Origin of the sequence: Segatella sinensis (assembly GCF_040095255.1) — a bacterium.
Classification (GTDB): domain Bacteria; phylum Bacteroidota; class Bacteroidia; order Bacteroidales; family Bacteroidaceae; genus Prevotella; species Prevotella sinensis.
Window position 1 is genome coordinate 1 of the sequence record NZ_JBBNGE010000016.1, and the last position, 57671, is coordinate 57671.

Consider the following 57671-nt stretch of genomic DNA (forward strand, 5'->3'; position numbering starts at 1 on the left):
GAGGCATCATCGGAAAAGAACTCGTTAAATGAACTGTTTTAAACAGCCTACGTCCTCATCGACTCAATCATTAAAAAGTTTGTAAGGATGAAGAAAATAAGCAAAATCAAGTTTATGCTTTATTAACGAGAAGTTTTCTATAGGGGTGCTGAGTAGTTACAATACTTCATTTACTAGTTAGAATGCTAGTGAATTTTATAGATAATAAGCCTATTTTAGATGGCACAGAAGTAGATATAGAGATAGCAGGTAAAGTAGCAATATTAGCTACAATCATCATACTTTTAGTTAGTCTGATTTAAGCGTAGTGGGTAGTGTAATTTAAACTGTGTCAAATAACTTTTGTTGTAACTTGACACAGTTTAGTTTACACTCTCGTTTAGTTTCACTCTCCTCAACTATTCTTCTTCATCAGATTCTTCTTCATCCTCGTATCGGGATTTTCCTTCTGAATATCCTTCATCATATCCACATTCATAACCTTCTTGGTACTTTGTTTCATAGTAATCATAGTAACTACTAGAATCATCATAGTTTGCACCGTGACTATAGCCATTCTTACCATCATCCATACCTTGTTCATACCCATCATCATACCCTTCATCATAGGCATCATCTGGTTTTTTAGCTCTACTATATCTTACTGGTTCAATTTGTTGTACTGGTTCAATTTGTTGTACTGGTTCAGAATATGTAGGTGTATAGTTAGATGGTGGAGTATATGGTACGCTAGTCTGAGTAGCAGGAGTTGTGTTACTACTGCTACCAGAACTGTTTTGGGAAATATTCATAGCTATCCAAGCTACTGCACCAATAGCCATTAACATAAAGTAACAGCCACATCCATTATTATCATCCATTTTCTTTTTCTTCTTTACCTATTTTATTAGAATCCTCACTTGTGAAAATATATCTTAGACTGTTTTTAATTAGATATACACCAGTTATAGCCATTAAACCTAAATAAATAGGAGCGGCAGACATTCCACCTCCACCATTTCCAGAATAGTCATTAGTCCAATTTGCAGACAAATCTGATAATCTTGCAAAATGGCTATCAGAATCAAATAGGCACAAAACAAATGCTAATACGCCTAATATAGGTGGAATCAGAAAGAATGTTCCTAAAATGCATTCCACTCTTTTCTCTTTTAAAATTGCTTTATTTTCCATACTTTTCCAACTTATTAAATTCTACTTATGATTAATGAGCGTTATCTCATTAGTTTTATAGTTCACTATCTTTATTGGTTTATGCAGCTGATTAGCATAGTCCAAAGTATATTTAGTACCTCTAGAAACACCATCCCAAAAAGCTAGCAGACAATCACTGTTTTCTACTATCAGTTTGTTTCTCATTAATGGTGCTACCTTAGATGGAAACTTATCATATTGTGGAAGAAACTCAATCAACTCTATGCCATGAATCTTAGCAAAATCCCTAGCATAGGTATCAGCACCCCTAGCACCACCACTAATTATAGCAGTAGGTAGATGTTTCAGGTATAACATTATATCCACTGGTGGACATGTTCTTGAACCTATTATAGCTAGTTTCATATCACTTTATATTAAGCTGTTAACCAATTATTTGCGACATCAGTTATTTTGTCATACCAGACTTTTTCCGTTTCATCATTCAGCAAACATTCTTTAGCTAAATCCTTTGAAATATCAAATAGTCTTTTTATGTTTAATGGTGTTGGCTTATTAGGTGCTTTAACAGCATCCTTCAACATCTTTCTAAAGGTTTCCAATGTTAGCGGTATAATACAACATTTTCCACCATACATTTCTACATTTGACATATACAAAGTATAAAAATGTGCTATAGTTGCAGGGTTGATAGTAGGTGCTATAAAGAAGCAATAAGTAGGCTTATTTGTCTTCTCCTTATGAATGCCAATATGTCTTGGCACTGGTTCACCTTCCATCTTAAACTGCAAAGCTCCTGACGATAAAGATACTTCTACAGTAACATCAAAATCCCCATAGTCACATACAATATCAGCCATTTTACCTAGGGCTGTACTCATTGGTTTACCAGAATCATCAAACTTTAAATTTGCATGAATGTTTCCACCATCTAACATAGTCATGGCTCTCCATGTGTTCCACTCAAAGAACAAAGAAGGCTCATAAGATTTATTCATAGTTTTGAAGGTTTCTTCTATATCATCATACAGTTTATAATCCTTCAATTCCTTAACCTCCTTACTTAGTATTTCATCCTTACGCTTTTCTATATTATCATGCAAAGTATCTTTCAGATGATTCAAAGAAACATTAGTATCTGCTACTGTTACACCAAACTCTACAGATAGTTTATTTATAATCTCATCCTTATCATCTGTAAGCAGTTTAGGAATAGCAGGATTCCATAAGTTTGCTTCATATCTTTCCAAATCATCTACAAAAATAGGCTCTCTATCTATAGTAGATAGAAAGAAATCTACATCTTTCTTCTTCTCTGGAAGTATAGACAAAGATTTACCTATAGCAGTAACTTTAATCATTCCAGTAGAACGTAAATTTCTAACAGCAGCATCAGAATAATCACGCATATTACTAATTTTCTTTAGTAAGAAATCTTCTTCTGTTGTAGTTTTACTTTCTCTAGTACTAAAGTTCCCTGCATCTATATCATCTTGATATATATATCTAGCTTCCCTAAGAAATACATCATGTCTAAACTCCGTATATTTTTTCTTTTTATCGGATGCTAAAGCTGCTTTCTCCTTACGAAATCTTTTGATTTTATCTACTATATCATCATAGATAGTATAGTTAATAAGCTGCATTCCAAATATTTGCAGTTCATCAAAAGAAAGTCCATCCAAATCTCTAATCAATCTAAACAGCTCTAAATATGGCTTTACCCTATAATCAGCAGCTTTTTTACCTAAAGGATGATAAGGGGATGGCACTTGAAATTTAAGCATCTGTCTTAGCAATATTTCTTCTTTATTGTTAGATGTAACAAATTCCTTACCAGCATCAGTTAAGCCTATTGTAGGTAATGAGACAAATCCCAAAGCTTTAGGCATTCTATTTATTCTATCTCTAGCAGACAAATCAGGGGTTTTTGAAGTGTTACCCTCAAAGAAATCATTTGCACAAAGAAGGTTATAAAACTTCACTTGTGTATCTTTATCCCATGTTTCACCATGCAATTCTTTATCTAGCAATTCCATTTCTGGAATAGCCTTAAAAGGTGTTCTTGGTGAAGTTGTTATAAAAAGAGTCTGGCTTTGAACCGCTCTATTTCTCATCTTCTTTGCCATAATTATCAGTTTAGAAGTTTGTAACTATTATATGTTTAGCTTCTGCTTGAAATCTATTTCTTATATTAACAGAATAATTCTTCTGATATTCAGCCACAATATTATTATGATACAAATCCCTTATAAAAGGGGTTCCACCTATAACCATCATAGCTCTACAGTTTAGATTATAAAAATCTTCTGCTAACTGTCTATGATTATCCTCATTAAAGCCTTCTACATACTCTTTATTTCCGTAATCAGAAAAAATACAATCATAAGGCGGGTCTAGGAATATAAAATCATCTGGCTCAGCCAAATTAAATATATTTCTATAATCCTCATTATGTATTTCTGTACGTGATAAAAGTTGATGATGCTGTTCTGTTATCAGTGCTGTATTAAAATTCTTATAACGTCCGTAAGGTACATTAAATTCACCTTTGGCATTAAAACGAATCATACCAGAATAAGCAGTCTTATTAATGAAATAATATAGTGCTGCATCTGAAAACTTTGACGCTGCTAATCCGTTATACATATCACGTAAATCATAATAAAGCTTTTCATTTGCATCAGCTACTCTATCATCTGGATGTAACTTTTTTAATGTATCAAAAGCAGCTCTATTAGCTGTATAAACTTTCTCTATTTGTGCCAATTCTTCCTTTAACTCTGGATAATTGTCTTTAACTCCAGTATAGAACCCCATTAATCTAGCATTAATATCATTAATAATAGCATCAGCAGGTTCTAAATAAAAAAACATAGCACCACCACCAAAGAAAGGCTCAATGTATCGCCCTCCAAAGTCTGGAACGTGTTGTATTAGTTGTGGTATCTCTTTAGATTTACCACCCCTATATTTAATCATTGGTTTCATTGTTTATCTTCGTTTCTTTTTTAATCAACAAAGATACAAATAAAATAGCAAAATCCAGCTATTTCTGACTGGATTTTATAATACTTTAAATATAAAAACTATACCTTATTAGTTATATATATACCTTATTATATACGTGTACCTTATTATATATATAAGAACTACATCAGATAGCTACTTCTTTTTGCAGTTGTATTCAAAGGATAATACCCATTGATTTTCTTCTGCTATATCCTGAAACTCATTCATGGTAACACATTCATCTACATCATCAGTATTCATAACTAAAGAAGCATTTGAGATAACAAAGTATTCTCCTTCTTCATAGGCATCAAACTTTCTTAATCCTTTCTGATAAGTAGCAAAGTTACCACCTATGTAGTAGGCATACTGTTCTTTTCCTCTCTGGTTGCCATTAAATAGAATGTTATATGTACCACAGATGGCATATACTTCTATCAATAATACACCATGCTTCAAAGTTCTCATACCAGTACCATATCTTTCTTTCACCTGATAAGTAGAAACTGAATAAGGCACTATCTTTTCTATCAACTCCTTAACCAGTCTTCTTTTCTCCTTTGGGTCTGCTTCTGCTTTCTTGATGGCATCATCAGGTACTTCTGGCTGCTCCAGTGCCTTCTTATACATAAGATAGGTTTCCTTCTTCTGCTGGAATCCTTCTATCTTAGACTGACATTCTAGCATTTCTTTCTTGCATGATGCTTGTGTTTGCAGATACATATTCTTGGCATCTTCTACAATCTCATCAGGAGCATCTATGTAAGCTTGATAGGCTCTATTCACCTTCTTAGCTAAAGATTCCTTCTGTTCCTTATAGTTAGCCATATCTGCTTCTACATTGGCTATCTTCTGTTTGTATTCCTCTACTTTCTGTAGTCTATCTTCTGTATTTAAGTTTGCAAAACTAATCAGTTCCTTCTTAACTAGTTCCCAGATGATAGGCTCTAGTTTCTCATTATTAATAGATACTGTAGCAGTGCAATCAGCCATATTATTAATCCTAGACATACAGAACCAGCTAATACCCAGTTTACCGTTTGTCATTCTATACTTTTGCCCAGCACCATCACCAGCCCTTTTTCTAGGTGTTAATGAATGCCCACAGCATGGACATTTAACCAGCTTAGAAAGAGTTCTTTCTACCTGCATAGGATAAGGGTCTGACTTTACTCTATTAGTCTTTCTCTTATTTTCAGCATTCTTATAGGTAGTTTCAGTTATGATAGCAGGAATCTGCACTTCAAACTGTTCTACCTCATCTGCATCAGGATCTCTTAATGAAACAATCTTGATTCCAGTGTAATAAGGTTCAAAAGTTAGAATGTGCTCGATACTACCCAGACTAAACTTCTTCCCAAACTTATCTCCATAGTCTTTAGTTATAGATAAAGCTACAGATTTCAAAGTAGCATCATCCTGCAAGTATCTATTGAACACTTCTATAACTACTTCCTTAGCATCTTCATCTATCACCCAGCTATTCTTTTTGGTTTTATCTCTACCACCAAATCTTTTGTAGCCAAAGAAGGGCTGTCCGATACTCATGCAGTTATTATCCAGTTCATCCCTTCTACCAGATGCTATTTGTGTCTTCAAACTCTTTAAGTACTTCCATGCACCATCAAAGTTAGCACCTATTTCTGTTTCAGCATTAGGTACTTTCTTACCAGTAGCAGGGTCTATAGTCCATTTGTCAATATCTCTAAAGTAAACTGGAATGTTCATATTTGACAACTCACGTACATAGACGCGACCACTCATTGGGTCACGACTTAAACGGCTAACTTCTGCTACTAGGACAACATCAAACCTACCAGCTTCTGCATCCTCCTTTAAGTGTCTGATAGATGCTCTATCCTGCTTTGTTGCATCATCCTTACCAGTTATGTGCTCGCCGTATATGGTACTAGCATCATAGCTATAGCCCATTCTATCAGCTAGTCTAGATAAGTCCTTTACCTGACGGTTATAATCCTGCTTCTTTGTAGAGCAGCGTATCAAAAATGCAGCCTTCATAATTATCTTGTTTTATATTATACTTTTTATTAATGCTCGGGGAATCATGCTCTGTATAAAGCAGTTACATTCCCTATTCCGACTGCAAAGATACAACTTTTCTCTCAATTATGCAAGTATTTTTTGTTTTGTGAGATCAAGAATAATTTGGGGCAGAGCCTTGCCTTGCATAATAAAGTAATCAGAAGCGGAGGTATCTTATATACCATAGCTGCAAAAGAAAAGTAAGAAAATGGTGTCCAGCCATAAGCTGGGCACTATTTTTTATATATGAAAGAGCAACACAAAATCAAAAGAGATGAAATTCTGTGCACAAATACTGCACAGAAGTATAAAAACTCTTAATTTCTTAAGAGATCATATCCTATCTGTGTTTTTTTGATTAACTTTGTAGCGGTCAATTAAGACAAGGTTCTTCTGACTTGACGAAGGCAACATACCTTCATAATAGTAACGATAATAGCTGACAATCATGCCAACAAACAAGAATGCCCAACTCAGATATCAAATACTAGACAGATGCTTCAGTGACTTTAAGCATAAATATACTTTCGAAGACCTCATAGAGAAGGTAAATGACGCCCTCTATGACCTGACGGGTAGCGAAGTGAGTACTCGCCAAATACGTGCTGACATTAAGTATATGCGTGATAGAGTAACCTTTGATGCACCTATAAAGGCCTATCCCATGGCTGTGGGCAAAGAACACTATTATAGATATGAAGACCCTAACTTCACCATATATAATAATGATATGTCCATCGAAGAGGTGAATAATCTACGTTCAACTATTCAAATGCTGGGACGTTATAGAGGAACTCCAGCCAATGCATGGCTTGAAGAGGTCATCTCCAATTTGGAATACCGCTTTGGGGTAAAGGCCAATGCGGAGAATCTCATTTCCTTTGAGCAAAATGATAAACTCCAGGGATTGGAACATCTTTCGGATATCATAGATGCCACAGTAAACCACCAACCTCTCAAACTTCACTATCGCACATTCAAAGGTCATGAGTTCGAGACCATATGCCATCCCTACTACGTGAAGCAATATAATAACAGATGGTTCCTGCTCGGAAAAAGCGCCGAATATGATACAATTGGCAATTATGCATTAGACAGAATCGTTTCATTCAAGAAAGTAGATGTTCCGTTCTGCAATAATACTCAGATCAATTTCGACACCTATTTCGACGACGTTATTGGAGTAACGGTACCGAAGGGGGACATCGAAACCGTGGTACTTAGATTCTCGGAAAATCGTTTTCCTTATATTGTATCCAAACCTCTCCACCAATCACAGGAAGTTAATCTGGAAGAAAGAACCATCACCATCAAGGTCAAGCCCAACAAGGAGCTGGACCAGCTGATATTCTCATTCATACCAGACGTAGAAGTTCTTTCTCCTCAAAGCCTGAGAGACACAATCAAGGAAAAAATTGAAGAAAATCTCAAGAAATATTTATCTATGCAGAATGACTGCACAGCACCTTAGTACCTTTGCACTCGTTAATTGATGTGTAACTTAATTTTTGATTGAAATGAGAAAGAATCTTGTAGTGAGCAATGAGACAAAGTCTGTAATGAATCAGGTAATTGGTACCCTGAGAGCAACAGGATTGTCTGGAGTTGAAATATCAACTTTAGTAGGCATTTTGCTATATATCAAAAAGCAAAAGGCCCAGCTGGTTGATTCTTTTGAATATAATCAGCCTCTGTTTGAACTGCTAGATCGTGATGATGACTTGTATGGAGAAGCAGAGGGTGTGTTCATCAGAGCCATCTCAAAGATAAACATCAAGTTGATCAATCAGGCCATGCAGATGCTCTGTAGTACAACCTACCCAGAAGGTGAATATCTGGATTGGTTGGATTTCTGCATCGAACAGACTATTAAATATGCAGAGGAATTCTATACGCCAAGACACATCTGTGCACTTATAGAGTCTCTCATTTCTCCAAAAGAAAAATCCATATTTGTTCCATTTGGTGGAATGATGGAGATTGGCACTGAGATGGAGAACTACGAGCATATAGATGCTGTAGAAATCAATCAAGAGATGTGGCTCTTGGGAAAAATCAGACTGGGACTGGCTGATAAGCTGGATTCTGTAGATTTTACGAATGACTCCAACACGTCATGGACAAACGAGCAGTATGATGCCATTATCTCCTACCCACCACTTGCTATGAAAATGCAGATGCAGGATGAACATGCAGCCGCAAATGGCACTAAGAGAGAACTGGCAGAACTGGTAGCTGCTAACCGTTTTCTTGAGACCACATCAGATGATGGTACTGGTGTATATTTCATGGCACCTAACATACAATGGGCAACTGGCGAGCAAAAGAGATTCAGAATGTGGGCTATGGAAAAGCACATGATTGATGCGGTTATCCTTTTGCCTAAAGGAATGCTCTCATATACCAGCATACCGCTAGCCTGTGTCATCCTGAGAAAGAACCCTCAGCATGAAAATGCCATCAGGTTCATTGACGCTTCGAAAATGTACGATAAGAGTGACGGCAACATACACCTTGACATTGAGAAGATAATGGCTGCATTTCACACAGATCAGCCAAATGTTTCTGCCTCTATATCATATGATGATATCAGAGAATATGACTACACCTGGGACTTAACCCAATACCTTCAGCACGAAGAGTTGGAGATTCCAGAGGGATATAGGGCTGTAGCCTTGGAGGAAATCGTACAGATTCCATCTTGCACAAAAGGTACGGAAGCAGACAAAGGCAAGATGCTGAAAGTGACAGATTTGAGCAATGATTGGTCAAAGCCTTATATATCCCAAGAGGCTCTCAACGATAGTGACAATGTAAAAGGTTGCGCAAAGCTAGAGCAAACTGCAATCATTGTGTCCATGGTGAGAAATCTCAAGCCATCCATCATCCAGGCTTCCGAGCAATCCCCTGTTTGGCTGGCAAAAAACGTGCTCGCCATTATCCCAGGAATGGAGATTGACATCGAGTATCTTTGCATGGTGCTGAGTAAGGCTAAATTCAGCGGAACAGGTATTATACCTCATATTTCAAAGAGTACAATCATGAAGTATAAACTGGCGTTGCCTGACATAAGCACCCAGAAGACTCTGTATAAAGAGGCATGCCAGCAGGAAGCCATGGCCAAGGCAAAAGAAACAGGTCTTCTTGATGTGATTGACAAGATGAAGACAGACTATATCAATGAAGTGCGCTCACGCAAGCACGACATGATGCCCCATCTTCGCCAAATGTCAAGTGCCAGAAAGAACCTGGAGTATTACATCAACCATAAGGACTCCATGAGCGAAGAAGACTTCATGCAGGGTATGAAAGAAGAGATTGCCAACCAGAAGACAGCAATCGATTCTCTCACCACCATTCTCAAGATCTTTTCAAGAGAAGATCAGTTTGGCACACCGGAGATCATCAACATAGATAAGTTCCTGGTGGAGAACTACCCTGATGGCCATAACTACCACTCTGAGATAGAACCAGACTTCCAGGCTCTTGCCAATTATGGGTTTACCATCCCAGATACTCTTCTCTCCAACACAATGACAGGGGACAAAAGCTGGCAGCAGAGTCTCAATGAAATTCCAGACTACGTAGAGGGCATCAACGTCTTCATGGCAAAGGATGACCTGCAGAGACTCTGTGACAACATTTTCGGTAACGCCGTCAAACATGGATTCACCGACCCAAAGAGAGAAGACTATTCCATCTGGGTCAAACTCACTGTGGATGAGGAAAGAGACATGTTCCAAATCGATTTCACCAATAATGGAACACCTTTTCCTAAAGGCCTTGACAAGATACGCTATGGACTTAGGGGCGAAAAAGGTGGCATCACTGCAGGAACAGGAGAAGGCGGCTATATTGTGAGAAGCATCGTAGAACACTATGGTGGAGACTACGACCTCCTCACACAGAAAGACCAAGATACCATTTGGTCAACCGTCCGTATTTATTTACCTATATACAGAAATGACAATGAACAATAGTTATCATATATTGTGGATAGACGATGAGTGGGAAGAGATGACCTCTTTCCAAAAGTTCTGTAAGCTTCATTACAACATGGAGCTTACCCCATTCAAGACCCAGAAAGAAGGACTTGACACATACGCCAAGAACCCAACCTTCTGGGAGGCTGTCATATTGGACGCTAAAGTGCTTAATGAAAGCGAGCAGGAAGTGGCAAGTGTGGCTGGTCTTCAGAATGCAGTTCTGAGAATCAAGGAAGAATTCAAGGAACTGCCCTACTTTATTTCGACAGGACAGCCAGACCTGCTTAGCGATAATACGTTCAAATCCTTCTTCCCTGTATTCTATGAAAAGGAAGTTGATGACGAGAAACTTTGCGATGACATCATCCAAACGATCAACGAGCAGCCCAACAGAATCATCAAGAACAAATATCCTGAAATATTCTCCTGGCTGGAAGGAACTATCGCAGATGAGGTATTAAGCATCATCAAGATATACGAGAATCGGGAGTTTGCAAATGCAGACACTTTCAACAAAGTGAGAAAAGTTCTTGACTGGATTATGAGCTACCTGTATGACTATGGTCTCCTAGCCATCAAGTTCAATGGGACAAATCTCGCTGAATGCAGCAAGTTCCTTGGAAATTCCAAGCTGCAAAGTGTAGTACCTGTACATATCCAACGACACCTATATTCACTGGTAACCGTTGCCAATGAAGGTTCTCATAGACAGCATATAGATGAGGAAGTAAAATCAAGCAAGGCTCCATTCCTGGTTGCATCAACCATTTTCGAGCTTCTCAATGTCCTCACATGGCTCCATCAACTGCCAAACGACATGGAAGAGAAGCAAACGATAGAGAAACTGGCAGCAAATGTTGCCATTGATTTCGTCCAAAGTAATAATAAACATTAAAAAAAAACATTTGTGCAAATAGAATGCACAAAAAAGTGTTACTTTTGCAATAGAATAAACAAAAAGAAGAAGAATCATATGAGCAATAACGATATTCAACAGCAGACTACGGTCAATATTCAAGAAAAGGCCAACCTTATCTGGGCAATTGCAGATAAGCTTGTAGGCGTGTATAAACCACATGAGTATGGCAACGTCATACTCCCTATGTGTGTCATCAAACGTTTCGAAGATACCCTGGCTCCAACAAAGGAAAAGGTACTTGCAACAAATGAGAAACTAGACAAGGATGGTATCGTAGTAAAGAAGGGCTTCCTGGAATCAGCAGCAGAGCAGAAGTTCTATAATCTCTCTCCTTTCGATTTCCAAAAGCTCCTCAATGACCCAGAGAACATCAAGGTGAACTTCGAGTCATACCTGAATCACTTCTCAGACAACGTCATTGATATCATCCACCGTATGGACTTCGACCGAGAGATTGAAAAAATGGCAGATAATGGTGTATTGTATCTTGTTATCAAGGAGTTCTGTACACCTAAGGCATATTTGGGAGCAGACCAAATCACAAGCGTGGATATGGGATACATCTTCGAGGAACTGGTACGTAAATTCTCTGAGAGCTATGACGAACAGGCCGGAGCCCACTTTACCGCCCGCGACATCATCTATCTGATGTCAGAACTGCTCGTAGGCGATGATGAGGAAAAACTGGAAGAAGAAGGAATCACCGCTTCCATCTATGATATGGCCATGGGTACTAGCCAGATGCTCGGCTGCCTTACAGAACGTTTCCTCAAAATAGACCCAGAAGCAGAAATCACCAGCTATGGACAGGAGTTGAACAACCAGACTTTTGCCATCGCCAAGGCCGATACCCTCATCAAGGGAGGTAATGCAGATAATATGCGCCAGGGCGACACTTTGGGCGATGACCAGTTCAAAGGCTATAAGTTTGATTACATCATCTCCAATCCACCATTCGGTATTGAGTGGAAAACTTCCAAGGAGGAGGTAACAAAGGAACATAATCTCGGGGAAGCAGGCCGCTTTGCCCCAGGACTCCCAGCCATTGGTGACGGTCAAATGCTTTTCCTTCTCAATGGTGTAGCTAAACTGAAAGATGGAGAGGAGCAGGATGACCAGTATGGAAGAATGGCCATCATCCAAAATGGCAGTAGCCTCTTCAAAGGTGACGCAGGCAGCGGAGAAAGTGAAATCCGTGGCTATCTGCTTGAAAATGATTGGCTGGAAGCCATCATCCAGCTCCCTAATGCCCTCTTCTACAACGCCGGTATCGCCACCTACATCTGGCTCATCACCAAACAGAAGAGCGAGGAACGCCAGGGAAAGGTGCAGCTCATCGATGCTAGCCAGTGCTTTGAAAAGAGAAGAAAGAGCCTGGGTAACAAGCGAGTTGAAATCACTGAGGCTTGCAGAAATCTCATCATGGAAGCTTACCATGACTTCACCAACTGGAGCTATGAAAGCGATAACCAGGAACTGAAGGTAGAGAGCAAGGTACTTGATAATGAATACTTCAAATACTCAAAGCTCACCATCGAACGCCCTCTGGTAGATGAAGAAACAGGTGAACCAATCCTCAAGAAAGGTAAACCACAACCAGATGCCAAGAAACGTGACACAGAAATCGTTCCTTGGACAGAGGACATCGAGGAATACATGGAGAAAAATGTTCTCCCATACGCTCCTGACGCATGGATTGACGAGAAGAAGACCAAAATCGGTTATGAAATCCCATTCACACGTGAGTTCTACAAGTACGTAGCCCCACGCAAGAGCGAGGATATCTTCTCTCACCTCAAGGAGTTAGAAGCAAAAGAGAACGAGTTAATGAACAAAATCTTGGGATAGTTATGGCAAAGACATATGATACATATAAGGACAGTGGCATCGCGTGGATTGGGAACATTCCAAGCGAATGGGAAATCAAGAAACTTGGCAATTTCTATACCCAAAGAAATGAGAAAGTAAGCGACAAAGATTTTTCCCCATTATCTGTCACAATGCAAGGTATATTACCTCAGTTGGAAACTGCAGCCAAAACAAATGATGGTGACAACCGTAAACTTGTAAGGGTTGGTGATTTTGCTATAAATAGCCGCTCTGATAGAAGAGGGTCTTGCGGTATATCACCATATGACGGATCTGTATCTTTAATAAATACAGTGTTGTGTCCAAAAGATAAGATGAATGCAAAATTTTATAATTGGCTATTTCACACAACTATGTTCGCAGATGAGTATTACAAATGGGGACATGGTATCGTTGATGATTTATGGACTACAAGATGGTCTGAAATGAAAAATATTTCTGTTGTGGAACCCCCTCTTTCAGAACAACAAGCCATCGCCACCTACCTCGATGAGAAATGTGGCGAAATAGACTCTTTGATCTCCCTCCAGGAGGAAATGATTTCGGAGCTACAAGCCTATAAGCAGTCTGTTATAACAGAAGCTGTCTCCAAAGGCCTTGACCCAAACGTCCCAATGAAGGATAGTGGTGTTGAGTGGATAGGTATGATTCCAGAAGCATGGGATATTAAAAGAATAAAATTCATAGCTAATATTTGGGGGCGAATTGGTTTTAGAGGGTACAAAGGTGAAGACTTAAACAAAGAAGGAATTGGTGCTATAACTCTAAGCCCTTCAAATATGAAGAGTTTTTACATGGATTATTCTTCTGTAACCTATTTAAGTTGGGAGAAATATAATGAATCTCCAGAAATCATGATTCAAAACGGAGATATTTTGTTTGTAAAAACAGGATCAAGTTACGGTAAAGCTTGTTATGTAGAAAATCTTCCAAGAGAGGCAACAATAAATCCACAGATATTAAGGATTGTTCCGAAAAACAACCAAAAGTTTTTATGTTATTTCTTGCAAACTCCTTATATTAAATTCGAAACAGAATGTGGTGTTGTGGGGGGTACAATACCAACCATATCACAAGAAAAAATAAGAAACATGTATGTCATTAGTCCTCCTATCTCCGAGCAACAGGCTATCGCCTCCTACCTCGATGAGAAGACTTCTCAAATAGACTCTCTCATAGCCCTCAAGCAAGAGAAGATCACAGAGCTGAAGGACTACAAGAAGAGCATCATATATGAATACGTAACAGGTAAGAAAAAAGTATAACATATGACACCAGAAGATTTAAAAGAAAAACAATTTGAGTCAGATATCGAACGATACCTGCTCACAGAAGGTGGATATACTAAAGGTACCCAGGCTACTTACGACCGTGTAAGAGCCTTGGACCTTGATACTCTTATCCGCTTTATCAGCACTACCCAACCAAAGCAGTGGGAAAAATTTGAGCGCAAGTATGGTACAAAGGCAAAAGATCATCTGTACCAGACCCTGCAATCAAACATATCAGATTATGGTCTCATACATACACTCCGCTCAGGTATCAAAGATTTTGGTATCCAGCTGGACTTATGCTATTTCGCACCAACATCATCCCTCAATCCAGAGCTCATTGAAAAGTACAACCAAAATATCTTGGAATGTACTCGCCAGTTTGTATATAGCAAGGACGTAAAAAACTCCATCGACATGGTGCTCTCATTGAATGGTATTCCAATCATCGCCATTGAACTCAAAAACCAGTTCACCGGCCAGGATATCAATGACTCCAAAGAGCAATGGATGAAGAACCGTGAACCAAAGGAGCCATTGTTCCATTATGACAACCGTATCCTCGCCTACTTCGGCTGCGACCTTTACGAGGCAGCCGTAACAACGCGCTTGGAAAAGGATAAAACATTCTTCATCCCATTCAATCAAGGAAGCAATGGTGCAGGAAATGTAGGTGGTGCAGGAAACCCAGAGGCAAAGGATGGAGATTATGTGACATCATACCTATGGAAAAATGTACTCCGTAGAGATATGCTCCTGGCTATTCTCCAACGCTACATCATGCGCCAAAAGGAGGAAACAATCTCCCTCATCGTTGATAAACATGGTAACGAGAAAGAAATCACAAAAACAACCGAGAAGATTATCTTCCCTCGCTACCATCAGCTGGACGTAGTGGAGAAACTGATTCACGATACAGAAGAAAAGGGTTCTGGACATAACTATCTGATCCAGCACTCTGCAGGTTCAGGAAAGTCAAACTCCATAGCTTGGCTCACCTATCGCTTGGCATCACTCCACGATAAGGATAATGCCAACATCTTCAAGGGTGTCTTCGTCATCACAGACAGACGAGTACTCAACAGACAACTTCAGGAAACCATTCTGGGTTTTGAACATGTAGAAGGTACGGTCACTACCATCACGGAAAAAGACCATGATGCAAGCAATAAGCTACGTGATGCCATCAATGCAGAGCATACAGGTATCGTCATCACTACTCTCCAACGCTTCCCACAGATTTATGAGCAAATCGTGTCCAACTCCGGACATAAGTATGCCGTAGTAGTGGATGAAGCACATTCAAGCCAAAGTGGTAAGAGTGCAGAAAAACTAAAGGCTGCTCTTGCTGATACAGATGAAGCACTCAAGGAAATGGCAGAATGGGAGGACAAAACAGTGGAAGAAGTAGAAGCCGAAAAGGACAGGCTGATGCTAGACTTATTGAGCCAGGGACAGCATAACAATCTCGCATTCTATGCATTCACTGCTACTCCAAAACCAAAGACCTTACAGACTTTTGGTATCTTTGAACAGAGAATGAAGGGAATGGAAGATGAAAGTAGATATGTAGCATATCATAACTACTCCATGCTCCAGGCTATAGAAGAAGGATTCATCAAGGATGTTCTCAAAAACTATACGACGTTCCAGACATCCTATGAGATTGCACGCCAGTCAGAGGACAATCCTAATTACGAGGAGACCCCTGCCACCAGAGCTTTGAAGGCATTCCATGACAACCATAGCGATACCATCAACAAAAAGACAGCCATCATTGTCAATAAGTTCCTGGAAGTTACCATGAACAAAATGGAAGGAAAGGCCAAAGCCATGGTGGTTACGGCTAGCCGTGCCCATGCTGTCAGATATTTCTTTGCCATCAAGGAGTATTGCAGGAAAAATAATATTAACTGCCTGCATCCGATGGTAGCATTCTCTGGTAAGGTTAACTATAAAGGCACAGAATATACAGAACCACAGCTCAATAAGCGTGGAGAAAAGAATATTTCAGAAGATAAGCTTCCTCTGTATTTCTCTAGCGAGTTCTACAACATGCTTATCGTGGCAGACAAATACCAAACCGGATTTGATGAGCCACTTCTGCATACCATGTTTGTGGACAAGAAGCTGAAAAATGTAAAGGCGGTACAAACACTGTCACGCTTAAACAGAGCAAACAGACTTAAGAAAGATACCTTTGTGTTCGACTTTGCAAACACGGCTGAGGAAATCGCTACATCATTCAAACCATTCTATGAAGGAACCGAACTCATCAAGCCTGTGGATGTGAACTATGTCTATAAATTCCACAAGGACGTGGAGCTGTTCCATCTTTGGACAACGGAAGACGAAGAAAAGTTCTATGAGGTATTTGCAGAGACAAAGAAAAATAAAAACCAACTGGGTATTCTTTCAAGTATGCTTAAACCGGTCGTAGACAGAATCGGAGAGCTTGAAGAAGAAAAGCGCTTTGAGGTAAGAAGCAAGATCAAGAACTTTGTGCGCTTCTATTCCTATATGACCCAGATTGCAAGAACATTTGACCGTGCCCTATATAAGACTTATCTGTTTGCAGATTATCTGTATAGAGTATTGCCAAAGACAGCTCATGAGCAAATAGACTTGGATAAGAAAGTAAGACTCGTCAACAATACCATCAAAGCGAATGAGACTATCAACATTTGGTTAAATGATGGCAAGAAACAGCCTCTCAAGGGAGAGAATCCTGGATCTGCAGTAATGCCAGATGATAATAAGGACCTTCTTGACAATATTATCGATAAGGTCAACATCATGTTCCGTGGTGAGTTCTCTGAGGCAGACAGAGTTATGGTGGAAGGCATCTTTGACCATATCCAGAAAGTGGCAACCAAGAAGATACAAAAGCAGGCTGTTGGCAATGATGAGAACCAGTTTGTAGAAAGCATCTTCCCTGACATCTTTGGAAAAGCAGCACAAAAATGCTACACTACCCAAACAGATGCCTATCGCAAGCTCTTTGAGAATCAGGAGTTCTACAAGACTCTGATGCAGCAGATGGGACATGCCATCTATGAGCGTTACCGTGAGCAAGAGGCCAAAGCATATACCATCGAGAATCTGCAAAGAAAAATCATTCCGCTTTTGCGAGAGGATTTTGCAGGCATTGCCGGTATTGGTAGAACCTTGGAGGAAGCTTTCGAGTGGATGATTAAGGTACTGAAGGTAGACAGCATAGAAAAATACAGTGGCCTTGGCGAAACAGTTCTCAATGCCCTGTTCAAACTCTATTGCTGCCCAAATACGCTTACCTTGACAGAGAAGCGTACATACCTCAAGACTCTGGTCACAGGCTATGAGTCATATTTGAAGAAGTTGCATTATCTCATATATGATAAAGAAGTAACTGACAAGAATGGCGATACAGAACATGCTGCACTGAGCAATGCCATCTACTGCATGAAGCTCAATAAGCTGAAATACAGCGAGAAGGCTACAGACCAGAAGTTTGCAACATACGTAGATCTCATCGTTAAACTCCGCAATGATGAAAACCATCAGGCAAAGAGCCTTGACGCCAAAGAGGTTAAACTGGGAATACATGTAGCAACTGCCATGCTCATGTATGTAACATTCAAGTACATTACTGAACTTGAAATGGTGGAAAGCAAGTTTGAAAGTAAATAGAATCTAACAAGAGTGTAGCTTTTAATGAGGGCTACACTCTTTCATTTAAAAATCGAAATTTATGGAAAATGATATTGAAAAAATAATCGCAAACATGCCTAAGGATGTAATTTTAAACATAATGCGAAATAATGTCGAAAAGAACTGCGAGACAATGTTTAAACTTTCCTATAACTGGAGAAAACAACATAAGGCAACCAACGAGAAGATTGATTTTGCCTATTATATGTTCCAGCAACATCTTGCTAATATGAGAGCCATTCTTGAGCTTTCAAATGGGATAGAGATTTATTCAAACCATCCTGAAACAAAAGTAATTGAACCCACTACTATCATTTCTATTGTTAGAAGCGTATATGAAAGAATGTTTATTTTCCATTGCATATATGTCCTACCAGAAACAGAAATAGAACAAGACATTTTGTTATATCTATGGATTATCAAAGGGCTAAAAAACAGGCAAGTAGGTTATGTACCTCAAGAATTCCAAGAAAAAAAGGAAAGAGAGAGAGACGAAATTAATAAAATCATTGACAAAATCAAAGATTATTCTAATCGTCTGAATATAATTCAAGAGGCTAAGGATAAGATTATTGGTTATGCAAAAAATAAGTCACTTACTCCCAAAGGCTATAAATATATCAAGAACGCTAACCATGTCATTATTGATTTTGAGGAAATCAGCCTAAGTAAAGCATCGGAAGAATTAATGGGAACAACGTTTCCACCTATCTATAATTATTTCTCGATGCACTCCCATCCGTCATACCTTGGGACATTACAATTTTCCCAACTATTTGATAAGGAAGTAAACAAGGATTTTATGCGAACACTTATTGTTAGTATTGCATTATTCCAAGGGAAAATCATTTCAGATTTTGTCAACAGCGTAGAAGGAGTAAAGGAAATCTTCGAAACCTTACCAAAAGAGGAGCAAGAAAATTGCAGGATGAATAATCAAATCTTTCAATCCTTAAAAGAAAGTAATGAAGTAGAACAAGAGGATTCATAACGTCATTACACTTAACAAAGTTTATATGACAAAGTTGTGAACTCTCAACTATTTTCATTATTTTTGCATTAATTTTAAGTATTGTTCAAAACAAATAATTAATAACATCAATCTTATGCGCGACGCTACAAGAATAACAGATTATTTCAATGGTTCAAGGACATTGTTCATCATTCCCTTGTACCAAAGAAAGTATGCCTGGCAACAGAAGCACTGTTCCAGATTGTTCGAGGATTTGAAAAAGATTCATCGAGATAAAATCTATAGCCATTTCTTTGGCAGCATTGTATCCACTAAAGCAGATGAATACGAGGACGACCTTCTCATCATTGATGGACAGCAACGAATCACAACACTTTCCTTGCTTATCCTAGCAGGTATCAATGCCGTAGAGAACGGAGACATGCAAGAAGGAGATGAAGACATCAATAAGATAAAGGAAGACTATCTCTATGCAATCAGAAGAAAATTGCCTAGAAAAATTAAGCTCTGTCCTATTGAAGATGATCAGAAGGCTTATGATGCCCTCTTCACGAACAATGAGAATGAGTTTATAAAGAACTGTGGAATTACCTCTAACTATCAACTGTTCTATAACTTAATCAAGGTTAGTGACCTTACGTTCGAGAATTTAATAGGTGCTATCGAAAGACTTACTATCATTGACATCTGCTTGGATTCAAGAGATAACCCTCAGTTAATCTTCGAATCCCTGAACTCCTGTGGCAAGGATTTAGAGGAAGCAGATAAGGTTAGAAATTACCTACTCATGTCTCTGTCAAAGGATGAGCAAGAAGAATATTACCATCAGTACTGGAGCAAGATTGAGAAACTTACTGAAGGTGAACCTACCATGTTTATAAGAGACTACCTCACTATCAAGAATGGTAACATCAGTAAGGTAGAGGAATTATACTTTGACTTCAAGGCTTTCGATGAGAACGAACACTTGAATCGAGAGACATTACTTGCTGATATGCTCAAATTTGCAAACTACTACAGACAAATTTGTAAGGGAGAAACAGGTAATAAGAAACTCGATAAAAAACTAAAGCAGATTGCAAGCATCGGCACTACAGTCCATCTGCCATTTCTACTATCTTTCTTTGATTATGCAAAAGACAACAACTTTGATGAGGAAGAAATCTTCACTGTCCTGGACATTGTAGAGAATTATTGGGCCAGACGTATCATTTGCGGCTATCCTGCGAACGCAATGCAGAAACTCTTCTCAATGCTTCATACTGATATCATGCGTATCTACAAGCGACATGAAGAAAAGGGTATTCCAGTCAATTGTTCCTATTCTCAGGTTATGGCATATATCCTTCTTCACAAACAGGGAACTTCAACATTCCCAAGTAACAGAGAGGTAAGCGAAGAGTTTGAAACAAGACAGATTTATCGCATTCCAAGCAACTACAAATACTTCCTCTTTGAAAGAATGGAAAATGAGAACAGCCCAGAAGCAGATGACATGATTGTTGAGAAGATGAAGGAAGGCAGAATTACCATAGAACATATCATGCCTCAAACTCTCACCCCACAGTGGAAGCATGACCTAGGTGAAAACTGGGAAGAGATATACGAAAAGTACCTGCATACTTTCGCAAACCTCACTCTCACTGGCTTTAACGTATCCTATAGCAACCACTCTTTCCAAGAGAAAAAAGAAGGATATATCGATAAAAAGGGTAATAAAGTTGATGGCTTTGATAATTCAGCATTCCGTCTGTCTAACTATATCAAGCATTGTGATAAATGGACATTGGAAGAGATTCTGAAACGCCAAAAGGTTCTGCTCGATAATTTCTTGCATCTATGGCCAATGATCACAACCAGTTATCAGCCCCTGGAAAAAGAATATGAATTGGTATCATTTGAAGATGATGAATACGAACTGAAAGGACGTACCATCGTTGGATTCAGATATAGAAACGAGAGACATGCCATTACAACATGGAAAGATATGCTTATTCAAGTAGACAAACTCATATATAATGAGAATCCATCCTCTATGGTGTATCTGGCGACCAAGAACAATAACCTATACGAAAAGGATTCAGAGGGCAAATCAAAGATTGCTGATAATTGCTATGTTTATTCAGCATGCAGTACAAATGCCAAACGTGCAATACTTTCGTACATCTTCAAAGGTTGTAATATCCCAGCTTCCGTACTGGAATTTGAACTGGTCCCTATTTCAGAGAACATTATTGAAAACGAAGAATAATAAAAAGCTCAATAACTCTTTGAATGGAGTAATCATACGAGTAGTCTTTCCACAAGCATTTGCAGAGAGACTTACTCCTTTACCTATTAATAGGAGAATTACAGTTCCAACTCTCAGAATGTGGGCATGTTCTCACAGACCTGCAGAATTCAGAAAAATCATCTTTGTAAGGAAAAAACATATCAATAACAGAAAAGTAAAATATGGATTTTGGAGAAGTTTTTGAAAAGAAAATGCCCAAGGCAATAGAGTATGCTTCACATATTATTATGGAAACAAGCAACTTCATTGATTTTGCAGTAGCCTTGGTTGACTATATGGATGAAGATTTTATTCCATATTGTAAATCAGTGTATGCCATGCTGAGAAGTTTGGACTATCCAACTGTGACATTTGAAAAGGATGATGAATTAGGAGATATAACTCCAGATGTCATCCGTAAAGAATACCATAACTTTCTATCGCAGCAAGAGAAGCTAGCACGAGAAAAAGAATTTAAGGAAAATATAGATGAGTTACAATTCCTGGTAAAAAGCTACCGTGATAGCAATGAGTTCAAAAAAATGTTAGATTTCATAGGTAGTTTTCCTTATCTCGCCCCTTACAATGCCATGCTAGTTCAGATGCAGAAGCCTGGTGCTACGTTCGTCCTAACAGGCAAGAAATGGGCTGAATATGGAAGGCAGCCGAAGTTGAATGGACAAAAGCTGATAGTTCTGAAACCATTTGGCCCAGTGCAATGCGTTTTTGACTTTGAGGATACAGAACCTATTCCAAATGCTACAGAAGTTATGGAAGAGGCAGACTTGATAAAAAAATATACGGAGAGCTTACAACAAGCACAAGGAGATTTGGATAAGAAGAAAATGGAAACATTGGTTTCAAACCTACCAGTATATGGAATATATCTGGATGACAACTTCTTGGCAGCAAACTCTTATGGTGGTTATATCATGCCATATCATGACCAAAAGTTAAAGGTCAAGATAGACAAAGACTATTATATGGAAGTTTCTTCCAATTTCGTGATAAGTGTCAATAAAAAGCAGTCTAATGCCGTTAAGTTCCATACACTTTGCCATGAACTTGGTCATCTTTTCTGTAATCATCAGTGCTATGATAAAAGAAAAAAACGCAAGCTGACCCTGAAGGAAGAAGAGTTTGAGGCAGAAACCGTTGCCTGGTTAATGTGCAAAAGACATGGCATAAGCAATCCATCAGAAGAGTACTTGGCTTCTTATGCCCCAAAAGGCGAGATTCCTATTTGTAGTACAGAGTTAATCATGCGAGCAGTAACAGAAATTGAAAGAATGATGGATGGAGCTGTAAGTGTAAATGACTCTATGTGGTATAAGGAGGATGCAGCATTCAAAGCATCGATAAATGCTCAGCGTCAAAAATTGAAGAGGTCTAGACAAACCGACCTATTCGGAAACAGAATTGGACTTGATTAAAGATACCTATTAGTGTGCAATACCATTCCTGTCTTACGATTTTGTAGCAGTGGTACCAAAGGTGAACGAACTAAAATTAAGGCATCCCCAAGAATACTCCAAAACATTTTCAAAAACATTTTTCTTTCTGTGCAGCTAGGCTGCACAGAAAGAACCTACCTTTGCACCAGTTAAACCAAGAACTATAAGATTATGGGACTATTAGATTTCTTGTTTGGGAAGCAAAAGCATCATGCAGCTCCCGATTTAAAAGCGCAAAGCCAACGCTACGACCAAGGCTATCATGATGGCTATCGAGATGCCTACGAGGAAGGGACGTGTGAAGATTGGGAATGCACCTGTGAAAATCTAGACTTCAATCCATGTGACTCTTCATTTGACGGTTATCCTGATGAAGATACCTTCCAAGAGGATGACTATGATAACTATGAAGATGATTCGGATTCATGTCCGGAAGTATGGTACTAACAGTTTCAAATACTATCAAAACAAATGCAATATGAACAAACGTTATTTTTCTTACTTTATGGTGGCAATGCTCACCATGATGTTTTTCTCTTGCTCAAAAACAGAGAATGGTAATGTAGAGTATATCCCATTCCAGGAAACCGCAGATGGTCAATGGGGCATGATTTCCCTAGATGGTAAAGTCCTTTTCAAGGAAGAGTTCAAAAATAAGCCAACCATTGTTAGAGATGGAAGATTCTTCGTAAGAACCAAAGACGGAGTATGGGAAATGTACGATGCAACAGAGAAGCCTAAGAAAATCGGAGGTGACTATGCTCACACATCAGGTTTTCGAAATGGCAAAGCTCTCGTAGCTCTCAAGAATCAGCCGGTGTCCATCATCGACACAGATGGAAGAGTAGTCAAAAATCTCGATAAGATTGACGGAAAGCAGGTAGATGGTGTAAGAGCCTTCGAAGGAGACTATGCTGTATTCATGACAGCCGATTCCCTCTGGGGAGTAATCAACCAGAATGGCGATTGTGTAGTAAAGCCAGAGTATTACTCTCTCAACGACTATGGAGACGGAAAGTTCATTGGAGTGAACGCCAAGTATAAGAAGGAAGTCAAGAAGGAGCAGAAGGACAAGGTAAAAATCTCCGTAATCAATCCTAGCGGCCAGGTACTCTTCGATTTTTCAGCTGGCAAGTATGAGAATATGCAATATCAGTTTACTGATGGGAAACTGGCAGTCTCAGTCAAGAAGGATGGAAAAGAAACATGGGGAATCATGAACGACAAGGGAGAGATCATCGTCAAACCATCGCCCAAGCTGAAGAATATTGGCACCATCCATGGAGATGTCTTCACCTATAATAATGGTGACGGCTGGGGACTCATGAATACCAAGGGAGAAACCCTGGTTAGAGCCAAGTATGAATTTCTCTATTATGATGAAGACGGAACACTGATTGCACTGGTCAAGAATGGAGATTCCTATGAATATAAGTATATCGACCAACAGGACAACCAGATTGGGGAAGATTCATATGTAAAGGCTACCCTATTCTCCATGTTCGATGGCCAACATGCTCTTGTGAAGCCCAATGACAAGATCTACTCTATCATTGACAAGAACGGAAAACAGCTGGAGAACCTTCCGGACATCGTTGATATCGGCACCTACGAAGGAGAAAGCTACATAGAAAGTGACTATGTGGATATCAACAAGATGATTGCAGGATTCAACATATCGCCGGACGGATTGTATGGCTTCAACTATCAGTCCACTCCACAGCAAGCAGTCAATATGGAGGTAAAACAAGACTTAGCCATCGGTGACAAGAAGCATAAGGCCGGTACTCCATATTGGTATGACTTCAAGGACAATATCATGTTGAGTGGTCAGTCGGAAGGTATCAATGGCTGGATTTCCATTCAATACTCCGGCAACCTCAGCAGACAGACCTACAGAACCAAAAGAGTCATAGACTATGATTTTGGTGACTACTATTGGTATCACGATGACAAAATACCAACCGGCTATGTTTGGAATAAGGTAAAACCAACATTATTTGGTCTCACCATTTACAATGGAGGCAGGATGCATGGCAAACTGAGAACTCTTTTCAATGCCCTATCCCAAAAAGTCAAGAGTTGGGGTAAGGTTGTCAAAGAAAACAATGGTGCAGCTATCGTTAATCTCAACAATGGCAAGAGAGCTATCATTACCATGGAAAAAGACAAGGTATCCGTATTCTGGGGACAGTTGAAAGCTGCTAAGGATATTGACATATCCAAATACAAGGATGCATGCGAGGAAGATGACCTCAATAATATATCTTATGGCTACCTCAATGACTTATTCTCTGACGAAGTTGCAGCAGACACCGCTGTTGTAGAAAGTGACTCTACGGCTGTAGAGTAAACCTCTTAAGCTATCTATTGGGATAAGCCTTTAGCTAATCCTTATTACATATTCTCCGAAAATCTTGTAGAACTCTCCAAAATTCTACAAGATTTTCGGAGTTTTTCAAAGATACGTTGAAGAACCCACAAAAATTTCAGAGATATTCAAAGGAAACTTGGTACCGGTTACTGCGCTACAGTGGTACCGATTGGAGTGATATATTGGTACCGATTAGAGTGCTACGCATGGCACAAAGACTACGCAACTATCATTTCTCTAATGTCATAAAAAAACATTCCCAAGTTTTTTTGCACATTTCTTTTCCTGCGCAGATAGACTGCACACATACTTATTACCTTTGCAACATCAAACCGAGAAGCCAAGGGATAGTCCCAAGGTAAGGTAAAAAGGAGGCTAGTATGAAAATGCATCTAAATCGACAAAACTTAGTTGCTTGACAATTGAAACTTAAATATTTATCAGAACTTTGTTGAACTAAAAATATCAAAAAGATGAAGACTGTTGTTTTAATGTGGAATCCAACTATTTCAAGCTTCCATGAGGAAGACTTGAGGAAGTGCATCCAAGTATTGGATAGTTATAATGAAGGAGACTGTCCCAACGAATATCTAGACCTCAACTGGTCTATATGGGACCATGAGCAGGTAAAAGATGGAGATAGATTCTTCATGGTAAAGGTCGGGGAAGGAAAAACTGGCATCGTCATGGCTGGAACTATCCAATCTAATCCTTATAAAGATAAGGACTGGAGCGGGAAAGACCGTGAAGTTTATTATGCCGACCTGTTTTGTGAATGCATTGTTGACATAGAGACAGCCCCTTACATATCCACGCAGGAACTCAAAGAAGCCATGCCAGAATTTGACTGGACGGGTGGACATAGCGGAAGAGTCATCGAGGATTGTACGGCATTCAAGCTTGAAAAAATGTGGGCTGAATACGTCTATAAGTACTATAATGTATTAGACTCTCAAAGAGCAAGTAGGGCATTTACGGCTGGCTATATCCCTGATCGACTTGAAGAATACCTATCCAAAGTTACTGAAGGAACCTGTGAGATCTGCGGCTATAACTACAAGAAGATATGGGGAGAGGACTGTGAGCAGAACAATCATTTTGTACGCTTCATTCCAAGAAGAACCGATCAAAAATGCAAGAACGGAGACAACGTCTGGAAACACTTCCACTGCATCTGCCCTAACTGCAGCCAATTGCCATACAAGGCGATAGGTGAAAAACTGGGCGAGAAGGACTTCTTTGACGATGAACTATGGATTGTTTAGCAAATGGGGAAAATCAGACTATATGCTTAAAACAACACTATAGGTGACCAGAAATAAGAACGGTGGAATACCTTTCCCACTACTTCTCCACCTCACCTTTGGCAGAAAAATATTTTTGGCACACCCTTTGTTAAAACAGAAATAGCAGGAAGATACCTTCCGGAACCAGATGGAAAGTTCCGAAAGTGATCAATCCTTACTTAATATAGACAATTCAATCAAATAACAGATTAAAATATACGATATGAAAGAACTGAAATGCCCTAAATGCGGCAACGTCTTCAAGGTAGATGAAGCAGACTATGCTGCTATTGTTGGTCAAGTCAAGAATGCAGAGTTTAACCAGGAGGTAGAACGACGCATGAAGGAACTCGAGAAACAGCAGAAGGCTGAGCAAAAGGCTGAGACCTTGAAAGCAGAACAGAACTATCAGAAACTGCTTTCTGAGAAAGAGCTCAACCTTACCCAGAAAGATGCTGAGATTGCCAAGCTTCAGAGCCAACTAGAAGGTATTGAGAAAACCAACCAGCTCAGCCTGGCAAAAGAGATTGCCAAAAAGGATAAGGAAATCGCAGCCTTGCAGACACAGCTGTCCTCTAACGAAAGCAAATTAAAGGTTGCCATCCTGGAGGAGCAAAATAAGAGCAAGGATTTCCTCCAGAAGAAGGAACAGGAAATTCAGAAGCTCAAGGGAGACATGGAGCTGGCCCAGAAAGAAGCAATCATCAAGGAAAAGAACCTGAAAGAAGACTTTCAAAGCCGACTGAAGCTCAAGCAGGAGGAAGTAGATCACTACAAGGAGCTGAAAGCCCACATGTCCACCAAGATGATTGGAGAGAGCCTGGAGGTTCACTGCAGCACTGAGTTCAACAGAGTAAGAAGCATGATGTACCCATGCGCCTACTTTGAAAAGGACAATGATGCAAGTGGCGGCAGTAAGGGAGATTTCATCTTCCGAGACACAGCAGATGGCGTAGAGTACATTTCCATCATGTTTGAAATGAAAAACGAGATGGAAACCACGGCTACAAAGCATAAAAACGAGGACTTCTTTGCCAAACTCGACAAAGACAGAAAAGAAAAAGGCTGCGAGTATGCGGTTTTGGTCTCTCTCCTGGAACCAGACAGTGAGCTATATAACGAAGGTATCGTTGATGTATCCTACAAGTATCCGAAGATGTATGTAATCCGTCCTCAGTTCTTCATGCCACTGATCTCACTCCTCACCCAGGCATCCAAGAAGAGCATCGAGTACCAGAAGGAACTCATTTTGGCTCGCCAGCAGAGTGTGGATGTTACCAACTTTGAGAACAAGGTCAATGCCTTCCGTGATAAATTCGCCGGTCACTATCAGAAAGCCAGCGAAAAATTCAACAAGGCTATTGAAGAGATTGACAAGACCATCAAGTCTCTCCAGAAGATGAAGGATAATCTCCTGAGCTCAGAGAACTACCTTCGTCTCGCTAACAATGACACGGAAGACCTGAGTATCAAGAAACTCATTCGCGGTAACCCCACGATGAAGGAAAAGTTTGAGGAGGCAAGAAGAATGGATGAAGCGTCCACTCACTTAGGCTAACAAAAAGCCTGACTAAAAAAGCCTGGCTGGAATAAGAGCTGGTCTCTGAAAGTTAACCCATCCCTCAAGCTGCAAATATACAATAATTATTTTGCAGTTACAAAGAAAATAGGTTAAGATTAACATAGACTATCATAAATGGCGGGTGTCATGATGGCATTCGCCTTTTTATTTTAGTGAACTTTATAACTAAGTCATCATGAAAGTTTCCGCCAAACGTCAAGATATATGTAACTAGCTACCTAAAATTCTACTAAAACCAGCTTTGCCTGAAACTACATCAGACAAAACTATATACCCTTTCTCCTATCAACAATACATCACTGAGCAAATTTCTTATCGATGAACACGATTAAATGACATCACACTTTGAACATAAAAGAGACATCGCTAATGGCATTAAAAGCGATTTTTTCTCTTTTTTTATGCATTTTCTTAGAAATATTTTTCTATGCAGATTGACTGCACAGAACGCCCGTACCTTTGCATCGTGATTCAGAGAAACCGAGGAATGGTTCCAAGGTGCTGACAAACATATTTAATTTTATGGGAAGTATTTTTTTAGTTTTGTTCTTTGCATGGTTATTTAAGGGTTTTGGCAAAGCCATCACCCACACCGACAAAAGAAAGCCACGTACCAACTGGGATAGACTCAGTTATGAACAGAAAGCATGGATTCATGACCATGATAATGGAAGATAATCTGTCAGAAGCGAGATAAACAATTCACATTCATAAAACAAGGTAAACAATGAAAAAGGTAATAATGTCATTAGCACTTTTGCTAACAGCTGTAATTTCAGCAAACGCCCAAATTCTCAGAGCAGAGGAACTAGAGAAGTATGCCAAGGAGAAATATGGAGACAAATGGGTAGAAGCTGCCTCCAATCTTGGCAAGCAACTCACTCTTGACAAGAACAACGCCATCGACTATGTACAGGTCATGGAAGCACCTGGCCAAAGCAAGGCACAGCTCTATGTTCTTCTCAATTATTGGTTCACTGCCACCTTCAATGACGCCAACTCTGTGATCAAACTCAATGACAAGGAACTGGGAACCATCATCGCACAAGGTTATGTAGCAGACATCGCACAACACGCAGGTGGAAGCAACGCCTACAACGTCAGCATCAAACCCGTCATCAAGTGTGATATCAAGGACGGAAAGGTGAGAGTTACCTATACTGTACCTTTCTACAGTGTCACCAAGATGGTAGGCGGCGGATGGATGGCAGCTCTTGGAGGAAGCCAGACTCCACCAGTTCGTTCCGATGAAAAGTGGACCTTGGATTCCTGCTTCCCATTTGCAGCCAAAGACTCCCATAAAAAGACATCCTGCAAAGCCTTGATCATGGCACATGCCTACTCAAATGTAGTAATGGACAAGATTGAGGAGTGTATCAAGAATGGTCTTACCGGCAACGAGAACGACAATTGGTAAAATACAAAGCGTTTACGAACTTATTCTTTCGTGGATGTATTTATTTAATCGGCAAATGTAGGAGGACTCTTCTGGAAAAGGAGTCCTCCTTTTGTTTTTTTGCAGGAAAAAGTTAAATATTCATGGCTACGCAAATAGATTGCGGAGTTATTTATTATCTTTGCACCAAACTTTTAAATGAATAGCTTATGCCAGCAAACAAGAATGCCTTAATAAGGTACAAGACTATAGACAATTGCCTGAGAAACAAGTATCGCCGATGGACTATCGACAATCTGGTGGATGCTTGCAGTAATGCCCTCTATGACATGGAAGGCATCTCTAAAGGAGTGTCATTAAGAACCGTGCAGGCCGACCTGCAGATCATGCGCAGTGACAAACTGGGCTACAATGCCCCTATAGAAGTATATGACGGCAAATACTACCGCTATGCCGATCCCGACTATTCCATCTTCGACATGCCTCTGTCTGAAAACGACTATGAAATCATGAAGGAAGCCGTTGAAATGCTCAAGCAGCTGGAGGACTTTGACCATTTCTCGGAGATGGCAGACGTGGTGGGAAGATTGCAAGACAAGCTATCGATCAGCAGAAGCAACAGAAAGCCCATCATCCACTTTGACTCGATGCCAAACCTCAAAGGACTGGAACTTCTGAACCCTCTCTACAATTACATCGCCAACAAGCAGACGCTTAGAATCATGTATCAGTCTTTCAACGCAAAGGAGGCAAATGAATATATTCTCTACCCTTATTTGCTGAAGGAATACAGAAACAGATGGTTCCTTTTCTGCTCAGTGAAAAAAGACTTGGTCCTGTACAACTTTGCCCTTGACAGAATTGTATCCATTGAGCCTGTCGATGAACCCTTCAGAGAGAACCCGAAGTTTAATAGCGAGAAGTTCTTCGACGATGTCATAGGGGTGAGCAAGAATATCGACAACAAGCCACGCACCATCAAGTTCTGGGCTTCCCCTGAGCAAAGCAAGTATATCATGACCAAGCCGCTTCATCATAGCCAGGAGCTTATCAGGCAGAATGAGGATGGCAGCTGTATCTTCAAGATCTCAGTGGTCATCAACTTTGAACTCTACTCTGTACTCATGAGCTATGGCCCAGGGGTAAGAGTCATCTATCCCCGAAATGCAGTAAGCTATATGAGAGACAAGACCAAGGAAATGGCAGAACTGTACGAACAGCATACCCATTTCGTTGAAGACAACAATTAAAATGCAAAATGATGGAACAAAACAATAATATGGCAGACTTGTATGGCATGAGCCAAACAGACTATCTGAGAGAATACTTCAATAAAACAGATACCCTAACGGCAGTTTACCTAGGAGGCAGCTACACCGAACTGGAAACAGGAAAGGAATATAAGGTATCATATATCTCTGTGGGAAGATCATCCTCCATGATTCTTCTGGAGGGATTTGAGAACAAAGAGTATAACACCATCTACTTTAAGATCCTGGAAAATGGCAAGGAGATTGAATATACCAAAGAAAAGAGATTCTTGTTTCCTCACCTTCTCAAGGTTCACAAAGCTATGCAAGAGCATTATTCCATTAAGGAAAAAATTCTCGGACACCTCCATGAAATCGAGCAGCAACACCACATCAAAATACTGTATGCCGTAGAATCCGGCAGCAGGGCATGGGGCTTCTCATCTCCTGACAGCGATTGGGATGTACGCTTCATCTATGTCCATGAACCAGAGTGGTACTTTCATATCGAAGAGCAAAAGGATACCATCGAGCAGATATTTCCTGATGAAACGGATATGTCGGGCTGGGACCTGAAGAAAGCCCTGCGTCTGTTCAAACGTTCCAACCCTTCCCTCTTTGAATGGCTCCACTCCCCTATCATCTACTGCAAGGACGAAAAGTTCATCGGCGAGATACAGCAAATGGAAGACCAATACTTCAACAGGGAGAAAGCCATGTTTCACTATAATCACATCTACAAGAAGCATAATGACAGATACATCAAGGACTATAGACTGCCATTAAAGAGATTCCTCTACTACCTCAGAGGCATCCTTGTATGCAAATGGTTAACAGACGAAGGTACCGTTCCACCGGTGAGATTCTCTGAACTGGTAAATGCAACAGTAGAAGATACAAGCATAAAGGAGAAAATCGCCCACCTGTTGCAACTCAAAAAGAAAAGCAACGAGCATAACTTGGAACCAGTGGATGAGCAGCTCTTCTCTTGGGCACAAGAATGGGCAAAGTTCTACGACAAGAAAGTAGAGCAGATCCACCCAGGAAAAAAGACTTGTCTTGATGACAAGCTCAACAAGCTGATGTACGATACTGTCAACAGAATGGCTACGGAAATAACCAACGCCCCATCTGTACAGCTATTCAATTAGTTAATATAAGAAGGCTTAAAGCTTCATTCCTGTAGGTTAACAGAAATGAGGTTTTAAGTTTTTTATTTTACCCTATGGGCAGCATTTGAGCATAAGAAAACAGTTAACCAGAAAAATATCTTTGCCCCCCATTTTATGTGCAGGATCTTTTTTAAATGAATCAGAAGCCAGCTCTATCTACTATGAATCAAAAGAAAACAAGGACATCAGTACTATAAATCAGGTTAAAAGTGCTATTAAATTGCTTCACAATGAACTTTTAACACAAAATATGTTGGATTAATCAAAAAAACACTTAACTTTGCAGCCATAACAGTTACTCTTTAATTTGTTGTTCCTCTGTCATTAAACGACCATAAGGGCAGTAACTTTTTTCCAGGAAGCTGTTATTATTTCCCCTATATATTAGGGGTATGTGGAATTTTAAACAAGATTCAAACATATGGCAACAAATTTCAAAACTCTTAAGGAGTATTTTTACCCAGATAATGGTAGTAAAACATTCATCATACCGAGCTACCAAAGGGGGTATAAGTGGTCTGTTAGAGAATCCAAAGACGAGACTTCGGTTGAGTATTTGGTTTCTCGCCTTATTGACTCCTATCGTAATAATCCTAACCAGCAGTATTTTCTTCAAGGAATGACTGTTGTTGAAGAGGGTAATGAAGTAACCCTAATAGATGGACAACAGAGAACTACAACATTATATCTCTTATTGTGGTGTCTTGACCCTAAAAATATAATACATAAAGATATTTCTTTGAACTATAGTATTCGAAAGCAATCAAAAGAGTTCCTGGAGAAACTGAAAGAACCAGAATTTGACTACAACTCATTTGACCCTGATAACAAAATTCAGGACATCTACTATTTTAAGCAGGCAATCAGCCAAATAAACAAGCTCATTGCAGCGATTACAGACAGGACTGATTTCTTGAATTATCTTTTGAATAAAATAAGTCTTCTTTATATCGTCATAGATCGCACTAAAGCTGTCCGTACATTTACAATGATGAACGGACAAAAAGCTATTATGCATGATGAAGAACTCATTAAAGCAGAGATGCTCCATATCGTTTCACTTCCTGAAGAGATTAAAGGCCTCCCAAAAATGAGAAGTGTAGAAGACACATATGCTGTTCTTCAAGAAATCATATCTGTTGAATGGGAAACCAACGCACTACGCTCTAAATATGCTAGAGAATGGGACAAATGGCTTTATTGGTGGAATAGAAAAGATGTCAAGGAGTTCTTTAATGTCAATAAGCCAATGGGATTGCTCCTTGAATATTATTTCAAGAAGAAATCAGGTTCAAAAAATGAATTTTCCTACAAATCATTTAAGCAACTTATTCCTGACGGGAATAAAACAAGAGCAAAAGAAGTATTTAAGGAACTTCGCGATTTACAAAAAGAATTCGAGGATGTCTTTAATGCACCAACATCATATAATTACCTGAAACTTTCTCTTATTGGCTCAAATGGTGAGGCAGACGATAAATATAATATAATTATATACTTTCTGGAACACAAACGTGATTATGAAGCAATGAATGATTACGCCAAGTGGCGTTTAGTTGGATGTACTCATAAAGAAATTGTAGAAGAATATACTATCGATGCTATAAATACAGAAAAGCGAACTCCTAATTCAGAAAAGCGAGTAGAAAAAGCAAAGATTATATTAGAGAAACTGTCAAAAGCTCATGTCTATAATGTCGAAAATGACGCAGCCTTAAAGCAGTTATTATGGCTTAACGTTACTGAGTATAACAGACTTAATGCACAGAATGGTGTGAAATTTGATTTTTCAATATGGGAAAATAAATCTCTAGAGCATATATATCCAAAATCAAAGTTCTATCATACAGAATATGATAAAGACCATAATACGGAAACATATATTAGGGGAGATGGTACAGAGCTGGAAAAAGACCAAATTTCAGATTTGAAGGATTCACAGGCCGTATTCAGCAACAATTCAAGATATAGCGAACATTGTATCGGAAATCTCGTACTGCTGTATGGTAAAGATAATTCTGAATTTGGCAAACTATCTTTTGAAGAAAAAAAACAAAAGTTTTTCAATAATGAAAGATGCTTCGAAAGTAGAAATTTACTTCATACTATCTCCTCGTTTGCTAACAGTAAGTGGGAAATAGAAGATATAGAAAAGAGCGCAGATAAGTTTCTCAATCTTTTTAAGAAATTATACAATTTAGATTAGACATGAATAAGGTTATAAGTTTTATTAGTGGCAGAGATTACTCATTAGCAGACCTGTTTGGAGGTGATACAAAGATTATCATACCTGATCTGCAACGTGATTATTGCTGGGGTAATTATGCAGTTACTGACCCAAAGTCTAGCAAGACTAAGGAACTAGTATCTGACTTTGTTAAAAATATTATCGAGTTATTTGAAGAAAAAAATGGCTCATCCCTTACTATGGGGCTAATTTACGGATACGAACAACCACATAATCATATCCAGATATGTGATGGTCAACAAAGATTGACTACTCTTTTTTTACTTTTGGGCTACATAAACATTAAGTGTTCTGGCGTATATGATGATTATATTATCTCAAAGCAGGAAAGAGAAGACGATTATGAACCTCATCTGCAATATGCAATCCGTGAAAGTACCCTTTATTTCTTAAGCGATCTTTCACGTAACGTGTTCATCGAAAGAAATACAAGAGTTACTGATATAAAACTATCAAACTGGTATTTTGCCGAATACGACAACGATGCATCTATCCAAAGCATGACTGCTGCGCTACAAATCATAGATAATGTATTTAATTCGTTGGAATTTAATTGTTTTTTGGAACTTGGAAAATTTGTTTTGAACAATCTTAGAGTTCTCTATTATGACATGGAGAACCGTTCAAGAGGAGAAGAAACTTATGTTATAATAAACACTACAGGTGAGCCTTTATCACCCACAGAAAACATCAAGCCAATACTTCTTGGTAATTCCAAATTAACCAAGGAGCAAGTCCAATTGTATTCAGACCAATGGGAAGATAGAGAAGAATGGTTCTGGAAGCACCGTGGGACTGACACAACTTCAGACAATGGCATGCAAGTTTTTTTTATGTGGTATTGGCAGATTGGACTTATTTCGGTGAATGAAAAACCTGTGCCTTTGAATCCAAGAAATCTGTTTATAAGTGCTCCAACAAAGACGAAAGAGATGGAAAATTATGAGAAATTCCGTTCTCTTGACAATATTGAAAAGTATTTTAAGGCATTGACAAGACTTGTTGAAAAAATATCTAGCGATGTTGAGCTTCAGACTATTCTGCATAGTATTTATAGAAGACAGAATAAGGATATAGCCCTAGATAATCAAGAAAATGTCTGGCAATGGCTTAGAAATGCTGATCTGGATATCGTTTTGCCACTGATTGCATTGTTAGCAGAACATCCTAATACAAAACAGCTGACAGCATTTACACGTCGCATTAGAAGAAATTACTTCGATGGTTTGTGGGCGAAAGATGAAAATAATGTAGATACAAGAAGGGGACAAAACAAAATGGATTGGAGCGATTTGATACAAATAATTAACCAAGTAGAAGATAAAGATCTGCTCAATATTGAAAACGAAAAGATTACATTCCCTAAAAAAAAGCGTCACATTCCTATATGGTATGACAAGAATGAGCAAATCAAGGACAAACTTCGTGAGAAACACCCTGAAGCCATAGACTTATGGGAGGATAATGAATACCTAATGGGCGATTTAACTCCACTTTGGAACGATTGTAACAAAGAGGATATTGCCTTTGAAACTCTTAAGGAACGTTTCTTGAAAATAGACAAGTTGTGCAGAATGCTTAATGAAGACCAAGTAAAAAAAGAAGAATACCAGTTCTCGAATTGGTATAGACTGTACCGTGTAATTTCCGGACTCGTTCAGATTGGACATATCCAACGAACAAAATGGGAATATGAGGGCTGCTACTTTTCCCACAAGGATGAAGCACCATGGTGGCTTGAAAAATCTCAAATAATGGAACTCATATCAAGTGACGACCAAATTGAATATATGAAGAACTATATTCGACATGAGGTATCTAAGTTTATAAGAGCCCCTCATGACCATATTGAATTGATAAAGTCTTGGCTTACACTAAAGGTTTTGAAAGCTGACAGTTGTAAGGAAGGAGTATATCTTCTCAATTATTATGATGACAGAGCCGTTTCTGCCTATATAGATATTCAATCTAATTATATAATTCCATATGAATCATTTAATTGGGGAAATATTTTATTAGGTTACTCGTATAGTTATACCATCTACCCAGCTCGTGACAGCTGGAATTGGCAACAAGTTGCCAATCTGGATTCTCCTTTGTTCGATATTCCGTATATTGGTTATGATAACGATGAACATCATATCGAAAATGATGATATAAAAAAAGCTCATGATTATATCAATGTTTTAATAGATTCATTTCTGAACAACAACGCTATTGTCAAATGAGAGAAGAGATAGTCAAATATTATCACATACTACTATGCTCACGCCCATCATCCCCCAAGGGCGTGAGCATAGTCTTTAACAAGCAAATATTTATAAAATAATAAAGTCGAATGCCAACTCCCTAATAAGAGATTGCAAAATTCACATACGGAGGCGAGAAATGTAGAAAGCTGCTTGAAAAGCTCCAAGATAATATAATGGAAGGTGAATGAGCAACTCCCTTGCAAATATCTTTATAAAATCCAACCATCATTTATCAGAGCTTCGTCATATGGAATCAAGATTAATGCTTTGCAACGTTTTCAGTTTTGTAAGCCAGTATGATCAACAGCAATCTTTGCTCGTCACCTACCTGTATCCTTTGGGTAAGTTCCACCTGGGCAGAATCCGTAAATGACTGCCCTATAGACATGAGCTGAATAAGTTCTCCCATCAATAACGGGTGCTCTACAGAAGATACAATCTGAAAGGACACCTTATTATATAGTGACCAATCTACAAGTGTATACTGTTGAAAGGCACGGCAGATAGCCTCTGCCCTACTCTCGCCATCCATTTGAAAGGAATAGATACGGCGCTTGACTATTTGTCTGTTTCTGTTACAATTCATCATTTCTTTCTTTGTTTTTGATGCAAAGATAGAAAAAGGGGGTGTAAAATCACTTCACACTTAAAAAATAATTCAACTTGTGCAACATCTTTTCCTATCTTTCCGTTATCTTTGTACCGAAATAATAAGAAACGAAATAAATAAAATAATATGGCTATCAATCAATTGAATAAATATGTCTGGCTGGTGGAAACCATTCATCGGGCTAGAAAAAGGGGAGGCATCACCTTAAAGGAAATCCAAAGCAGATGGAAGGATTCTGATCTCAGCGAAGGAACGGAACTCTCTCGACGTACCTTCATCAACAACCTCCATTCCATCGAGGAACTGTTTGAAATCAGCATCTGCTGTGGCAGCGGATACCGCTATTACATTGAGTATAGTGACTGCTTCGAGGAAGGAAGTGCCAGAAGTTGGATGCTCAATGCCTTCTCCCTCAATGCCATGGTTGGCAACAGTCGCAAGCTCAAGGAGCGTGTACTCCTGGAAGATATGCCTTCAGGCAGAAACTATCTGGAAGACATCATCAAGGCGATGCGTGACAACCGCGTCATCTCCATATCCTACTATAGCTTCAATACAGAGGAGTATCATGAATTTGATATTCATCCTTATTTCGTAAAGGCTTTCAAGAAGCGTTGGTATGTGGTGGCTTACAGTCCTGGCACAGATGACATCCGATGCTATGCGCTCGACCGTATGGAAAATGTCACCATCTCTGAAGAAACATTCAAATTGCCTGAGGATCTGAATCCTGCTGAATATTTCAAGGATTGCTTCGGCATCATCAACAACGAGGACTCTGAGGTGCAAAAGGTGGTACTCAAGGTGGATGCATTCCAAAGCAACTATATCCGCAACCTTCCTCTCCATACCTCACAAAAGGAAACAGAGCGCACAGATGAATATTCTATCTTTGAATACCATCTGAAGCCTGAATTCGATTTTGAACAGGAGATATTCTCCAACATGGATACCATGGAAGTATTGGAACCTCAATGGCTAAGGGAGGGTATTGCCGAAAAATTGAGAAATCTCACTAAGAAATACCAGATTTAATCAATTAAGGAATATCAGATACAATCATCTGAAACTAGGAGAAAAAAGCGGCAAATACATTTTTCGTATTTACCGCCTTTTCTTTATGGGTGATGCATCAGAACCCAACCTTTCTCTTGGGGGTTCTTCCTTCCAGCCTTTCACTATCGCAATACCCGACAAGAGATTTGAGCATAACCGCCGGTTTGCCATGCAAAATGGATTGGATGGTATAATGACGGGCAATGTTCTCAATCTCTCCACCACTGAAATCATATCTGGCGGCAAGGAAAGAAGCATCAGCATCATTCAAAGATGGTATCATCGTTTGCCAAATCTGTAAACGACCATGCAAATCAGGCTTTTCAAACTTCACTTTATAGAGGAAACGACGCTCGAAAGCCTTGTCCATATTCTCGGCAAGATTGGTTGTGGCAATGAGAATGCCATCAAGTTGCTCTATCTCCTGAAGAATGATGTTCTGTATATTGTTCTCCAGTTTATCCACAGCCTTCTCTGCACCCACCATACGCTTGCCGATGATGGCATCTGCTTCATTGAAGAGCAGAATAGGAGTCTTCGCCGATTGTTTCACCATCTTTCTGTAATCTTCAAAGACGCCCTTGATGTTCTTTTCGCTCTCCCCTACCCACATGCTCTTGATTTCCGAGATGTTAACCTGTATAAGGTCACGACCCGTTTTCCTGGCTATCTGAAGAACCGTCTCCGTCTTTCCGGTACCTGGTGCACCATAGAATAGGCAGGCAAAGCCACTTCTGAAATTGGTTTCCTTCAAGCGGTCTCGGATACTCTGGAAATTCTTTTCATCCAAGAGTGCTGCGAGTTCTTCTACCAGTTTACGTTCCTTGTCGTTGTAAAACAGCTGTTTAGGCTTGATACTCTCAAAGGACAACATGCCACCTTTAGGACGGGAGCCTCGCATAGCAGAAAGATTCATCTCAGAAAAGAGCAGCTTCTTTGCACAGTCTGTAATCTTAAAGGATTCCCTGTCGGCAAAGCCGTCATCGTTGGTATATTCTATGAACTTTTTCTGCAAGAAACGATGATTTCCTTGGCTAAGGTCTCGCTTAGCCCATCGCCAGACCGACTCACCTTCCTCATAGATGAAATTCAAGTCATTACAACGGATGTCATCATCGCCATCGATAACGAAGAGCGTACACAGCAAGATGAAAAGCGGAAAGTCTTTATCCTCCGCATCTATATCATACAATGCCATTGCCTTGACAAATGCCAGGTTGCTATTCTTGACAACCAGCGCTCTGAGTTTCTTTCTCAAAACCTGTTTGTTCAGTTTTTCGCAGCGGCATTTCGAAAAAAGTTCATCAAACTTATCAAACAGTTCTCTGGCTGTGAATTCATCCACATCCGAAGGAATATATCGCTGATTATGCTGGAATGCCTCCATCACCTCCATCGGGATGCTATAGCTGAGTCCTTCAATCCGATTCTGACAAACATATTCCTTATCGATAAGTTCCTGAGTTTCGTTGGAATATCTGAGCAATGTCAGGATTCTGCAATCCAGATAATCTATTAGGTCAGAAAACTGGATATGGGTATCATAACACCGGTCGGCAAAAAGAGCCATAATAGCACTAGCTCGCTTGGAGATACATAGCTTGTCTGAAACAAAACCAAGATAGGAATCTGCCTCCTGGTAAAACTTCTCTCCCAGCGAAGAATCCTTGGCTTTATCTACGATCATCTCAAAGGCTTGGAGCAAGTCCATTTGCTCCATATCTTTTTTATATGATATAGGCTGATCCATATGTGAACATTTATAAGGCAAAATCATCTTCTTCCTCATCCTCCCTATTTGGGAACATGATACTTCTCTCAAGTTCGGGGTCAAAGAAAACATTTCCTTTCTTCACCTGCTTGATTTTCTTTTGAATAGAACTGATTTTTTTCAGCTCAGAAAACTGTAGATGCTCTCCGTGGAACTCCAATAATTCATTCAAATCTTGCTCAAAGCAACTTACTTCTGATTGTAATTCATCAAAGGCAGCCTCGGAAACATTGAATAGATCTGCATCAAGGACCTCATTCAAACGAATTTCAATTTTCTTCAATCGTTTTATTATTGACGTATTCATTTCTATATTTTTAAACATGAAACTGATAATCGGCAGTTATTCAAAACATAACCGTATTTTTATTTTCTGGTGCAAAATTAAGAAACACCTAGGAAAATTCATTTCACAGGTTGAAAAAACATCTTGTGCGTAGTCATTTTTCTTAGAAATCTTCATATTTTGCTAAAGCCAGTAACTAAAAACAGTATTAAGGTTCATATAACCGGGAACGAGACCTTGCAATAATAGGGATTCTATGAAGGAACAATTTGATGAGATTTCAATTCTTTGGAATTGATATATAACTAGCATCTAAGAGAAAAGAGAATCTATACCTAAAAACAACCACAAAAGCGCAAGTGTATTAAACAGTGAAAATCGTAATATAATTTAAACTATAAAGCCATTTACCTTTATTATATGCCAAAAACAGACAACATGGATGAATAACAAAGAAGAGAGATTAGATGCTATAAGACTTCCTGCGTCTAGCCTACTTCCGTTCCTACTTATAAGGGGCAAAAAACAGATAGCTGTTCGGCATGAAAGATGCCCATACATCCCCCAAGCCGAACAACTATCTAATGATTCATCATCCAAAAGGCAAGAACCAGAATCTAAACTCTATCGTTTCCTCTGCTGCTTCTGTGCAGGGCGCATCATGTGAAGGGCCATGAAGAAACAACGCTGACGGAAAGCCAGGTCATCCTCATCATCCCGTTTGCCCCATCCAGTACCAGGGCTTCCACCCCCACCACCGGATTGAGAGATCCTGGTAGCAGCATCCAGATAGCCCAGATAAAGAGCAGCCGCGATGGAAGTAACCTGAGCAGCACAGTCCATGATGGTTTCTGCTATGGAACCATCAAAGAGAATATCTCCTGCCCGGAGCGCCACATCTCTGTGATCAGAAGGAAGTGAGGAAAGGAAGTCATTATACTTTGCAGCCCGACGTTTGGCATCTGTAGCCATCATCATGTAGCCCATCTGCTGCATCTCCTTGACGGTAGTCTTGCTGAGAGAAGGAACCTCCTTCTGAAGCTTCTGCTGAACCTCCTCAAACTTCTTCTCTGCCGAGTGGGTCTTTGACTGCAACTGGTCAAGCTGGCTCTCTGCCGTATGGAGCTTTTGAGTTTTGTCGGCAATTTTCTCATCCACTTCCCGAAGTTCACTGTGTATCTTCTCAAGACGCGCCTTTGCCTCCTCAGCACTGATCTTACCTGATTCACGGTCTTGATTGAGCTGCTCGACCTCCTCCAGCAACCTGTTCTTCTTAGACTCCAAATTGGTAATCATGGTCTGAAGAGCCTTGAAGCGGGCTGTGGCATGCTTGATGTCCTTCTCCAAACCGCTTAAGGTAGCCTGCTGCCTTTGGATAACCCCCTGGTTACCCTCGATGGTCTCAGAGAGCTGCTCGTTTTCCTGCTGGAGCTTCTTTCTCAGATCCTGATGATATTGCTCGATGGTACGATGCCTGGCTCCGGTTTCAGCCACCCTGTCACCACGCTCCAAACCATAGGAGAGATTGATTTGGGAGATTTCATTGTGAAGTTCGGTCATCCTCCTGCTATATGCCATCTTGCTGTTTTCCTCCCCCACCATCACCTTTCTCCATGAAAACTTATTCTGCTCGGTGATAGGAAGAAGCGTACAATGAATATGGGGATTCTTCTCATCCAGATGGACTATAAAGGCGGCGATATTCTTTTCACCATACTTTTTACTCATAAATTTATACATATCCAATGCCCAGGATTCAATCTCAGGCATTCTCCTGATATGCGCATTGTCAGAACCAGGTTCCAGATTCACCTCTTGAGATCCAAACGCCAGACGGTGCATCTGGTCTCTTGACCCGCCCAAAATGACGTTTGCCACAGTCCTGTATCTGGCCTCCGGCAAACCCTTGTTGGGGTCAACCACCCCCCGCTGCTTCAATATCTTCTTGATTCTTGAGGGAATGGAAGACTTCTTGTCTACCGGCACGATGATGCCTCCCGGCCCCACTTCAAAGTTGAGCTTTTCCCGGGAGGGATCATAATTGCCACTCCACTTCTTCAATCTTTCGCCAGTGTTGGCATTACGGAGATGCTCATTGCTCTGGGAAGTGGTCATACCTTTACCTGCATGTACGTCCAATACTTGCTTAGCCATAAAAACTGAATTTAAAGGGGGAATAAAGGGTTCTTAGGGAAGTAGTCCCTGAGCCTAATGAAAACACGGCTTGCCGCACGAAGTCCCCCTGAAACAGGGGTGTTTGAAACATGTTTGGTCACAAACTTGGTATTAGGCTCCCCCCTGATGTTGAAAAAAGGGCTTACGGCGCAAGCGCCCACCTGGAAAAACGTACCCTATTGTAGGGCAGTTGACCTCAAACTGGAAGGCACCTGGCCGAAGCCGAGAACAAAATTAACGCTTAAAATCCTTTCTGGAAAGAAGGCTGACTATGGAAGCTATATGCTGTCAGAGGGAGAGAGAGCCGGACTAAAGAGACCAGGCTTCAGATGAACGACCTTGCTGGTTACCATGTTGCATACCTGCAGGACCTCCAGCTTCACGAGCTGCTCCACAAAAGCCAGCACCGAAGGACGGCTCCATCCCCAGGCCTTGATAAGCTGGGCAATGTTGACGTTCATTTGAGAAGAAGACTGCTTGGCCTCCTGATAGCGGATGAGCAGATCCTGCAAGGCCTTCAGGCGAGAGAATCTGTTGGGATTGCGATAAGCATAGTCGTTGCAAAGATAAGCCATGAGCTCTGACGACATTCTGATAACGAAACCATCCTTCTTGCCGTGAAGCTCAGAAGTGGTTATATTTTCTTTTACCATTTGGTTATAACTTTTGGATATAATGTTTGAACTTAGAAAAACTACTAGATAGAATATAAATATGTGATATAAGCTTCCCGAAAACCCTAGGCTGCCTGCTTCTCCTGCTGCCCGGAGCCCAAGTCCTGCCATCTTGCTTTTCCCCTGGGTGAAGATGGCTGCTGAGGGAAAGGATAAATGATGCCTGCCATGAGCAGCATCATGAGCAATTCAAAGAGCAGAAAGCTGCGTCCCATGGAAACCACCACCATCAGAATGGCTACGGAAGCAAGGGAAATCTGCAAGATCCTGCTTGCATGAATCCTTAGAAGAATCCTGTCGGCAAGACTATAGGAAAACAGCATCATAGTGTATCCCAGGGCAATGACATAAACCCAGGCTTGGGTTAGAAAGGGGTAAAGAAGGCTCTCCAAGAGCTTTCCCGAACCCGGCATCATGACTTCACCTAGAAAGGGTACTCTTATATGATAAGGTGTGAGACTCATAGCCCCAGACAGAAGAGACGATTCCCCAAAAAGCTGATAAACCTGCCTTGCCGCATGATAATCCACCACCTGAAAAACCAGCATCATGACAAGAAGCACCAAGATAAAGAATTTTCTTCCATTCCTGCTTCTGTGCATCTTCCCATAGACATAAGAAATCCATGCCTTCACCTTGGCAACCTTCCTTCTGATGCAAGGCATCCTGGTAGATAGAAAGCTATAGAAACTTCTCCACTTCGGGGAGCTGGAAGCCTTGGGCTTGATCACATAATGGAATACAAAAGGCACCAGAGTCAGCAGCAGGGCCAACACCACCTTTAAAACAATCATCACCATTTTTTAGAAGTTATATGCGGTTAGAAGAAGTGAGAGAGAATCTGGTTCATCTTCTGGCATTCCAGGACCTCTGCCTCCACATGGGTGTTGTCCCTGAGCAGTCGATGAATGCTGAGCAGCATGATCTCTTCACTGTCGAAAAAGTGAACCGTCATGCTATCCAGGATTCCATATTGCTCACTGCCCAGATGGACGATGAACATGCTGCCCTCCACCGGTGTGGAATAAGCCACAGCCCTAAGATGCTTGCCGAACTTCATCTTCGAGGCATAAAGGATATGAAGCCCTACCTTCTTCTCCAGCAGATCCACCAGGTCTTCCATCATCACCTGCCTGCGGGTAGGTATGACAACTTCCACGAAATCATCATTCTCGGTGGTAGGTAAAGCACTTTCCTTAAACTGCTCCGGAAGCTTGCAATATAGCTTGAAGAGAAATTCTGCAATGGAATTCTTCAATTCCTCGCTTTCTAAAAGCTTGAAGTCATTTAACGTATTGATCATTTGAATTCATTAAAGTATGGATGATAGATATGATTTGAGGAAATAATCCGACAGTACCTCTGTCAAATTGTTTTCCTTGTCTCGTACATGTTTCTTGGCATCTAATCTTTCAAGCAGTCCAGGCAGGTCATCTGAGAGGGAGAGAAGCTGCTCCCTCTGCTCCTTGGTGAGCACGGCTGCAGAGTAGTCGTCGATGGCCATGAACGGCTGAATGAGCATCCACCGATAGTTGGCTTTCTGCGCTGTGGACAGGCGTTTCCTAGATAGGATATCGTCCTTGCATGCCAAGGCATTCTGCACAATGCGTCGGTTGAATCTCATGCTCAGATAAAGCATCGTCCTGTCGTTCACCTCATCTGCCTGGGTTCCCACCGAAGAGTAGAGCCCGTCAAAAACCCGGGTGGTAGCAAGGGTGAGCTGCTGGAGATCCTCCGGCTTCACCTGTGAGAGATACTTCATCAGACTCCTGAAACACTTGTCCTCCAAGGCGATGAACTTGATCAGTTCATCCCCCTGTCTGAATGGCTTGGCAGAAGAGAGTAAACTACTATAGGCGGACATCGTCTCCTGAAGAGAGGAGTAGATCGGATAATCATCCAGCTTCTCGTAATACTTCACCGCATCCCGATAGATATCAGACTTCTCCATCTTCTCCTTCTGCATGGCTGTATGCTGCTTGAAATACATCACCTCGCGCAGTTGGCGAGGCTTGGAAAAGGCCAGACGGGCAATCTCCGTCCGAATGGAATCCGACACCATGAAATACGCCACCGCCATCGGGCTCTTGAGGTTGAGAGAAGAGTCGCGGCCGAAAGCGCTGTAGGCAGAATCCTGCACCTCCAGCCAGGTGGAGGTGAGAGAGGAAAGCTCCTCGATGGAAGCATCCTGCTTCTGCTTCAAAAGCTGCAGCTGCTTCTTGCATCCATCCAACGCTTCCTGGGAGGAAGAGAAGGATGGATGTTGATTGCAAGAAGCCAATACAAACATCATGGTCATCCCGAATACTATTAACTTTTTTACCTTCATTTTATTCCTTTTCAATTTTAATATGCAATTTTGATTCTGGGTGCAAAATTAAGAAAGAAAACATCAAAACGGGGTGTTTTCCAAATCTATGTTGGTATTTAACATATCGGAAAAACCGAATTATGCAGGATGACAAAAACAAAAACCAGACATCATAGCAATCCATCTATCTGTTTATAAACAGTTTATGCTAAAGGTCTAGATAAAATAATAGCGCCTTTCAAATGTTAATGCCCAAGATTTCAAATGTTAAATTCGGGGGGCTTATTTGACAAGGAGTTTAGAGTATCAACTTGCCAGCTTGCGCACCTCAAACCTTTCACATACCCCCAAACGCAAAAAGTTCCTCGCCTTTTGGCGAGAAACCTCCTAAACCAACCTATAAAGATTGATAAGATCTATACCCTTAGCCCTAGCATTTCTGCAGGTATAAAAAGTACCTCCCATAGGCTTGCCATCAAAATAGGCAATGATACCGCTTACATGATCCAACATGTAATCATTGCGCTTCAACAGACAACCATTAAAATATCCCTCACTCAGAAGAATCTCCTCATCTGCCTTGGAAAGGATGCGCTGATACCGCTCTCGCTGCTGATAAGCCCACCTCTCACTCTGTCCCCGATAAGGAATAACGGCAATCAATTTCAAATCCGAAAGCTCTCCCTTGAGCTTGATGACCTCCTCGGCTGCCAACATGTCAAAGCCCATAGCCATGCCCGAGACAAAGTTTCTGAACCCCAGCATGTAAAGCAGCTTAATCTTTCCCCTCACCTGCCGTCTAAGCTCCGGAACCTTCTCCGGAGCAATAGAGCGATGCCCCGTAAAGGCAACGCTCTGTGTCTTGCTCAAAATCAGTTTCATACCTTATTATATTTATAATGTGTTCTTGCCAAAAACAGACCTCCCACCACTTGAGCCCCATGCTTCTCCACTTCCTCGGCAAAGAGGGCATAAGAGCCGCCGGTGGTGATGATGTCATCAAAGACGAGTACCTTCTTACCCTTGAAGAAAGCCCTGTCAAAGTCCATGATGCTCACCTTGGAAATCTCCTTCTCTCCTCCTCTTCTACGTTCATGAATCGCCAAGCGGTCCTCCATCAAGATAAGATGGGAATAACCATTCTGAATACCGCTCAATCGGCTCACCTCCTTGCAGAACTCCTTGTAGCGGCTTCTGTTCACTTCCTGACGACTAGCAGGCACGCAAAGGAAAACCATGTCCTTCACCTCCTCGCCATACTCTTTCTTCAAGTAGGAATCCACCATCTGCGCCACCTGCTTATAGGCATCATCCCTAGCGTCCTTGAAAGCATAGATAAGCTTTCTTGCTTCCTTGGCATCCTCACCCACATTGCGGATTCTTGCCGGAAAATACTTCAAGAAGAAGCCCTGCTTCTTGCTCAACTGGGCTTTCATGCCCTCATCTATCACTCTTGCCATAAAAATTCCGTTTAAAAAAGTTATCTGCTCAAATGGTTCGGAGTCCAAACCTCCACTTCCCATTCATACCCCACATTGTTACACTGACTTTGGTTCATCCGTCTGATGTCCTCGGCTTGCTCCTCCGTAATGGGTTCGCTGTCCAACTTCATCAACTTCTTGATACTTGCCTCCTTGCTAGTCCCGATGTAAATCAAGTCCTTGCTCTCACGGGTGTTCCAATTGTCTGTCCGATAAAAAAGAAATACTTTCATCTTGTCACATTTAAAAGTTCAACACTCAAAAAATTATTCTGGATTTCCTGATTCACTGCCTTTTCAAGCTTTTGTTTTCAGAAGAATCCGAGCTTTTTTTTATAATCATTCCGGCATAACCGTCATCACTTTAGCCTTTTTACGTGCTAAAAGAATGGAAGTCCCAAGGTCAGTAAGCCAAACAATCGGTCAAGAATCTTTTTTAGAATACCCAATCTCTGATTGTGGAAGCCTGCTACAAAAAGATTCTTAGCCGATAACAAGGTGGTGTTTGGTGTCTGAGAGGACTTCACATACCTTTGCAAAGTAAAAAGCCCAAGGTGATGGCTACCGGCTAGAAAAGATAAAAAAGTGAGGATTATTCTCCCCCAAAAACAAAATGAAACCATAGATGCAGCCACTATCAAGGCAATAAAACAATGTGTTTTCCCACTATGTCCAAAGGACACTGGGGGAAAACTTTCCTATCTCCCTTCAGCCTCCTGACGGATTAGACCCCATTCTGTCAGGTGGCAAGGTAGCATGCCAAGGCATACTCTACCTTGGGGCATCAAGACATGTCATGCATTTGAAGGAGAACATCATATGTGCGTCCCGAAATGAATGGTCAAGCGTGAACTACCCATGAAGGTGGGAAGAAGGTCCACCATCGAGGGTAGTTCACCCTTCACCAAAAATGAAGAGACCTCCTTGATATGCATGACATCAGCAAGAGATGGCTTAAAAAGGCAATATACCTTCACCCAAATACCGCCAACCTATCTCTTGCTGATATAGACATAACCCAAAGCACCAGCCATAAACATGATATATTCTGTAAACCCAAAGGAAAATAGACAAAACTCTCTATGTCAGCGCCTACAAAAAAACAAGGTCGATGTAAACAGAACTGGGTTCAATAACACAAAGAATGTATGACCTCACCCCATAGTAGAAGCCAAAAGAATGTATAAAAGCTCCATGCCCTAAAAAATCCTCCAAAAGGAGTGAGTTTCTCAGAATTTATTCGTACTTTTGCCATGCCGTTTGAAGCCATGACTCTCAGACATGGCAAAATCCTGAGCAACTATCAGTGACCAGGAAATGAATGAAACATTAAAATATAGTGCTACAGCTATCATAATAGAAACATCTTTAAAAAGCAAAAATAGATGAAAGAACCCATAAAAATATCTGCATCAGACAGAATTCTCTTTGTAAACATCAAAAGATCCTTCCACTGTACGGACAGACATAGTGAATACTATCGCCCATCAACATATGAAGCCACCAGAAAATATTGGCGAATCTCCAAACAAAGACTTTCCAAGATTTCACTCGTGGTAGGCCATGTCGATGGAATCGTGAAAGAAGTAATCGTTCCCGAAAAATGGCATTTGTCAACAGACCCTAGATATCCCAACAGATACGAATGCATAGGAAAGGAAATAGATGACTCTCCCTATCTCAACAAGGATGCAAGCCAGCTCATAACCATTGGACAAAATCCAGTGGCATACTACAATTGTGATTAGGTTTCATTACAAGAGTGCAAGCTTTGTACTGTATAAGACAAATTGTACTTTGAAAATGCATCATTTTTTGTATTTTTGCTTTGGAAATACATCGTAATCTGAGAAATTTTGGTTTGGAAATGCATCAGTATAACTGGTTTTTGGTTTGGAAATGCATCAGAATAACTGATTTTTTTGGTTTGGAAATGCTTATTTTTTGCTTGTTTTGTTTGGATTCTTGAAAATAAGTTGTATCTTTGCGGCATGTTTTTAATGCATTTGATTTCTGAAAGCTATCTTTCAATATGATCATTTGGATAATACATAACCATATTATTAAAGATAAACTTATGTTTGAAAGAATCGCCATCAAATATCTTCGCCAATGGGCGAAAAAGGAAGATCGTAAGCCGCTGGTTTTGCGAGGGGCTCGACAGGTGGGTAAGACAACATTGGTAAAGTTGTTTGCCAAGGAGTTTGATACCTATATTTATATGAACCTGGAGGAGAAGGAATATGCTGAGCTGTTTGCTGCAGACTATTCTTTCGAAGATGTATTAGCTGGAATTTATCTCAAAGCTAATGAACCGATGGATTTCGGAAAGCGCACCTTGATTTTTATCGACGAGATACAAAATGAGCCGAAGGCAGTGCAAACCTTGCGCTACTTCTATGAGAAGCATTCTGAAATCTATGTGATAGCAGCGGGATCTTTGCTGGAAAGCCTGATGGGGCGACATATCTCTTTCCCTGTTGGCCGTGTAGAATATATGGCTTTGCATCCATGTACTTTCGTAGAGTTTCTTCGTGCCATGGGTCAGAAACAGATGGCAGACAGTATAGAAAACATGTCCTTGCCAGCTTCTTTGCATTCTTCGGCCATGGAGTGGTTCAAGAAGTATATGATTGTGGGTGGCTTACCCGAAGCCGTTGCCAATTATGCCAAGTATAAGGATATTGTCAGACTGAATGGGGTATTTAATGCGCTACTTTCAGGCTATCGGGACGATGTGGAAAAATACGCCAGTAAACCCAAGGAGCAAGATGCCATCCGATTCATTTTGAACTATGGCTGGACATTTGCAGCCCACCGCATCCAGTTTTCCAAATTCACAAGTTCTTCTTTTAAGGCGGCAGATGCAGGCAATGCTTTCCGGATATTGGAGAAAACGCTTTTATTGGAATTGGTATATCCTCAAACTACAGCATCATTTCCGATTTTGCCCGACTTGAAGAAGAGTCCTAAGTTGTTATGGATAGATACGGGCTTGGTGAATTATGTCGCAGGCATGCAGGAAGATTTGCTTTTCAGCAAAGACACCGATGAACTTTGGAATGGTGATATAGCAGAGCATATTGTAGGTCAGGAATTGTTGGGTTCAACGTTTATGTTTGGCGAGAAAAGAATGTTTTGGGTACGTGAAGCCAAGAACTCTCAGGCAGAAATCGACTTCCTGATAAGATACAGATCGCACCTGATTCCGATAGAAGTAAAGACCGGCAGCAATGCCAAACTGCGTTCCTTGCATCTCTTCATGGATGAATCGAAAGAGAAGGTGGCACTGCGTCTCTGGAATGGCCCGATGACATCGGATACCGTTACGACTCTGAAAGGTAAGTCTTTCACTTTATATAATATTCCGCTATATTATGCCGGTTATCTGGAAGTATTCCTGGATAGTATAAGCAATACCATCTGAGACCGATGCATTCGTCCACTGGTTGATTTATGGTGAAATTCTTGGCGTTCATGCTATTGAGATAGTCATGCTGCAAGAGCCCGGAGAGTGGAAACCAAGCCAAGGTTTAGATTCCACTCTCCTCCAAGGATGCCCTACAGAATTCTTCTATTCTCCGATTCCGCTTTCTCAAGAAATCATATTCTGCTTCTATCCAGGCAAGATATTCACTGGCAGAATGAGGATAAGGATTCTTCTCAAAGAAACTCTCACCCAACCACAAGTTGACCTTCTCATAATGCTCATCCACACAATCCTGCAAGAAGAAAAAGTCCACAAATCCCTTGAAGTCAACAAAGAGATCAAAGAATTCCTTATCCCTTTCCATGGCTCTTGACAGAGGACTGGTACCTCCCTGATAATATCTTCTGATGCATTCCAAGGTGTAGTCCCATCGGTCACAGATACGCTTGTTGCAACCGCGGGCACAGTTGAAACTATACCTGTGCTGCGGAAACAGCATCATGCCACCTATCGTGTAGAAGTCCCTAACATACTTCTCCACGAAAGAATGATAGTCAGGAACCATATTACGGACAGCATCCAACACTTCCTTTTTATCAGCATGGCGAAAACTGACCAGGATGGAATCACTTCCCATGTAAAGCTCATCCCACCTGAGATAATACCTGCTCCTTCCATCCGTCAGCTGCATGCTCTGCCCACAAGGAAGCCTGCGACTCCAGAGAAGCTGATGATACCGCCTAAGGGTTGGACTTTTTGAGTCCGGATCCATCTTGGACCACCCCAGATCATCTTCCTTCCAAAAATCATCCCAATAATGGGCCGTATCACTGGTAAAGTCAAAACCAACGTCAATATCCTTCAATTCATATGTATCCATAAGCACTATATTTACTTGGCAGATGAAAATAGATCCACTGCGATAACCGTATTCTTGTCGTTGTTTACAGATAAAGGCAAAGACTGTAACAATCTTCTTACCAAGAGGCTTTTTACTCAGAAGTAAAGCCATGAACCTTCAATCTGGTTGCAGTATCCAGTCCATAAGCCCAATATCAATGACCGCCTACACGTTCCATACCTCATATCCCATATTCTGGGCTATCTGAAACAACGGACTGAAAGTCTGCTGATATGCCGCCAGGAACCGTTCACGATTCAACTGTAGCAGATCTCGTGGCGTATAGCCAAGAGAAGTGAAGTCCAAATATGTCTGTTTCATCTTCTTTTACTTTAAGCTATAGTCGAGAGGTGATTACAAATAGTAACCACCTCCCTCGCAACTTTACAAATAGTTATACTGCCGTAAACTGATATATCATATAGACAAAAATCCATTACTTATATTGTATAAGCTTTTGCCCGGTCTCCCATCCACCCTTTCGATTCAACAAGTCGGGCTCATACCATTTATTGAAAACGACATAGTCTCGCTTGGGTTGACGCACTATCGTTGCATTGAACTGCACATTGGTATGTGTCTTTCTCCCCCTAAAAGGAACATACTGTCCCTGATAGGAATGAAAACCACTGACAAAAGTTCCGCCACTATTCTGGTCAACACCAACACTTGTGATGATTAAAGTATTGGGTACATAGGTTTTACCCTCGAAACAAGAACCATAATAATTTCTACAGAAGATTTCCAAGACATACTTGCAATCTGCTGCAGATAATTGTGCCTTGCAAATACACACATACCCAATAGCCATAAAAAGTAATAGAATTTTTCTCATATTTTTATTGTTAGTTGTTTGATATTCCAATCAATGCCCTCCAAATGACACCTTGAACTTAATTCAGTGATGAAAAAGCATCCGAAAAACAGACTTTAGGAAAGGAATAATGCCAGTAGCATTTACGACAACAGGATTGCAATCCCTAACCTCATGAAGAGCTTCATCCAAATCATTCTGCGTCTCTTCCGGTGTTTTCTTGACAGCCACTCCCATCTTTATCATTTCAGAAAAGGTAGTTGCCCTGCCATCAACCATCCATTTCTTGTCGATACGCTGAATATTGTGGTTCCTGCCATCAAGACGGTAAGATTCTCCATCAGAAACGTATGTAGTGTTGTCACTAAAGTTAATGATTCTCATTGTTAATTGGCTTAACCGCATTGTCGAGGGCTTTAGTTAATACTATAAGGCATAATCCAACACCTTCAAAAAGGCTAAGACGACACCCATTATCATGAACAGCACCTTCAATGTAAAAGGCAGTGCTCTATTTACATTTCAATTTCAAGACCGTTTATTCTTTGATTTTGTCACAGCTCCCTTTTCCTTTAGCCACGGATAAAGCCATGCACCATCAATCCAATGCTTGCAGCGCTCCTTAGCCCACTCCGCTGACCTGATAAACAGATCGGAAGGAATGACATCTATAACCTTTCCCTCCAGCTCATGATCAAACTGCAGCTTAAACTGAGAGAGCAAGTCATATAAAGGATCATCAAAGTAGTCTGCAAAAACATGTTCTCCTGTTTTCATGTTTTCAAACTCGAAAGAACATAACAGATAATCAGCTGATGCATGTAGGATTCTATACATACCTTATTATATATATTAAATGGAGCTATGCTGGGCACTACGCAACCAGCATCATCCCATTCATCTATATGTATTCTTACTCTCCACTTTCAGCTTCATCTTGCGATTTCTGCCCAGCACGAGCCATCAGCTCATTGTATTCTTCATCAGACATTTTTCCAGTCTCATGAAGACTCTGAACATAAAGGTATGTAATCTGGCTGAACACCAATTTCATACCATTGTAACACATACCGATGAAGTCACTATCGAATAGCTTGAGATCCGTCTCCTCGCCGTCCTTCTTAGCCTTTATGTTAACACCAAACTGTCCTTCTTCCTTACCTTCGTGAAAAGAAAGAGACAACTCGAACAACTCTTTTCCATTCATTTCATTTTCATTCTGTTCCATTTCTATGATTTTAAATAGTTAATATCTGACTACAGCCACTTGCAAATTATGCTTTCTGGCCGTATCTATCATGTTCTTTGTACCCCGGCTTTTGCCATCCCAGAAGGCTATGAGAGCGTGAGCCACGCTAGCCATCTTAGCATTTCTGATTGGTCCAGCTGCCCTTCCGTGGACTTTCCAGTCAGCCGGATATGTCTCCAATTGAAAACCTCGTTCCTGAGCATATTTCTCACCCAGGGCATCTGCTCCAGAAGCATGCCCAGAAACAATGACAATATCTTCCGGCTGCTGATTTTGGAGATAGTAGTCACACTTCTCTTTCAGCAGTTCGTAGTCTGTAAAGTCTCTGCATCCTGCTATGATGACTCTATATTTAGAGATAAAATCCAATATTAGTCTGTTTGCAGCATCTACTTCTTCTTGACCCATTATACATCAATTTAAAAGTTATTTTTTCAAAAGGATCCCTATTTAACAAGAACCCTCCAAGCAAAGAACTATGTACCGAAAATCCAGACCTTACACCTTAATTAATATAGTAGGCCATCAATTATAACTATTCATCTTAAAAGAGAAATGCTATTCCTTTTTCATTCCAATATCAAAGCCACCACAAAGGTATAAAAAACGAGAGTAACCACCAAACTTTTAGCTCATATTTTTGACTTTTTACACTTTCAAGACAATGCGATGCTATTTAAAGCCAAAAACAAGATTGAAATTCTAAATAACGCTTCCCAACATAAGTACAGGAAAGATTTTAGGAAAGGATTTAACAAATGAAATGGGAATAACTAACTGAACTCTAAAGGTTTATGTACAGTTTCAATCCTTATTGTAGTGGACGATGGTCTCGTACTAATGAAGGTGATATCCTTATCTTCCCAACACTGGAGGTCTTAATCCTTATTGTAGTGGACAATGGTCTCATACGTTGCCTAATGGAGTTAAGTGTACAAGTTGTGCTGTGTCTTAATCCTTGTTGTAGTGGAAGATGGTCTCGTACTGGAGTTTTAAATGAGAAAACCGGCGAAAACTACCATTGTCTTAATCCTTGTTGTAGTGGAAGATGGTCTCGTACTTTTTTCAATCGTAAAGAGTTTAGTAATCTTAGTATCTTAATCCTTGTTGTAGTGGAAGATAGTTTCGTACTTGCTATCATTGGCGAGACTAAGCCTATCAAGGAAGAGTCTTAATCCTTGTTGTAGTGGAAGATGGTCTCGTACAATATTATCCAAATTATGAGTGGACTTGTAGTCATAAGTCTTAATCCTTGTTGTAGTGGAAGATGATCTCGTACGCTGACAGAGGTTATACTCTCAAAGTTACTGGCAAGTAGTCTTAATCCTTGTTGTAGTGGACGATGGTCTAGTACAATTAGTGTTAATCTCAGAGTTCAGAACGTACGTACGTCTTAATCCTTGTTGTAGTGGACGATGGTCTAGTACCGAGTCTCCGAATCTCTTCCCATAAAGAGATTAGTCTTAATCCTTGTTGTAGTGGACGATGGTCTAGTACAGTCCATCGACAACTTGTTGGTGGCATTCCCAGACAGTCTTAATCCTTGTTGTAGTGGACGATGGTCTAGTACCTATCTGACTATGTGATTAAAAATAAGATTCCATATGTCTTAATCCTTGTTGTAGTGGACGATGGTCTAGTACGAGTTGGTGGGGGATAAGTTGGGAATGGGTGAGGAAGTCTTAATCCTTGTTGTAGTGGACGATGGTCTAGTACATTCAGAGGCAGTTCAGCTGATGCTCTTTTAACTAAGGGTCTTAATCCTTGTTGTAGTGGACGATGGTCTAGTACGATGCTAATATAAAACTTGTTATCCCTAAGGGTACAGTCTTAATCCTTGTTGTAGTGGACGATGGTCTAGTACTGGAGACAACAATTCTTTCTGCTAGCATTCGTACGTCTTAATCCTTGTTGTAGTGGACGAAGGTCTAGTACCTACTCATAATAGTACTACTATAGTAACTTATTATTGTCTTAATCCTTGTTGTAGTGGACGATGGTCTAGTACTTAACCATTCAGCAATGAGCGCCTCACAGATTGAGGGTCTTAATCCTTGTTGTAGTGGACGATGGTCTAGTACATTAACCTCCTAAAATAGTTATAAAATGGAGACTACTAGTCTTAATCCTTGTTGTAGTGGACGATGGTCTAGTACTCGACCTTATAAGACATTACTGATTATCAATAAGTTAAAGAACTTTACTAAAGAAATATTCACTTTCCTTAACTGAAATTTAACCATTTCTTAGCGAGTGCAAAGGTACGACTTTTTTTCGAGATATGCAAGCCAATTATTCTTAAATATTTGAGCAAATAATCCCTTAATATTAACAGCTCTTCACAAATACATTCAAACCAATCCCCAAAAAACTAAAGCACCATTGTAAACAGCCCCTAAAGCCATCTAAAATGGTGCTTCCAAATACTATATCTCAGACAAAACCTCCTCAATACCATCCAACAACTCCTCTATCTTTTCTATTACCTTTTTGGCAGAAAAAGGATTTTTCTTGAATCCTGCATGGTTGTAGTCATTGCGCAATTCAACAATCTTCTGTAAGATGGTCACAAAGGCCTTGTTTCCCCAAACGCTATCATCTGCCAAAATCTTCTCAACAAGTTCCTTGTTCGGCTTTTTTTCTTCAGTATCCTTATTCTGTGTCTTAATCGATATGCAACCAAATATAGCACCACGATTAGCCTTTTTTCGATAATCAAGTTGATAATGACAGCACAAGAAAGTACCCAAACCCTCTTCCAACATGGTAGTGGCCTGCTGATATAGTTTATTGGCACAACACCATTTGGCTGCCTTGATACAGTTCAGAACATTCTCCCTGGCATCAAAATCATTCAATGACAGCTTAATCTTCTCAAAGATAGGCCTAAGCTGAACAATCGTCACTTTCTGTATTTCACTAGCTGTGCACTTCAAATCACTTACTTTCTCGCTATTGATGACAGCATACCCGCGACAGGTCGTGCGTTCCTCTACCATCTCCTTCAACGTCTTGACAAAGGAACGTAACTTTTCCGCATCCTTCGTACGTGTTTCGGTATTCTTCAAGATAGGGATAAGTGAAGACTCTGACAACTCAAAGAGCTTCTCTACCTGACCATATCGCAAATAATCAGAAGCCGCCAACGTCCAGTCCTGCAGAACAGAAAGTGGCAAAAGATCCATGATAGGCGCAATATTGCTCTCCTTGTCACGAGCCTCGTAATTGCCATAAAAGATAGCCTTCACCTTGACATTCTTGAGCAACTTGGCATAGTTGACAAGCACCACCAGCAGCATGGGAAGATAACGGAAACTATTGGTGATGTCAAGATACAGTTCGTCACCCTCCTGAAGCTCATCAAAGATAACCTCAAATATCTCCCACATCTGCTCACTGTCTTTGCCATCCGGAATCGCTATATCCTGATAGGAGAGATTCATATCCAGCAATATCTTCTCCAATCCCTGATACGCAACCTCTTTCTGGAGCTTGGCACAGAAACGGGTCTCCAGATTCTTGTCCCAGTTGTTCTTCCGTGCCAAATCTGTCAGGAGCATAAGAACCAGGTCGTTTTCTCCTCCCCAGTTCTCCTGCTGCTGCAGATATTCGAGTAAACTCTTCTGTACAAAAAGAGTCTCACTTCCCGTGAATTCTTCCTTTCTGTATCGGCAGGTCTCATAGAAAGCTACTCCCAATACAGATAAAAATACTCTTCTTCCCATATAGCTTAATCCTGATAATTCTCCAAAGCCTTTTTCAAATCATGAACTATCTTATCTCTTAAACTCATAGGCTCCATGACTGTAATCTTACTTCCATATGACAAGATTTTGCTTCTCAGCTCAAAGTTGTCATACACATATAAAGATACATAAACATAATCCTTGTCTTCTCCGTATTCAGAAATTACTTTCTGAGATGCATGGATAGGCTTGCTCTCTATATATGGATACTCACCGCGTTCTATACGTAACTTCACTAAAATCGGTTCCGCACCATCCGGCTTGGTTACACCCACCACATTTTCAAAGTAAACAGAAAAATCAACGTCACATTCCTTATAATGAATATGCTGGTTGGCCTCCATCTTGAGAATTCGGTCCAGAGCCAGGTTGTAGATTTTGCCCTCCACCTCGTCTCTGTGCTTGGTGGCAATGAGATACCATCGCTGGTTATACTGCTTGAGGAACTGAGGAAATACGGTCCACTCACGCTTACCTCTTCCAGGAACCTCATATCTAATGTCCATGGTCTGATGCTGTATGATAGCCTTGAGTAAAAGCTCCAGCAAATCATGAGGTTTCACCCTTCCATGAGACTCCAGTAATACTTTTTCAAAAGAAATGACAGGACGATTATTATCGTCATACCCCATGAACTTGTTGATTTCATCAGTCAGGGTGGTCAAGGAAGACTCCAAGCCCAATCCCAGGAAATCACCCAAAGCTTTCTTGATTTTATCTAAATTGCATATAACAACTTGATTGGCAACAGTATCACCCTTAATAGAGAAACCAACATTTTGATATACCAAACATTGGCAGCCATCTCTTTTCTGATCCCTGTTTATTTTACCGCCTAGCTCGAATTCGATTTTTTCCAAGTCGTTACGATACGTACGATCTGTATACTGCACACCTAGTTTGTGATTACATTCGTCACAAATTTCCTTTACAGTCATTGGACGTTCATAATTGCGCAGACATT

47 protein-coding genes and 1 CRISPR repeat array (1 of these 48 running past the window's edge) are annotated in these 57671 nt (G+C 40.3%); of the genes, 21 read left to right on the forward strand and 26 right to left on the reverse strand.

Annotation, left to right across the window (positions count from 1 at the left end):
* Positions 1-398: 398 nt before the first annotated feature.
* The 6 genes from AAAT87_RS06275 to AAAT87_RS06300 form a co-directional block, all read right to left on the reverse strand.
* On the reverse strand, positions 399-860 hold the full coding sequence (locus AAAT87_RS06275) for a FliH/SctL family protein (RefSeq protein WP_349225946.1): 462 nt from the start codon (positions 858-860) through the stop codon (positions 399-401).
* Positions 853-1173: a hypothetical protein gene (locus AAAT87_RS06280; RefSeq protein WP_349225947.1), complete on the reverse strand. Its 321-nt coding sequence runs from the start codon at positions 1171-1173 to the stop codon at positions 853-855. Before AAAT87_RS06280 ends, AAAT87_RS06275 begins: the two co-directional genes overlap by 8 nt.
* Positions 1174-1194: 21 nt before the next feature.
* On the reverse strand, positions 1195-1560 hold the full coding sequence (locus AAAT87_RS06285) for a hypothetical protein (RefSeq protein WP_349225948.1): 366 nt from the start codon (positions 1558-1560) through the stop codon (positions 1195-1197).
* An 11-nt stretch (positions 1561-1571) separates the two neighbouring features.
* Positions 1572-3284, reverse strand: a complete 1713-nt coding sequence (locus AAAT87_RS06290; RefSeq protein ID WP_349225949.1) for an AlwI family type II restriction endonuclease — start codon at positions 3282-3284, stop codon at positions 1572-1574.
* 10 nt (positions 3285-3294) lie between these two features.
* Positions 3295-4146: a DNA adenine methylase gene (locus AAAT87_RS06295; RefSeq protein ID WP_349225950.1), complete on the reverse strand. Its 852-nt coding sequence runs from the start codon at positions 4144-4146 to the stop codon at positions 3295-3297.
* Positions 4147-4320: 174 nt separating this feature from the next.
* The gene (locus AAAT87_RS06300) at positions 4321-6186 is read right to left on the reverse strand and encodes a recombinase family protein (protein WP_349225951.1); all 1866 of its coding nucleotides are present in this window, start codon (positions 6184-6186) and stop codon (positions 4321-4323) included.
* Positions 6187-6658: 472 nt separating this feature from the next.
* Here AAAT87_RS06300 and AAAT87_RS06305 point away from each other — a divergent pair, with 472 nt between their 5' ends.
* The 18 genes from AAAT87_RS06305 (at position 6659) to AAAT87_RS06390 (ending at position 36180) form a co-directional block, all read left to right on the forward strand.
* Entirely contained in the window at positions 6659-7681 is a 1023-nt protein-coding gene (locus AAAT87_RS06305; RefSeq protein ID WP_349225952.1) for a helix-turn-helix transcriptional regulator, read from the forward strand.
* 46 nt (positions 7682-7727) lie between these two features.
* Complete coding sequence (locus tag AAAT87_RS06310) at positions 7728-10190, forward strand: N-6 DNA methylase (protein WP_349225953.1); 2463 nt, start codon at positions 7728-7730, stop codon at positions 10188-10190.
* Entirely contained in the window at positions 10180-11091 is a 912-nt protein-coding gene (locus tag AAAT87_RS06315; RefSeq protein ID WP_349225954.1) for a hypothetical protein, read from the forward strand. Before AAAT87_RS06310 ends, AAAT87_RS06315 begins: the two co-directional genes overlap by 11 nt.
* 78 nt (positions 11092-11169) lie before the next feature.
* Complete coding sequence (locus AAAT87_RS06320) at positions 11170-12963, forward strand: type I restriction-modification system subunit M (protein ID WP_349225955.1); 1794 nt, start codon at positions 11170-11172, stop codon at positions 12961-12963.
* A 2-nt stretch (positions 12964-12965) separates the two neighbouring features.
* Positions 12966-14249, forward strand: a complete 1284-nt coding sequence (locus AAAT87_RS06325; RefSeq protein WP_349225956.1) for a restriction endonuclease subunit S — start codon at positions 12966-12968, stop codon at positions 14247-14249.
* A gap of 3 nt (positions 14250-14252) precedes the next feature.
* Positions 14253-17924: a type I restriction endonuclease subunit R gene (locus AAAT87_RS06330; protein ID WP_349225957.1), complete on the forward strand. Its 3672-nt coding sequence runs from the start codon at positions 14253-14255 to the stop codon at positions 17922-17924.
* Positions 17925-17985: 61 nt separating this feature from the next.
* Positions 17986-18936 carry a hypothetical protein gene (locus AAAT87_RS06335; protein ID WP_349225958.1) on the forward strand — a complete coding sequence of 317 codons (951 nt, stop codon included), beginning with the start codon at positions 17986-17988 and terminating at the stop codon, positions 18934-18936.
* A gap of 115 nt (positions 18937-19051) precedes the next feature.
* On the forward strand, positions 19052-21169 hold the full coding sequence (locus AAAT87_RS06340) for a DUF262 domain-containing protein (protein ID WP_349225959.1): 2118 nt from the start codon (positions 19052-19054) through the stop codon (positions 21167-21169).
* Between the two features lie 203 nt (positions 21170-21372).
* The gene (locus tag AAAT87_RS06345; protein ID WP_349225960.1) at positions 21373-22623 is read left to right on the forward strand and encodes an ImmA/IrrE family metallo-endopeptidase; all 1251 of its coding nucleotides are present in this window, start codon (positions 21373-21375) and stop codon (positions 22621-22623) included.
* A gap of 192 nt (positions 22624-22815) precedes the next feature.
* Positions 22816-23091, forward strand: a complete 276-nt coding sequence (locus AAAT87_RS06350; RefSeq protein ID WP_349225961.1) for a hypothetical protein — start codon at positions 22816-22818, stop codon at positions 23089-23091.
* A gap of 31 nt (positions 23092-23122) precedes the next feature.
* Positions 23123-24997: a WG repeat-containing protein gene (locus AAAT87_RS06355; protein ID WP_349225962.1), complete on the forward strand. Its 1875-nt coding sequence runs from the start codon at positions 23123-23125 to the stop codon at positions 24995-24997.
* Positions 24998-25491: 494 nt separating this feature from the next.
* Positions 25492-26283, forward strand: a complete 792-nt coding sequence (locus tag AAAT87_RS06360; RefSeq protein ID WP_349225963.1) for a hypothetical protein — start codon at positions 25492-25494, stop codon at positions 26281-26283.
* Between the two features lie 244 nt (positions 26284-26527).
* Positions 26528-27862, forward strand: a complete 1335-nt coding sequence (locus AAAT87_RS06365) for a DUF2130 domain-containing protein (RefSeq protein WP_287625418.1) — start codon at positions 26528-26530, stop codon at positions 27860-27862.
* Between the two features lie 751 nt (positions 27863-28613).
* Positions 28614-29303 carry a DUF4468 domain-containing protein gene (locus AAAT87_RS06370; RefSeq protein ID WP_089543141.1) on the forward strand — a complete coding sequence of 230 codons (690 nt, stop codon included), beginning with the start codon at positions 28614-28616 and terminating at the stop codon, positions 29301-29303.
* Between the two features lie 188 nt (positions 29304-29491).
* On the forward strand, positions 29492-30532 hold the full coding sequence (locus tag AAAT87_RS06375) for a helix-turn-helix transcriptional regulator (RefSeq protein WP_349225964.1): 1041 nt from the start codon (positions 29492-29494) through the stop codon (positions 30530-30532).
* Between the two features lie 11 nt (positions 30533-30543).
* The gene (locus AAAT87_RS06380) at positions 30544-31683 is read left to right on the forward strand and encodes a nucleotidyltransferase domain-containing protein (protein WP_349225965.1); all 1140 of its coding nucleotides are present in this window, start codon (positions 30544-30546) and stop codon (positions 31681-31683) included.
* Positions 31684-32125: 442 nt separating this feature from the next.
* On the forward strand, positions 32126-33910 hold the full coding sequence (locus AAAT87_RS06385) for a DUF262 domain-containing protein (protein WP_349225966.1): 1785 nt from the start codon (positions 32126-32128) through the stop codon (positions 33908-33910).
* A gap of 2 nt (positions 33911-33912) precedes the next feature.
* Complete coding sequence (locus AAAT87_RS06390) at positions 33913-36180, forward strand: DUF262 domain-containing protein (RefSeq protein ID WP_349225967.1); 2268 nt, start codon at positions 33913-33915, stop codon at positions 36178-36180.
* A 283-nt stretch (positions 36181-36463) separates the two neighbouring features.
* Here the strand turns inward: AAAT87_RS06390 and AAAT87_RS06395 are convergent, their stop codons facing one another.
* Positions 36464-36793 (reverse strand): hypothetical protein, encoded by a 330-nt coding sequence (locus tag AAAT87_RS06395; protein ID WP_349225968.1) that lies wholly within the window; start codon positions 36791-36793, stop codon positions 36464-36466.
* A 147-nt stretch (positions 36794-36940) separates the two neighbouring features.
* On the opposite strand from AAAT87_RS06395, the gene AAAT87_RS06400 reads away from it, so the two are divergent.
* The gene (locus tag AAAT87_RS06400; RefSeq protein WP_349225969.1) at positions 36941-37849 is read left to right on the forward strand and encodes a helix-turn-helix transcriptional regulator; all 909 of its coding nucleotides are present in this window, start codon (positions 36941-36943) and stop codon (positions 37847-37849) included.
* Positions 37850-37946: 97 nt separating this feature from the next.
* Here AAAT87_RS06400 and AAAT87_RS06405 read toward each other — a convergent pair whose 3' ends face one another.
* The 10 genes from AAAT87_RS06405 to AAAT87_RS06450 all read right to left on the reverse strand — a co-directional run bounded on the left by AAAT87_RS06405 (position 37947) and on the right by AAAT87_RS06450 (position 46801).
* Entirely contained in the window at positions 37947-39590 is a 1644-nt protein-coding gene (locus AAAT87_RS06405) for an ATP-binding protein (RefSeq protein ID WP_349225970.1), read from the reverse strand.
* 40 nt (positions 39591-39630) lie between these two features.
* Complete coding sequence (locus AAAT87_RS06410; protein ID WP_349225971.1) at positions 39631-39948, reverse strand: hypothetical protein; 318 nt, start codon at positions 39946-39948, stop codon at positions 39631-39633.
* Between the two features lie 603 nt (positions 39949-40551).
* The gene (mobV, locus tag AAAT87_RS06415; protein ID WP_349225972.1) at positions 40552-42081 is read right to left on the reverse strand and encodes a MobV family relaxase; all 1530 of its coding nucleotides are present in this window, start codon (positions 42079-42081) and stop codon (positions 40552-40554) included.
* 299 nt (positions 42082-42380) lie between these two features.
* Positions 42381-42755 (reverse strand): hypothetical protein, encoded by a 375-nt coding sequence (locus AAAT87_RS06420; protein ID WP_349225973.1) that lies wholly within the window; start codon positions 42753-42755, stop codon positions 42381-42383.
* Between the two features lie 86 nt (positions 42756-42841).
* Positions 42842-43570, reverse strand: a complete 729-nt coding sequence (locus AAAT87_RS06425) for a hypothetical protein (protein ID WP_349225974.1) — start codon at positions 43568-43570, stop codon at positions 42842-42844.
* Between the two features lie 26 nt (positions 43571-43596).
* Positions 43597-44079 (reverse strand): hypothetical protein, encoded by a 483-nt coding sequence (locus tag AAAT87_RS06430; protein ID WP_089543725.1) that lies wholly within the window; start codon positions 44077-44079, stop codon positions 43597-43599.
* A gap of 9 nt (positions 44080-44088) precedes the next feature.
* A complete protein-coding gene (locus AAAT87_RS06435) occupies positions 44089-45105 on the reverse strand; it encodes a hypothetical protein (protein ID WP_349225975.1) in 1017 nt (338 codons plus the stop codon).
* A 369-nt stretch (positions 45106-45474) separates the two neighbouring features.
* Positions 45475-45969, reverse strand: a complete 495-nt coding sequence (locus AAAT87_RS06440) for an SLOG family protein (protein ID WP_349225976.1) — start codon at positions 45967-45969, stop codon at positions 45475-45477.
* A complete protein-coding gene (locus AAAT87_RS06445) occupies positions 45966-46547 on the reverse strand; it encodes a phosphoribosyltransferase family protein (protein WP_349225977.1) in 582 nt (193 codons plus the stop codon). The genes AAAT87_RS06440 and AAAT87_RS06445 overlap by 4 nt, the downstream gene beginning before the upstream one ends.
* Before the next feature lie 20 nt (positions 46548-46567).
* Positions 46568-46801, reverse strand: a complete 234-nt coding sequence (locus AAAT87_RS06450; protein ID WP_218421063.1) for a hypothetical protein — start codon at positions 46799-46801, stop codon at positions 46568-46570.
* A gap of 1151 nt (positions 46802-47952) precedes the next feature.
* Here AAAT87_RS06450 and AAAT87_RS06455 point away from each other — a divergent pair.
* On the forward strand, positions 47953-48315 hold the full coding sequence (locus AAAT87_RS06455; RefSeq protein WP_349225978.1) for a hypothetical protein: 363 nt from the start codon (positions 47953-47955) through the stop codon (positions 48313-48315).
* A 329-nt stretch (positions 48316-48644) separates the two neighbouring features.
* Positions 48645-49994, forward strand: a complete 1350-nt coding sequence (locus AAAT87_RS06460) for an ATP-binding protein (RefSeq protein WP_349225979.1) — start codon at positions 48645-48647, stop codon at positions 49992-49994.
* A 106-nt stretch (positions 49995-50100) separates the two neighbouring features.
* Here the strand turns inward: AAAT87_RS06460 and AAAT87_RS06465 are convergent, their stop codons facing one another.
* The 9 genes from AAAT87_RS06465 to AAAT87_RS06505 all read right to left on the reverse strand — a co-directional run.
* Complete coding sequence (locus tag AAAT87_RS06465; RefSeq protein WP_349225980.1) at positions 50101-50877, reverse strand: DUF6994 family protein; 777 nt, start codon at positions 50875-50877, stop codon at positions 50101-50103.
* A 186-nt stretch (positions 50878-51063) separates the two neighbouring features.
* Entirely contained in the window at positions 51064-51219 is a 156-nt protein-coding gene (locus tag AAAT87_RS06470) for a hypothetical protein (protein ID WP_176425528.1), read from the reverse strand.
* Between the two features lie 115 nt (positions 51220-51334).
* A complete protein-coding gene (locus AAAT87_RS06475; protein ID WP_349225981.1) occupies positions 51335-51733 on the reverse strand; it encodes a hypothetical protein in 399 nt (132 codons plus the stop codon).
* Positions 51734-51796: 63 nt separating this feature from the next.
* Positions 51797-52096 (reverse strand): hypothetical protein, encoded by a 300-nt coding sequence (locus AAAT87_RS06480; RefSeq protein WP_349225982.1) that lies wholly within the window; start codon positions 52094-52096, stop codon positions 51797-51799.
* Positions 52097-52240: 144 nt separating this feature from the next.
* Positions 52241-52489, reverse strand: a complete 249-nt coding sequence (locus AAAT87_RS06485; protein ID WP_349225983.1) for a hypothetical protein — start codon at positions 52487-52489, stop codon at positions 52241-52243.
* A 136-nt stretch (positions 52490-52625) separates the two neighbouring features.
* Positions 52626-52940 (reverse strand): hypothetical protein, encoded by a 315-nt coding sequence (locus tag AAAT87_RS06490; protein WP_089543715.1) that lies wholly within the window; start codon positions 52938-52940, stop codon positions 52626-52628.
* An 18-nt stretch (positions 52941-52958) separates the two neighbouring features.
* Positions 52959-53369, reverse strand: coding sequence for a DUF2493 domain-containing protein (locus AAAT87_RS06495; protein WP_349225984.1), 411 nt, complete (start codon positions 53367-53369; stop codon positions 52959-52961).
* A 393-nt stretch (positions 53370-53762) separates the two neighbouring features.
* Positions 53763-55117: direct repeats of the CRISPR family, unit length 37 nt; unit sequence GTCTTAATCCTTGTTGTAGTGGACGATGGTCTAGTAC.
* Positions 55118-55387: 270 nt separating this feature from the next.
* A complete protein-coding gene (csx2, locus tag AAAT87_RS06500) occupies positions 55388-56686 on the reverse strand; it encodes a TIGR02221 family CRISPR-associated protein (RefSeq protein ID WP_349225985.1) in 1299 nt (432 codons plus the stop codon).
* 5 nt (positions 56687-56691) lie between these two features.
* Positions 56692-57671: the 3' portion of a helix-turn-helix transcriptional regulator gene (locus tag AAAT87_RS06505; RefSeq protein WP_349225986.1), read on the reverse strand. It continues 49 nt past the right edge of the window; the window shows 980 of its 1029 coding nt (coding positions 50-1029); its start codon lies off the right edge, out of view — the gene reads right to left on this strand; its stop codon occupies positions 56692-56694.

Bases quoted from the DNA above. Each gene is read 5' to 3' on its own strand.
- AAAT87_RS06305 (WP_349225952.1), top strand. From the start codon at position 6,659: ATGCCAACAAACAAGAATGCCCAACTCAGATATCAAATACTAGACAGA.
- AAAT87_RS06365 (WP_287625418.1), top strand. From the start codon at position 26,528: ATGAAAGAACTGAAATGCCCTAAATGCGGCAACGTCTTCAAGGTAGAT.
- AAAT87_RS06455 (WP_349225978.1), top strand. From the start codon at position 47,953: ATGAAAGAACCCATAAAAATATCTGCATCAGACAGAATTCTCTTTGTA.
- AAAT87_RS06300 (WP_349225951.1), bottom strand. From the start codon at position 6,186: ATGAAGGCTGCATTTTTGATACGCTGCTCTACAAAGAAGCAGGATTAT.
- AAAT87_RS06475 (WP_349225981.1), bottom strand. From the start codon at position 51,733: ATGAGAAAAATTCTATTACTTTTTATGGCTATTGGGTATGTGTGTATT.
- AAAT87_RS06340 (WP_349225959.1), top strand. From the start codon at position 19,052: ATGCGCGACGCTACAAGAATAACAGATTATTTCAATGGTTCAAGGACA.
- AAAT87_RS06325 (WP_349225956.1), top strand. From the start codon at position 12,966: ATGGCAAAGACATATGATACATATAAGGACAGTGGCATCGCGTGGATT.
- AAAT87_RS06380 (WP_349225965.1), top strand. From the start codon at position 30,544: ATGGAACAAAACAATAATATGGCAGACTTGTATGGCATGAGCCAAACA.
- AAAT87_RS06465 (WP_349225980.1), bottom strand. From the start codon at position 50,877: ATGGATACATATGAATTGAAGGATATTGACGTTGGTTTTGACTTTACC.
- AAAT87_RS06350 (WP_349225961.1), top strand. From the start codon at position 22,816: ATGGGACTATTAGATTTCTTGTTTGGGAAGCAAAAGCATCATGCAGCT.
- AAAT87_RS06400 (WP_349225969.1), top strand. From the start codon at position 36,941: ATGGCTATCAATCAATTGAATAAATATGTCTGGCTGGTGGAAACCATT.
- AAAT87_RS06295 (WP_349225950.1), bottom strand. From the start codon at position 4,146: ATGAAACCAATGATTAAATATAGGGGTGGTAAATCTAAAGAGATACCA.
- mobV (WP_349225972.1), bottom strand. From the start codon at position 42,081: ATGGCTAAGCAAGTATTGGACGTACATGCAGGTAAAGGTATGACCACT.
- AAAT87_RS06335 (WP_349225958.1), top strand. From the start codon at position 17,986: ATGGAAAATGATATTGAAAAAATAATCGCAAACATGCCTAAGGATGTA.
- AAAT87_RS06425 (WP_349225974.1), bottom strand. From the start codon at position 43,570: ATGATTGTTTTAAAGGTGGTGTTGGCCCTGCTGCTGACTCTGGTGCCT.
- AAAT87_RS06390 (WP_349225967.1), top strand. From the start codon at position 33,913: ATGAATAAGGTTATAAGTTTTATTAGTGGCAGAGATTACTCATTAGCA.
- AAAT87_RS06440 (WP_349225976.1), bottom strand. From the start codon at position 45,969: ATGAAACTGATTTTGAGCAAGACACAGAGCGTTGCCTTTACGGGGCAT.
- AAAT87_RS06410 (WP_349225971.1), bottom strand. From the start codon at position 39,948: ATGAATACGTCAATAATAAAACGATTGAAGAAAATTGAAATTCGTTTG.
- AAAT87_RS06480 (WP_349225982.1), bottom strand. From the start codon at position 52,096: ATGAGAATCATTAACTTTAGTGACAACACTACATACGTTTCTGATGGA.
- AAAT87_RS06290 (WP_349225949.1), bottom strand. From the start codon at position 3,284: ATGGCAAAGAAGATGAGAAATAGAGCGGTTCAAAGCCAGACTCTTTTT.
- AAAT87_RS06485 (WP_349225983.1), bottom strand. From the start codon at position 52,489: ATGAAAACAGGAGAACATGTTTTTGCAGACTACTTTGATGATCCTTTA.
- AAAT87_RS06310 (WP_349225953.1), top strand. From the start codon at position 7,728: ATGAGAAAGAATCTTGTAGTGAGCAATGAGACAAAGTCTGTAATGAAT.
- AAAT87_RS06370 (WP_089543141.1), top strand. From the start codon at position 28,614: ATGAAAAAGGTAATAATGTCATTAGCACTTTTGCTAACAGCTGTAATT.
- AAAT87_RS06375 (WP_349225964.1), top strand. From the start codon at position 29,492: ATGCCAGCAAACAAGAATGCCTTAATAAGGTACAAGACTATAGACAAT.
- AAAT87_RS06470 (WP_176425528.1), bottom strand. From the start codon at position 51,219: ATGAAACAGACATATTTGGACTTCACTTCTCTTGGCTATACGCCACGA.
- AAAT87_RS06490 (WP_089543715.1), bottom strand. From the start codon at position 52,940: ATGGAACAGAATGAAAATGAAATGAATGGAAAAGAGTTGTTCGAGTTG.
- AAAT87_RS06360 (WP_349225963.1), top strand. From the start codon at position 25,492: ATGAAGACTGTTGTTTTAATGTGGAATCCAACTATTTCAAGCTTCCAT.
- AAAT87_RS06385 (WP_349225966.1), top strand. From the start codon at position 32,126: ATGGCAACAAATTTCAAAACTCTTAAGGAGTATTTTTACCCAGATAAT.
- AAAT87_RS06405 (WP_349225970.1), bottom strand. From the start codon at position 39,590: ATGGAGCAAATGGACTTGCTCCAAGCCTTTGAGATGATCGTAGATAAA.
- AAAT87_RS06330 (WP_349225957.1), top strand. From the start codon at position 14,253: ATGACACCAGAAGATTTAAAAGAAAAACAATTTGAGTCAGATATCGAA.
- AAAT87_RS06285 (WP_349225948.1), bottom strand. From the start codon at position 1,560: ATGAAACTAGCTATAATAGGTTCAAGAACATGTCCACCAGTGGATATA.
- AAAT87_RS06395 (WP_349225968.1), bottom strand. From the start codon at position 36,793: ATGATGAATTGTAACAGAAACAGACAAATAGTCAAGCGCCGTATCTAT.
- AAAT87_RS06280 (WP_349225947.1), bottom strand. From the start codon at position 1,173: ATGGAAAATAAAGCAATTTTAAAAGAGAAAAGAGTGGAATGCATTTTA.
- AAAT87_RS06315 (WP_349225954.1), top strand. From the start codon at position 10,180: ATGAACAATAGTTATCATATATTGTGGATAGACGATGAGTGGGAAGAG.
- AAAT87_RS06275 (WP_349225946.1), bottom strand. From the start codon at position 860: ATGGATGATAATAATGGATGTGGCTGTTACTTTATGTTAATGGCTATT.
- AAAT87_RS06445 (WP_349225977.1), bottom strand. From the start codon at position 46,547: ATGGCAAGAGTGATAGATGAGGGCATGAAAGCCCAGTTGAGCAAGAAG.
- AAAT87_RS06355 (WP_349225962.1), top strand. From the start codon at position 23,123: ATGAACAAACGTTATTTTTCTTACTTTATGGTGGCAATGCTCACCATG.
- AAAT87_RS06460 (WP_349225979.1), top strand. From the start codon at position 48,645: ATGTTTGAAAGAATCGCCATCAAATATCTTCGCCAATGGGCGAAAAAG.
- AAAT87_RS06450 (WP_218421063.1), bottom strand. From the start codon at position 46,801: ATGAAAGTATTTCTTTTTTATCGGACAGACAATTGGAACACCCGTGAG.
- AAAT87_RS06345 (WP_349225960.1), top strand. From the start codon at position 21,373: ATGGATTTTGGAGAAGTTTTTGAAAAGAAAATGCCCAAGGCAATAGAG.
- AAAT87_RS06420 (WP_349225973.1), bottom strand. From the start codon at position 42,755: ATGGTAAAAGAAAATATAACCACTTCTGAGCTTCACGGCAAGAAGGAT.
- csx2 (WP_349225985.1), bottom strand. From the start codon at position 56,686: ATGGGAAGAAGAGTATTTTTATCTGTATTGGGAGTAGCTTTCTATGAG.
- AAAT87_RS06430 (WP_089543725.1), bottom strand. From the start codon at position 44,079: ATGATCAATACGTTAAATGACTTCAAGCTTTTAGAAAGCGAGGAATTG.
- AAAT87_RS06495 (WP_349225984.1), bottom strand. From the start codon at position 53,369: ATGGGTCAAGAAGAAGTAGATGCTGCAAACAGACTAATATTGGATTTT.
- AAAT87_RS06435 (WP_349225975.1), bottom strand. From the start codon at position 45,105: ATGAAGGTAAAAAAGTTAATAGTATTCGGGATGACCATGATGTTTGTA.
- AAAT87_RS06320 (WP_349225955.1), top strand. From the start codon at position 11,170: ATGAGCAATAACGATATTCAACAGCAGACTACGGTCAATATTCAAGAA.